This window comes from Gordonia shandongensis DSM 45094 (genome assembly GCF_000423025.1).
In the GTDB taxonomy this organism is placed as follows: Bacteria; Actinomycetota; Actinomycetes; order Mycobacteriales; family Mycobacteriaceae; genus Gordonia; species Gordonia shandongensis.
This window is the reverse complement of the sequence record NZ_AUHE01000011.1, coordinates 1-57,671: the sequence shown is the minus strand read 5'-3', so window position 1 is coordinate 57,671 and position 57,671 is coordinate 1. Positions and strand designations below refer to the sequence as shown.

Here is a 57,671-nt window from a genome sequence, read left to right as displayed (position 1 = left end):
CTCCATGGATCATGACCCGTGTCGACGTCCGCGTGGAGGCTCTCACCGCCGTATTCCAGGTACGCGAGACCACCCCGGATCGACCAGAGCTGCACGTGCTGCTGCGGCGTACCGACAGCGGTCGATACGGGCTCCCGGGCGGCCCCATCGTGGAGAACGAGACGCTCGAAGCGGCCGCCGGACGCTGGTTGAGCAGCCAGGCGGGAGTGACCCGCGTGGCCCATCTCGAACAGCTCCGCGTGTTCTCCGAACCGGATCGGGTTCCCGAGCAGCGAACCGTGGCGGCGACCTTCCTCGGACTCGTCCGCAGCGACATTCCGACTGCGCTCCTCGGCGACGCGCACTGGCGGTCGGTGGACGACACGCCGTCGGAGTCGCTGATTCACGACCATCGGGAGATCATCGACCGAGCGCGAGCGCGACTGGCCGGCAAACTGTCGTACACGAACATCGCGTTCGCGCTGGCCCCCAGCCAATTCGCGATGTCCGAGCTGGCCGAGGTTTACGGCGCCGCCCTCGGCTACCCGGTGGACTCGACGAATCTGCTCCGCGTCCTCTCCCGCCGCGGCGTGGTGGTCGCGACCGGGACCGTCGGGCGGACGGGACGAGCGGGCGGACGACCGCCCGCGCTGTACGCGTTCGCCGACACCGGCCTTCGCGTCACGGACGAGTTCGCGGCCCTTCGCCCTCCCCTGTGACAGACTCCGAGGTCGTCCCACCGGGGGCGTATGCGACCGCGGGCGTGGACCCGGCGGGAGACGCCGTGGGGCGCGGCCCGCGTCCGAGCTCTCCATCGGAACTCATCAGGACGCACACCAGATAGATCAGCGCGCCGACCGCGGGCGCACAGACGAGCAACACCCACGACGGTCCCACCGAAGAGTTCATCCACAGACGAGCGGTCCCGTGGAACGGACCCGGCGAATCGGCGTCGAGCGTCCCACGGGTGAGCCGGGCGATCCGTGTTCCGGCGTCGAGCGCCAAACCGGACGTCGCGATCGACATGACGACGACGAACGCGAGTCCGGCCGGGCCGCGCGTATCGCGGAGCCCGAACCACGTCGCGAATGCGATCACCGCCCCGAGCCCCATCGCCAGGAACGCGAAGACCGCGACACTCGAGAAGAGCTTCTCGGCCTCCTGCTGCGGAAAGGACACGCCCTCGTCGCCCGGCAGCACCTGGAGTGTCGGCGAGGGCGCGATCACCACCCACAGTCCGCCGACCGCGACGGCGAGCGCCATCAGCGCGACGGCGACGATCGCCGCCCGCGCCTTGTTCATCGCCCGCCCCGGTTCATCGCTGCTCCCGGTTCATCGCTGCTCCAACTCCGTCGAATCGATCGCGCCGTGACGCGAGCACCGCGCGTGCCAACCGTCGGGACGCACCTGCACGATCATCCGTCGGCCGCACCGGCCGCAGTAGCGCGGCGGCTCGAGGCCGAGCCGAGCTGCGCTGGGAACCGTCGCCGACGACTCCAGCTCGCATGCGACACCGGTGTAGACGCCGTAGCTCAGCGGCTCGTCCAGCGGGCCCGCCGCTGATCGCGGAGCGGACATTCGCGTCATCGCCGTCTCCTTGCCGAGGCGCGTGCTGCGCCCGAGACTCCGAGCGTACCGCCACTCGATCGTGTCCCGTCAGATCGTGTCCCGTCAGATCGTGTCCCGTCAGATCGTGTCATTGAGGACCTTGATCGGCATCTGGAGTCCGTCGAGGAGGTCGAGGTCGGTCTCGGCGGGGCGTCCCAGCGTGGTGAGGTAGTTGCCGACGATCACCGCGTTGATTCCACCGAGGATGCCCTGTTCGGCGCCGAGGTCTCCGAGGGTGATCTCGCGGCCGCCGGCGAAGCGCAGGATCGTTCGCGGCAGTGCGAGGCGGAAGGCGGCGACGGCCTTGAGGGCTTCCGCGGCGGGTAGGACGTCCAGGTCGCCGAACGGTGTTCCGGGGCGCGGGTTGAGGAAGTTCAGCGGGACCTCGTCGGGGTCGAGGGCCGCGAGGTCGGCGGCGAATTCGGCGCGTTGTTCGAGCGTCTCCCCCATGCCGAGGATGCCGCCGCAGCACACCTCCATGCCGGCTTCCCCGACCATGCGGAGGGTCTCCCAACGCTCCTCCCAGGTGTGGGTGGTGACGACGTTCGGGAAGTGACTCCGTGCCGTCTCCAGATTGTGGTTGTACCGGTGCACTCCCATCGCGGCGAGTTCGTCGACCTGGTCGGCGGTGAGCATGCCGAGGCTGCATGCGATCTGGATGTCGACCTCGTTGCGGATGGCTTCGATTCCGGCGGCGACCTGGCTCATCAACCGCTTGTCGGGGCCGCGTACCGCGGCGACGATGCAGAATTCGGTCGCCCCGGTCTTCGCCGTCTGTTTGGCCGCCTCGACGAGCGAGGGAATGTCGATCCACGCGCTGCGCACCGGCGACGCGAACAGTCCGGACTGGCTGCAGAAGTGGCAGTCCTCGGGGCATCCGCCGGTCTTGAGGGAGATGATGCCTTCCACCTCCACTTCGGGACCGCACCAGCGCAGCCGGGTGTCGTGGGCGACCTGCAGCAGTTCGGTGAGACGGTCGTCGGGCAGACGCAGCACCTCGAGCACCTGGTCGCGGTCGAGTCCGCGGCCGCCGTCGACGACCTGGTCGCGAGCGATCGCCAGGATGTCGGGCGCGGTGCCCTCGTCGACGCCTGCGGCGGTGTGGGCGGTCGTGGTCATACAGATCTCCTCGTGGGTTGTGAGTGCTCATCGGTTGGGAACGGCTGCGGTCGGTGGGCAGCGGCCGGCGTCTCGTCACGGTGCGCGGCCAGGTCTGCGATCAGATCGGGGGCGAACCACTCGGGGGCGGCCGACCGGAAGTCGCGGGGGTCGCGTGCACCGGCTCCCGCGGGGATTGCGCCGAGGATCGGCGTCTCGGACAGCCTCGGCAGGTCGTCGAGGTTGCTGGTCATCGCCAGGTCGGGGCCCTCCGGCCAGGAGCCGACGACCAGGCCCAGCACACGCCGCCCGGCGGACCGCAGCGCGCGGACCGTGAGCTCCGTGTGGTTGAGCGTCCCGAGCCCGGGGTCGGTCACCACCAGCACGTCCGCGTGGAGCCGTGCGGCGACGTCGATGACCGTGAGGTCGGGGGCCAACCTCACCAGGACGCCGCCGGCGCCTTCGACGATGACGAGGTCCGCGTCGGTCGCGAGTCGGTGCACGGCTGCGGCGATCGCGTCGAGGGTCACCGGGGCTCGTCCCGCACGGCGCGCCGCGGTCTCCGGCGCGAGGGGGTCGGGGAATCGTGCGCATTCGGTCGCCGCGACGCCGCCGCACAGTCGGACCACTTCGTCCGCGTCGCCGAGATCGGTCGGTCCGACACCGGTCTGGGCCGCTTTGCAGACGGCGGGCCGCAGTCCCGCGGCGGCGCAGGCGGCGGCGAGTGCGGCCACCGTGACGGTCTTCCCGACATCGGTGGAGGTTCCGGTCACGACGATGACGCGCGGCGTCATCGTGCCGCCTCCGGGCTCGGTGCACCGGCCTCCCGGAGCGACTCGTCGACGACGGCCGCGACATGATCGAGGGTCGCGTCGTCGAGGTCGGCTCGCACGGTCAGCCGCAGCCGGGACGTGCCCTCGGGGACCGACGGCGGCCGGAAGCAGCCGACGAGGACTCCCCGCCGCCGGGCGCAGGCGGCGGCGCGCACCGCGACGACCGGGTCTCCGACTGCGAGCGAGACGACTGCCGCGTGCGGCGGCGGCGCCCCGCACGACGCCGCCAGTCGTCGGGCACCGCGCCGGAGACGGTCGGGAAGGCTCGGATCCGACCTCAACAGGCGCAGCGCCGCGTGGGCCGCGCCGACGGCGACGGGTGTCAGCCCGGTGTCGAAGATGAAGGTCCGCGCATGATCGATCAGATGGTCGCGGAGCAGTGTGCCGCCCAGGACGATCCCGCCCTGGGCGCCCAGCGACTTGGATGCGACGGTGGTCACCACGAGTCCGGGTGCGCCCGCCAGACCGCTCTCCGCGACGATCCCGCGCCCGCCCGGTCCGCGAACCCCGAGCGCATGCGCCTCGTCGGCGAGGAGCACCGCGTCATGCGCTCGGGCGGCCGCGTAATAGCCGGCGACGGGTGCCGCGGCGCCGTCGATGCTGTAGACGGTGTCGGTGACGACCAGCGCCCGCGCCTCTTCGCGCTCGGCGAGGGCCCGCGAGACCGCTGCGACGTCACCGCGCTCGACGATCACCACCCGAGCGCGCGAGAGTCGGCAGCCGTCGATCAGGGAGGCGTGCGTGCCGCGGTCGCTCACGATGAGATCGCCTCGCCCGACCAGCGCCGTCACGGCACCGACGTTGGCGAGGTACCCGGAGGAGAACACGAGTGCCGCCTCGAAGCCGAGGAAGTCGGCCAGGTCGTCCTCGAAGTCGATGTGTGCCCGCGTGGTCCCGGTGACCAGCCTCGACCCGGTGGCACCCGCTCCGTAGGCGTCGAGGGCGGCGTGCGCGGCAGCCAGCACGCCGGGATGCCGCGACAGTCCGAGATAGTCGTTGGAGGCCAGGTCGATCAGATCGTCTCCGGTGTCTCGAGCCACCGGAGAGCGGTGCAGTCCGGCGGCACGGGTCGCCGCGGCGCGCTCGGCCAGCCACGGCGCGCTCATGACGCGACGTCCGCGACGGCACCGAGTGACGCGTGGACGGCCGCGCGCATGCCGGCGGCCACCGTGTCGAGTTGCTCGTCGTCGATGATGAACGGCGGCATCGCGTACACGAGGTTCCGAAACGGCCGGATCCACACGCCGGCGGCGACGGCCGCGTCGGTGGCCGCCACCATGTCGACCTCCCTGTCGAGTTGCACCACGGCGATCGCACCGAGGGTGCGTACGTCCACGACGCCCGGAGTCTGCGCGAGTGGGGCCAGTCCGCCGCGCAGTCGGGCACCGATCGCGTCGACGCGCCGGAACCACGGAGAGTCGGCGAGGAGGTCGAGCGACGCGCAGGCGACCGCGCAGGCGAGCGGATTGGCCATGAAGGTGGGTCCGTGCGCCAGCCCGCCCGCTTCACCGGCGCTGATGACGGCGGCGATCTCGTCGGTTGTGAGGGTGGCGGCGAGCGTCAGGTAGCCGCCGGTGAGGGCCTTGCCCACACACATGATGTCGGGGCTCACACCGGCGTGGTCGACGGCGAACATCCGACCCGTCCGACCGAATCCGGTCGCGATCTCGTCGCATATCAGCAGCACGTCGTGTCGGTCGCAGAGTTCACGGAGTCCGCGGACCAGGTCCGGCGAGTGGAAGCGCATCCCGCCTGCGCCTTGCACCACCGGTTCGACGATGACGCCGGCGAGCCGATCGGCGTGCTCGGCGAGAGTCTCGTCGAGGCTTCGGAGATACTGTTCGACCGCGCTCGCGGGTTCGCGGTGATCGGGCGGCGCGGGAGCGAACACCTGGTCGGCGATCACGCCGCGCCACATCGCGTGCATTCCGCCCTCGGGGTCGCAGACGCTCATCGGTGCGAAGGTGTCACCGTGATAGCCGCCGCGCCACGTCAACATCCGGGTGCGTTCGGGACGGCCGCGGCTGCGCCAGTATTGGATCGCCATCTTGACGGCCACTTCCACCGAGACCGATCCGGAGTCGGCGAAGAACACCTTGGACAGCGGCTCCGGGGTGAGGGCGACCAACCGTTCGGCGAGGCCTGCGGCCGGGGCGTGGGTGAGTCCGCCGAACATGACGTGCGACATTCGTCGACTCTGGTCGGTGAGCGCGGCGTCGAGGCGGGGATGCCGGTACCCGTGGATCGCCGCCCACCACGAGCTCATCGCGTCGATCAGCTCGGCACCGTCGGCCGTGCGGATGTGCACGCCGCTGCAGTCGGTCACGACGCGCGGCGCCGTCGTCGCCGGGAATCCCCCGTAGGGGTGCCACACGTGCCCGGCGTCGATCGCGCTGATTCTGGTCGGCTCCACACCGCTCTCCTCGTCTCACCTGTTACCCGACCCCCGATAACCCGACCCCCGACTACCCGACCCGCGGGTGCCCGACACCCCCGTTCTTGAACACCGTACAGGACATGCCTGGACACCGTACAGGACGGATTCCGATCGGCAGCACGGCGACCGCTAGGCTGTCGCCGTGAGCAACTCGAGGGCCGACATCCTCCGCGCGGCACGCCGGATTCTGGCCGAACACAGCCTCGCCGACCTCACCATGAGACGCCTGGCCACCGACCTCGGCGTTCGACCGAACGCCCTGTACTGGCACTTTCCGAACAAGCAGACGATGCTCGCAGCACTCGCCGACGACATCCTCGCGGCCGTCCCCGCCCAGTCAGACTTGACCGACCCGACCGGCCCCGACCCGACCGGCCCCGACCCGACCGGCCCCGACCCGACCGGAACCGCCCCAGCCGGAACCGAAGCAGGCGGCACCGACTCGGTCGCCGAACTGCGCACCCTGGCCGAAGGCCTCCGCAACGCCCTGCTGGCCGTTCCCGACAGCGCCGAGGTGGTCTCCGCGTCGTGGGCCTCCGGGCTGGCCGGTCGCGGCATCGAGACGATGATCGCCGACACCGCGCACACCGCGGGCCTCCCCCCGCGAGCCGCCCGTGGTCTGGCGACAGCCGTCTGTCAGCTCACGATCGGTCTGACCATCGAAGAGCAGACCAGAACCCAGATGGAACGACTCGGCGTCACCGGGCCCTCGGGCCGCGACTTCGCAGCCGAGTTCTCCGACGCGCTCGAGGTGATCCTCGACGCCGCCGCGGCCGCTCGCCGGACACCTCGCGGCCACCGGAGTTGACGCGGGTCGATTTCCGTCCGGTACCCGGCGCCCCGTAGATTACGGGGGCGACCCGCGCCGATCAGCCACACGGCGCCAGAGGAGAAGAACACACCGCAGTGCCCGCCGCCACGACCGACAATCACCGGGCCGTCGCCCGCGACGTCCCGGTGCCCGCGTACCGGAGCGACCTCGACGGGCTACGCGGCGTCGCGATCCTCCTCGTCGCGTGCTTCCACGTCTGGTTCGGCCGAGTCTCGGGCGGCGTCGACGTCTTCCTGACGCTGTCGGGCTACTTCTTCGTCGGCTCGCTCCTGCGCCACACGATCCACAGCCAGGCCGACACCATCGGCTTCGGCGAGACCATCGACCCGCGACCGCGTCTCACCCGGCTCCTGCGCCGACTGCTCCCGGCGCTGTTCACCCTGCTGATCGGCGTCGCGATCCTCGCGGTCGCCGTCGTCTCCCAAACCCGATGGTCGAACGTCGGCCGCGAGATCTTCGCGAGCGCCCTGTACTACCAGAACTACTACCTGGCGAAGAACTCCCAGGACTACCTCGCCGCGAGCTCCGCCAACAGTCCCCTGCAGCACATCTGGTCGATGTCCATGCAGGGCCAGTTCTTCGTCGGCGCACTCGTGGTCCTGCTGGCTCTCGCCGGCGTCCTCAAGCTCATCGGCCGCCGATTCACCTCCACGGTGACCCCGGCACGCATCCGTCTCGTCTTCGGACTCGTGGTCGGCGGCGTCGCGGTCGCCTCGTTCGTCTACGCGCAGATTCGACTCGGCGTCGACCAACCGTTCAACTACTACGACACCCGGTCACGCCTGTGGGAGCCGCTCGTCGGCGGGCTCCTCGCGATCTGGATGCCGTCGTGGCGCGTGCACCGCCGTGTCCGCGACCTCGTGACCGTCATCGCACTCGGCCTCATCATCTCGTGCGGCTGGTGGATCGACGGCGTCGCGAGTTATCCGGCAGCGCTCGCCTGGGTGCCGGTGGGGGCCACACTGCTGGTCATCTGGTCGGGACAGGTCACCGACGACGCCCCGCAGCCGACGATGAGCCGCGTCCTCGCCGCGCCGCGCGCCGTGTGGCTCGGCGGTCTGGCCTATGCGCTCTATCTCATCCACTGGCCGCTGTTGATCTTCTACCTCACCTGGCGCGGCACCGATCACGCCTCGCTGCCGGAGGGCACCGTGATTCTGGCGGTCTCCCTCGTCCTGGCCTGGATCACCAAACGCTACGTCGAGGATCCGCTGCGGGGCGGCGCCCGCTCATCCCCGCCCAGGGTGCGGTGGCCATCGCATCCGCGGATCACGTACCCGGCGATCCTCACCGTGATCCTGGTCCTGGCGTCCGCGGGAACGGCGGGAGCCATCAAGGCGTGGGACCGGCACGTCGCCGGCATCTCCGTGGACAGCTCGCACCTCGACCCACACCTCTATCCGGGTGCCCGCGCCCTGCTCGAGGATGCGGCGGTCCCCGCCCTCGACCCGCAGCCGTCACCGATCGCCGTCCAACGCGAAGTCCCGGAGACCGGGCGCGACGGATTCATGAGCGACTTCCAGGTGACGGAGCCCGCCGTCGGCGTCTACGGCGATCCGGCCGGCGAACGGACGCTCGCGCTCGTCGGCGGCTCACACGCGGAGATGTGGATCTCCGCGCTCGACCGCATCGGACGCGCCAACGGATTCCGCATCGTCACCTATCTCAAGATGGGATGCCCGCTGACCACCGAGGCCGAGCCCGAACGACTCGAGGGCACCCCCTATCCGGAGTGCCGGACGTGGAATGAGGCGGTCATGGCCGATCTGGTCGCCACGGCACCGGACGCGGTGATGACGAACTCCACCCGCCCCGACCCGTCGGGCGACGCCGACCACGTGCCTGCGGGGTACGTCGGTGCATTCGACGAGCTCATCGCGGCCGGCATCCCCGTGGTGGGCATCCGTGACGTACCGTGGCCCCACCACGGCTCGACCGCCGTCAACATCCCCGAATGCCTGGCCGCCGGCGGTTCGGCACAGTCCTGCGGAAGCCGCCGTTCGGACGCGCTGCATCCTCGCGATCCGGCCACGACGTACGCCGATCAGCACCCCGGCATGTTCCACCGCCTCGACCTCTCCGACGGCCTGTGCGTCGACGACTTCTGTCCGGCGGTGATCGGCAACATCATCGTCTACAAGGACTACCACCACCTGAGCGCGGCGTACGTTCGCAGTCTCACCCGCGAACTGTCCCGCGTCCTCGCGGGCGCACTCCCCTGGACGGGACCGCCCCTTCCCTGACCGGACGGTAGTCTCGACTCCGAGCGCGCCGCGTACCCCGCCGCCGAAGGAGTGCCATGCCCGGGATCCCCACCGACCCGGTGGCCGTGTACCGAGTTCAACTCACCACCGAGTTCGCTTTCGCAGAAGTCGCAGGCATCCTCGAACATCTGGTGGACCTCGGGATCAGCCACCTGTATCTGTCGCCGATCCTCGAGGCGATGCCGGGATCGACGCACGGCTACGACTGGTGCCCGCCCGGGAGGATCGCGCCGTCGCTCGGCGGCGACGACGGCTTTCTCCTCCTCCGCGAACACGCTCGCGCGCTGGGGATCGGCATCATCGTCGACATCGTCCCCAATCACGTGGGTGTCGCCGACGCGGACCGTAACCCCTGGTGGTTCGATGTCCTCGTCCGCGGGACGGACTCTGCGTACGCGCACTTCTTCGACCTCGCTCCCTCCCCCGACGGGGTGATCGCTCTGCCGTGGCTCGGCGCCGCCGACGACATCCGGGCGATGACGGTCGACTCCGCGAACCGGCTCGTCCTCGGCGACATCCGCCTGCCGACGGCGCCGGGCACGTGTGCGCCGGGAGACGACCCGGTCGAGGTCCACGAACGCCAGCACTACCGTCTCGTCGCACACGACAGTCGACGCATCGGCTACCGCCGGTTCCTGGACATCAACACCCTGGCCGCCCTGCGCCAGGATCTGCCCGAGGTGTACGAGGCGACCCATGCCTGGCTTCGCGACCTGGTGGCCGCCGACCTCGTCGACGGCGTCCGGGTGGACCACCTCGACGGACTCCGCGACCCCGTCGGTTACCTCCGGCGACTGCGCGCCGATCTCGGCGACCGGCTGATCTACGTCGAGAAGGGGCTCGGCGTCGACGAACCCCTCGACCCGGCGCTGCCCGTCGACGGCACGACCGGATACGAACAGCTCCGGTTGATCGAGGCCTCGTTCACGGCACCCACCGGCACGATCGAACTCGACGAGACGTATCAGTTCTTCTCCCGGGTCTCCGGTGACGGCGACCAGTTGTTGGCCCGAGCGCGGGCCGCCCAGCAGGCCGTCCTGGTCGACGACTTCCCCGACCGCCTCCAGCGGGTCACCGAGATACTGGCCGCACGGGCACCCGAGGTCCGCGCCCACCTCATCGGGCAGGCAGTGACGAGGCTGATCTGCGACCCCGGTTCCGCGCGCCCCGACTACCCGGCCCGCCGCGAGCACACGCGGGCGCACATCTCGGCGTTGAGCGTCGCGAATCCGACGATGACCGCCGGCTTCGACGTCCTCGCCCGGGCGTTCGCCGACCCCGAGTACGCGCCGGAGGCCGTCGCCCGCCTCGGCGAGGCAGCCGTCGCCGTGTACGCCCGCGCCATCGAGGGCGTCGGCTTCCATCGGACCGGCCGCCTCGTCTCGAGCCAGGAACGCGGATGCACCCCGCGGGTGCCCGCCGTCAATCGCGGTCAGTTCAACGAGTGCAACGCCGACCGGGTCGCCCGGTGGCCACGCGGACTGTCGGCCCTCACCACGCACGACACGCTGCGCAGCGAAGACGTGCGGGCGCGGATCGCGGTGATCGCGCAGACACCGCAGCGATGGCGGATCCTGACTGCCGAGGTGTTCCGACTGGCGCCGCCGCCGGACGCTCGCTTCTGCTACTTCCTGCTGCAGAACGTCGTCGGAGTGTGGCCGGACGACGGCCGCGTGCCCGACCCGAGCGTCGGTGAGCGGTTGGCCGATTACGCCCGCGCCGCGATGCGCGAGGGGCGCACCCTCTCGTCGTGGACCGCGGTCGACGACGACGCCGAGGCCGGGGTCCAGCAATGGTTGGCCGGGCTCCGGGGCGGTCCGGCGGCCGAGTTGATCGGCGACTTCGTGCGGCTCATCGCTCCCGCGGGTCGCGCCGAGTCACTCTCGCGCAAGGCGATCTGCCTGCTGGGCCCCGGCGTCCCGGACGTCTACCAGGGGACGCAGTGGTGGGACGACTCCCTCACCGACCCCGACAACCGGCGCCCGGTCGACTACTCGCGCAGTCCCGACCATCCGAAGACTCGGTTGATCCGCGATGCGTTGACGGCGCGGCGTCGGCATCCGCGTGCCTTCGGCCCGGGCTCGGACTTCGTCGACGTCGCCGTTCGCGGGCCGTCGGCGTCGCACCTGATCGCCTTCGGTCGCGGGACCGACGGCCGCGTCGACGTGGTCGTGGTCGCCGTCCGACTGGCGTTGATGGTCACCGATGCGCGAGGCCGTGCGACCACCCAGGTGGTCCTCCCGCCGGGACGGTGGCACGACGCCGCGCGCGACCGCACCCACGTGGAGTCGGTCGCCGCCGAGACACTGGCCGCCGAGGCCCTGACCGCCGACGGACCGGTGACGATCCTGGAACGGATCGACTGACCGTCAGCCGCCCGGCTGGGGCTCCGGGTTCGGCGCCGGTTCCTGGCCCGGTGCGGGCGCGTCGGGGGCACCCTGCCGGGCGCCGACCGTGATGCCCGGGCCGGCGCCGATATCGCTCACCAGCCAGTCGCCGTCGGACTTCTCCAGTTCGATCTGCAGCAGCACGGCCTGCTTGCCGCCGTCGGGACTCGCCGCGCTGGTACCGGAGATGTCGGCGCCGACGACGACGGTCGCCCGATCATCGTCGAAGGACTCGACCATCGACGCAGTGACCTCGATGGTCGCGTTCTCGATCCGGTTCTCCTTCATAAACTCGGTGCTGACGACCGCATCGTTGTCCAGCCGCGCTTTGAGATCACCGGTGGTGAGCGGACCGACAGCCGCCCGAAGCGACTTCGGCGTCGCCTTCGGCGCCATCATCGACTGCATGTAGGTCTCGAGGAATTCTCCGGCGGCGGCCTTGCTGTCGTCGAACGCCGAGAGCCGCTCGTTCTTCTCCCACAGCTGCCAGCTTCCGACGGCGATGACCGCCGCGACGATGAGGGCGACCACGACGCCCGCCCCGATCTTCACGGCGCGCACCGGGATGGTCATCTCGTCGCCGCGGCGGTCGCCGCGCTCCCGTCGCTGCGCGCGCCGCTGCGCTGCGGTCGACTGTTCGCTGCCGGCCTCGGCTGTCACGTCGTCGGCTGACACGTCCTCGCCTGCGGTGGTTTCCTCATCGGAAGAGTCGGCTGAGCTCATACGTCCTTCGTCACTTGTCAAGCGGAACGGTCCTCGCGTTCGGATCATAGTTCGGCGGCGGCCCGGCCGTGTCGTCACCCTCGGGGCGCGGCGCATTCGCCGAGCCGCGGATCTGCTGGTTGGGATCCTCGGTGACACAGTACAGATTCTTCGGAATCGTCAGTTCGAGGATCTTGGTCGGAGGCGTCGGACTCAGCTCGTAGTTGCACATCGGACGCGGGAAGAGCGACGCCATCACCCACCACGCACCGTCGTGGAACATCTTCTGTCCCTGAATCGAGCCGTCGCGGATCGACGGGAACAGAGTCGCCAGCGTGGGGGCGCGCACTGCGCCCTGCCGGGCGACGTCGAGGAACTGCGTCAGCACGTCGCTGAGCGGGTCGGTGATGTCGCCGATCGACCCGGCCAGACTGGTGAACCGTTCGGGCCCCGTCCCGAGGAGGGTCCGCAGTTCCTTGTCGGCCGACTTCGTGGCGTCGAACAGTGCGTTGAGGCCGCCGACGAGACGCGACAGATCCGGTTGGATGTCGGCCGTCGTCTTGAGGATGGTGCCCGTGTTCTCGATGAGCCGCGTGGTCTGCGGCAGCACCTCGTACAGGTCGCGGAAGATCACGCCGCCGGACTGGAAGATCGATTTCAGCTGGTTGGGGCCGCGATCGTTGAGCGCGATCTCGAGTTCCTTGAGCGTCGACGTCAGCTTCGGGGCGTCGATCTGGCTGATCACGTCGAGCGACGACTGCAGCATGGACGCGAATCCCGCGGTCACATGCGTCTGTCGGACCTGGATCTCGTCGCCGTCGGACAGGTACGGCCCGTCATCGGTGGTCGGCGTGATGTCGACGTACTGCTCGCCGGCCGCCGACAGCCCGAGTGCGGAGAACTTGGCGTCGCGGTTGATCTTGACGTCATCCCGCAGCCGCAGGGTCACGTCGACGCTCGTCGGCGTGACCTGAATGTCCTCGACGTCGCCGATCTCACTGCCGCGCAACATCACCTTGCTGGTGTCCTGCAGACCGCCCGACACCGGGAAGTGCACGGTCACGTCGTACGTGCCCTGCCAGGGCCGCCACCCGAGGGTGTTGAACCCCAGGAAGGCGAGCCCCAACACCATGGTCAGGACCAGCCCGAGGTTCCCCAGGAGGATCTGATGCTTCCGGAGCCACGCCATCATTTCTCGCAGCACCCCTTGGTTCCGGTCAGCCGCGCGATGATCCGCGCGATCGTCTGCTCCATGCTGTGCATGCCGTTGGTGACGTCCGCGATCTCCGGAAGGCGGCTCGCCGAGTCGAACCCGGCGCCGGTGGTCAGCCAGTACACCTTCGCGCTGACGACGGCCGCCGAACCCGGTGTGGCCTTCGCCCACTTCGGGTTCAGGACGCGCAGTCGGTCGGCCAGCGGACCGAAGGTCGGCGCCGACTCCCGCAGAGCGATCAACGTCGTGTTCAGGTGCCCGAGCATCTCGGTGAGATCATCCTGCCCGGTGTTGAGGAAGTCGTTGGTGGCCGCAGTGACCTTGTTCGACTTGTCGAGCGTCGACAGGATCAGCTCGAGCTGATCGTTGACGACGTCGATCGCCGGCGGGATCTTGTTGACGGCGGCCGCGATCTGCTCGCGTCCGTCCGCGAGTTCGCGAGACCAGTGAGCCGTGGTCGCCATCGCCTCGTCCACGGCTCCGGCGTTCGCATTGAACTTCTCGAACGCCGTCGTGAACGCCTTGATGGCGCCGCGCAGCTCCGGCGCGTTGCCGCCGACCGCCGTGCTCAACTCGGTGAAGATCCGCTGCAGGGCGCCCACCGATCCGGAGTCCACCAGGCCCGTCATCGAGACCAGGAGGTCCTCGACCGTCGCGGCCGCCGAGGTGGGACCGGTGAGGCGTCCTCCGTCGGCCACATACCCGCGAGACGCGTCGTCGGGGGTCTCCAGTGCCACGAAGACGTCGCCGAGCGGAGTGGCCTGGCGCAGTTCCGCGCCGGTTCCCACCGGGATCCGAGAGTCCTTGCTCACGGTCATCGTCACTTCGGCCCGATAGTTGTCGGCGACGATCGACTCCACTTCCCCGACGTCCACGCCGCCCAGTTTCACCTTCGCCTTGTCGGGCAGGTTGAGGGCGTTGGCGAACGAGGTGTGGACGGTGATGGCGTCACCGATGCCGCCCGGTGCGGGGAGCGGGATCTGCTCCACCGTCAGACCGGGGACGGCACCGCACCCCGCGAGGCTCACCGTCGTCGCGATCGCGACGAGGGCCATTCCCGCTTTCCGCTTCACCATCATTTCTTCCCCAACTCCAGCAGTCCCGAGTAGATCCCCAGGTCGGGTCCGAGGTCCTTGAGCCGCCCGGTGCGACACCCCTTCCGGTCGATGTTGAGCGCCTCGCACAGCAGCGACAGCGACTCGTTGTCGAACAGCGACTTCTCGATGGGGACACTCGCTCGCCATGCGCCCTGTTCCTCGGAGACGGAGTTCGACAGGTTCTGGAACAGCAGCGGTGCCACGTCGATCGCCTCGACGACTTCGCGGGAGAAGTCCGAGAGGTTGGCCGCCAGCGACGCCAGGCGGCCGGTCGACGCGCTGATCGTCCCCGAGTTGGCCGCGAGGAAGTCGGTGGTGTTCTGCAGGGTCCTGTTGAGGTCGCCGAGCGATGCCACCAGGCCCACCGACTGGTCGCCGAGCATGTCGGCGACCCGTGTCATCGACGCGGAGAACTGCTTCATCTTCGGATAGTTGTCGGTCAGTGCGGTCGTGAGGGTGTTCAACGACGTGACGATCGATTTCAACGCGTCGCCGTTGTCGGCACCGAGCTTCCCGGCCTTCGACAGCGCGTTGAGGGCATCGCGCAACTTCTGTCCGTTGCCGTCGGCGACACCGTCGACGACGTCCACGAAGTCCGCGATCGGCCCCTCTCCCGGCTTGTCTCCCGACATCGACTTCACGATCTTGTCGATCGAGTCGAAGAGCGTCCCGATCTCGACGGGCGCTTTGGCGTGCTTGATGACGCCGCCGTCGCCGAGCTTCGGCCCACCGGTGTAGGCGGGCGACAACTCGATGTGCCGGGTGGTGACGATCGACGTGTTGACGATCGCCGCCGTCACATCGGCGGGAACGTCGATGTCGTTGTCGACCGTCATCTCGACCTTCACGCGGGTCCCCTGCGGTTCCACCGCGGTGACGCGCCCGACGGGCATGCCCAGGACGGCGACGTCGTTCTCCTCGAAGATGCCCGAGACGTCGTCGAAGTAGGCGGTCACCGTCTTGGACTGACCGAGGGCGGCGCCCCAGCTCGCCGGCAGCAGCGAACAGCCGCTCAGCACGAGGGCGCCGATCGCGAAGAGGGCCACGGTCGCCGCGCCGCGGCGGGTCATCGTCAGCATCCGTCCACCACCCGGGCCAGGCACAGCCAGTTGTCGGGGAACAGACCCCAGGACAGATAGCCGTTGGCGTACGGTCCGTCTCCCGTGATGTTGGTGGTCAACCGCGCCGTCACCGGCAGGATCTCCAACAGCTTGCGCAGGTTGTCACGATTCTTCTCCAACCCGTTGGCGATCGTGTTGAGGTTCGCCATGACGGGTGCGAACTGGTCGCGGTTCTCCGCGGCCACCGCCGAGGCCTGATCGGTCAAGGCCGCGAGCCCGTCGAGCATCCGCGTCACCAGACGTTCGCGGGCCACGATCTTGTTCGCCAGCTGTGCCCCCTGCCCGACGACGATGGAGAGCTGGAACCGACTGTCCTCGACCTGTCCGGTCACCGCATCGGTGTCCTTGATCAGCTGGTTGATCTGATCGTGGCGGTTGTTGATCACCTCGGACATCTGCGTCAGCGAGTCGAGCGTCGGCCCCATGATCGCCGGTGCCCCCGACAGCTGCCTGGTCAACGTGCGAATGCTGTTCGTGAGATCGTCGGCGTCGATCCCGTCGAGGACCGGGGTCCCCTTCTCGAGGGTCTTCTGCAGGTCGTAGGGGACGTCGGTGTGCTTGATCCGGTCCCCCGACAGCTCCTTCTCGGAGGTCCCCGTCGAGACGTCGATGTACCGCTGTCCCAGGAGCGTCGACATCTTGATCACCGCCGAGGCGTCGTCCTTGAGCGTCACCGCGGAGTCGACCTTCATGTCGATCACCACGTGGTCGCCGGCCAGCTCGGTCCCGCTGACCTCGCCGACGTCGATGCCGGCCACCCGCACCTTGTCGCCGGACCGGATGCCGCCCGCCTGGGCGAAGTCGGCAGTATAGGTGTGTTTGCCGATCCCGGCGGAGTTGATGCCGACGATCGCGACGAGCACCACCACGATGCCGACCGTGCCGAGGATGCCGATCCACAGCAGCCTGTTGCGGTTGAAGGCCGCAGCCACCCGTGTCTTCATCGGCACACCACCGAGTGCTGGGTGCCGCCGATCTTGTTGATCAACCCGGGTGGGAACAGCACATCGCCGATGGCGATGTCCAGATCGCACGCGTAGAGATTCAAGTAGGCCCCCTGCATCATCACCAATGGGAAGTGGCCGAGGAAGATCGGCAGATCCTTGGCGAGCTGGTCGATCTTGGCGCCGGATCCGATGAGCCGGTCGGTCGCCTCACGCGCCGCGGTACCCGCGGACTTCAGACTGCTCCGGTTCTTCCGGAACACGTCGGCGAAGCCCGCCGTGGTGCGGCCGACCTGCTCGATGGTCTGTCCGAACGCCTTCGAGTTGCCGTTGAGGCCCTCGACGAGGGTGCCCGCGCTCTCGAGCAGCGTCTGGACCTGTTTGCCCTGGGAGGCGAGCTCCCGCATCACGGTGCCCATGTTGCCGATGATCGCTCCGAGGACCTGGTCGCGATCGGCCATGTCCGAGGCCACCTGGCCGACCTGTTCGATGGTGCGGGCCAGGGAGACCTCGTTGCCCTGGAAGGCCTGGATCAGGCCCTCGGAGAGGGCGTTGACCTCTTCCGGGGTCATCGTGTCGAAGACCGGCTGGAATCCCGAGAGCAGCCTGGTGACGTCGAACGAGTCCTCGCCGGGGAGGCGCAGCTGCGATCCCTTCGACAGTTCGGGCCCCGGGGTGTCGCCGTCGAGCGACAGTGCCAGGTACCGCTGACCGATCAGGTTCTGGTAGCGGATGGCCGCTCGGGTGTTCGCGTAGATCTTCTGATCGTTCTGAAGCTCGAACGTCACGCGCGCCTTGTCGCCGTCGAGGTCGATGCCCTCCACCCGCCCGACGCGGACACCGGCCATGCGCACGTCGTCTCCGGAGTTCAGTCCCGATGCGTCGTCGAAGGTCGTCGAGTAGTTCTCCGTCGACCCGGGGATCGACCGCTCGAGGGTCGACCAGATGAGGTAGGTCACGAACAGCGCGACGACCGCGAACAGCGAGAAGCCGATCAGCGGCTTGCGAATGGTCGACTTGGCCTGGCTCACCGCGCCCCCTTCTTCTCCGGCGTCACGCCCGACACCAGTGGTCCGAGCATCAGCGTGTCGGCGGACGACGGGGTGCGACCGAGTGCCCCGCGGATCGTCGCCGCATCCTTGCCCGTGGTGACCGCACCCACCGGGTCGGTCGCCCTCTTCGTCGTCTTACTCGCCTTCTTCATGCCCTGCGGGTACACCGTGAGCGGTCCGGACATCGTGGGTCCGGTCCCCGTGCCCGGTCCGACGCAGCCGGGGCCGCGGAGCTGTCCGTACCGACCGCCGTCGTACACGGGGCAGTTCTGCCGGGTGTACTGCTGGAACGCACCGAAGCTGATGCCGAGGCTCAGCTGGACGCGCCCGTTGGTGCCGGTGAAGACCGTCAGGACCTTCCCGGCGAGCACGTAGATCTCGTGGAGCGCCTGCGGCAGCGCATCCGGGTCGAGCATCGTCGCGCCGAGCATGATGTTCATGTCGTGGACGATCCGCTTGCCGCCGTCGGCGTTCTTCGCGAAGAGCGCCTGCACCTGGTCGAGCAGACCGCCCGCCGACGACAGCAGTCCGGTCAGCTGCTCGGACTTCTCGGCGATCGTCATGGCCGGCACGGCCGACTTGCCCAGCGCGTCGAGCAGTTTCGGCGTCGAGTCCGCCAGTCCGCGAACCGCACGGTTGAAATTGTCGAAACCCGACGGCGCACCCGCCGGGAACTGCTCGTTGATCGTCTTCCAGTAGGTCTCCAGGACGCCGGAGAACGTCGCGAACGCCGCCCCACCGCCGTCGAGTGCGTCGGCGATGGTCCCGAGGACCATGCCGAGATCCTCCGGCGGCACGCTCTGCAGCAGGGAGCGCAGTTCGTTCTGCGCGTCCTGGAGGCGGATGGTCGGCGCGGACGTGTCGGCGCGAACGACCCCTCCGTCGGACAGTCGGTCCTGCGACGGCCGCTCGGGGGCGATGAGCTCCACCGAATTGACGCCGAACAGGTTCGACGGGACGGTCCGCGCCGTCGTGTTCGCCGGAATCCCGTCGGCCTGCTTCGGCTCGAGGATCAGGTGGACGTCTTTGCGCGGATTGGTGCCGCCGTCGACCATCGACACCGAGTCGACGGTGCCGACGATCAGGCCGTTGTAGCGGACGTCGGCCCCCGAGACGAGTCCGTCGCCGACGTCGGTCAGCTCCGCGGTGACCTCGGTGGTGCTGTCGAACTTGCCTTCGTAGCGCATGAACAGCAGCACGAAGACGACGACGCCGACCGCGAGAAACGCGATCCCCCGCAGCAGGTAGGTGGTCAGTGACGGATCCCGGCCGCCCGTATCGATTTTCATCAGCTACCCCGAAATCTTGATGCCGGCCGTGGTGCCCCAGAACACCAGGGTGAGGATCAGGTTCGCGAAGACGATCGTGATGATCGAGAGTCGGATCGCGTGTCCGGCGGCCACCCCGACGCCCTCCGGTCCGCCCGAGGCGAAGTACCCGTAGTAGCACTGGATGAAGGTGGTGAGCAGGACGAAGACGATCACCTTGAGGAACGAGTAGAGCATGTCGGTCGAGACGATGAACGAATCGAAGTAGTGCTCGTAGGTGCCGGCTCCCTGACCGCTCTGCAGCTGGAACATCACCTGCGAGGCGATGTAGTTGGCCGCCAGGGAGATCGCGTACAGGGGGATGATCGACAGCACGGCGGCGGACATGCGCGTCGTCACCAGGTACGGCAGCGGCCGGATCGCGATCGATTCGAGCGCGTCGATCTCCTCGCTGATCCGCATCGATCCGAGCTGTGCGGTGAATCGACAGCCGGACTGCGCGGTGAACGCCGTCGCCGCGAGCAGCGGCGCGATCTCGCGGGTGGTCGCGAAGGCCGACAGGCCGCCGGTCACCGGATCCATGCCCAGCAGGTGCAGGGCGGTGTAACCCTCGATGCCGACGGTGGCTCCGCCCATCACGCCGAGGATGATCATGACGCCGACGGTTCCGCCGCCGACGACGATCGCCCCGTTGCCCCAGGCGACGTCCGACAGCAGCCGCCAGACCTCCTTGCGGTAGTGCCGGAAGGTGATGGGCGCCAGACCGATCGACTTCACCAGGAAGGTGATCAGGTGGCCCATGGCGACGAGCCCGTCGCGTGGGGCCTCGACCGCCTTCCGACCCCACTGCAGGGGCCGCAGGGCGGGCGGGACATACCGTGACGCGGTCATCTCACACCACCTTCGCCGGCACGACGAGGGCGAAGAGCTGCGTCAGCACCACATTGACGGTGAACAGCAGGATCACCGAGTTGACGACCGCGGCGTTCACCGAGTTCGCGACACCGGCCGGACCGCCGCTCGTGGTCAACCCGCGGTCGCAGGCGACGATGGCGACGATGGCACCGAAGATCACCGCTTTCACCAAGGCGAACACGAGGTCGGAGACCCCGGCGAACGACGCGAAGGTTCCCGTGTAGCTGCCCGGTGTCCCGCCTTGGAAATAGACGTTGAACAGGTAGCCGGTGATGAAGCCGACGAAGCAGACGAAGCCGCACAGGAGGAACGAGACGACCATCGTGGCCAGCAGACGTGGCGAGATGAGGCGCTGGACGGGGTTGACGCCCATCACCTTCATCGCGTCGATCTCCTCGCGGATGGTCCGCGATCCGAGATCGGCGGCGATGGCCGAGCCGACGGCGCCGGCCAGCAGCAGGGACGTCACCAGCGGTGCGCCCTGGCGGATGACGCCCAGTCCGGTCGCCGCACCGGAGAACGATGTGGCACCGATCTGTCCGGCGATGTTCGAGACCTGGATCGACACGATGACGCCGATCGGGATCGCGACGAGGAGCGTCGGGAAGACCGAGGTCGACGACATGAAGGCGCATTGGCGGATGAACTCGCCGAAGGGGAACCGTCGCTTGACGATGTCCTCGACGAGGACCTTGAAGACCTCGACGAACATGGCGAGCTGTCGACCGAATGTCTCGAAGGACTTGGTGACGTGCTCGTGGAACCACTTGGCGATACCGGTGTCCCGGAATCCGCGGCGCGGTGCGTCCGAGCCCGCTGCAAGCGTTTCTGTGCTCACTCCCCTGCCTTCGCCTCGACCTGTCCTTCGTCGACGGGTTGCGGCCGACATCTGCGAGCCCCCGTCTCCGACGATCTGCTGATCGCTGCTCGTAATATACACAGCATTCTCTTCGCCATGTGCGAAGGCTCACACATAACTACACCTATGCAGGAAATCTCACCGAAGGTGTGAGGTCGGACGCGCGCGAGACGATGAAACGACGGTCGCCCACCGGGATTCCGATGGGCGACCGGGGCGTGCGACTGCAGCGGGATCAGACGACTGCAGCGGGATCAGGCGACTGCAGCCGATTCAGGTCAGGTAGCGGTACGCGGGCGTGTCCGGCTCCAGCCGCTCCACATTCAGCCGCGACCGGTGCATGCGATCGAGCAGGCCGTCCAGACCTGCGCGCTCACCGAGTTCCACGCCGACCAACGCGGCGCCGGTCTCCCGGTTGTTGCGCTTCACGTACTCGAACAGGGTGATGTCGTCGTCGGGCCCCAGCACCTCGTCGAGGAAGCGCCGGAGCGCGCCGGGCTCCTGTGGAAAGTTCACCAGGAAGTAGTGCTTCAGTCCGCGGTGGACCAGCGACCGCTCGACGATCTCCCCGTATCGGGAGACGTCGTTGTTGCCGCCCGAGATCAACGCGACCACGTTCGCGCCCGCCGGCAGCGACAGTTCGGTGAGTGCGGCGACGGCCAGCGCTCCGGCCGGTTCGGCGATGATCCCCTCGTTCTGATAGAGCTCCAACATCGTCGAGCAGATGGCCCCCTCGCTGACGTGGGTGACCGTGACGCCTCCGGGAGCGAAGTCGATGTCGCTCGGCGCGATGATCGGCACCCGCGGTTGATCGACGAGGCCGTGCAGCGCCGGGTGGTCGACGACCCGCGCGCCGGCCGCCGCCATGACCTCGTAGCCGAGGCCGCCGATGCGTTTGACGGCGGCGCCGTCGACGAACGAGTCGACGGTCGGCAGGGTGTGCGGCTCACCGACCACCAGTGCCGCCGACAGCGACACGGCGCCGTCGGGCTCCACACCGATCACCGCGACGTCGGGCAGCGCCTCGCGCAGGTAGGTCACGATGCCCGCCATGCAGCCGGCGCCGCCGACCGGGACGACGACGACGTCGAGGTCGTCGCCCAACTGCTCGGCGATCTCCAGACCGATCGTCCCCTGGCCGGCCGCGGTGCGCGGATCGTCGAAGGCGTGGATCCAGGTGGCGCCGGTCCGGAGCACGTCGCTCTGGGCGGCCGACGCGGCGGCGTCGTAGGTGTCGCCGACCGCGATCAACTCGACGTACTCCCGCCCGTGCCAGCGGATGCGATCCCGCTTCTGCTTCGGTGTGGTGGCCGGCACGTAGATGCGCCCCGGCACGCGCATCGTCGCGCAGGCGAAGGCGACGCCCTGGGCGTGGTTGCCCGCGCTGGCGGCGACGACACCCGCCGCCAGCTCCTGCTCGCTGAGCTGGGCCATCACGTTGTATGCGCCACGGATCTTGTACGAGCGCACCGTCTGCAGGTCTTCGCGCTTGAAGGAGATCTGCGCACCGGTGTCGAGACTCAGCCGCGGGCACGGCTCCAGCGGAGTCCGCCGGACGATGCCGTTCAGGCGGCGCGCGGCCGCCTCGATGCCCGGCCGGGAGAGGTCGGAGTCGGTCTCAGTCGCGGGTGTCGGCGGTGTAGTCACGCACCCCATCGTCCCACCGGTGGCCCGCCGACCGATAGCCGCCCCACCAGACGGCGACCGCGGTTCCCGCGCTGGTCCACATGGCCCACTCGCCCGAACCGCTGATCGCGAAGACCACCAGGGCCGTCAGCACGCCGGCCACGACGGCCGCCGCCTTGTGGACCGGCCACGGTACGCCGAATATCGAAACAACCGGCACCGCACGAGATCGTGCGGTGTCCGGAAGAATCAGAGTCAGCGTTGTCATACCGCAGAGTGTAGCACTCCCGCGACCACGAATTCGGCGACCCGAAATCAGCTGTTCCGGCGACGACGGCTCAGGCGGTGAGGCATCCCGGACCGAGCAGCGCCTTGAGGTCCCCCATCAGCGCAGACGACGGATTCACCCGCAACGCATCGGTGAGCCGGAGCTGCGTCTGACGGCTCTCGCTCACCAGGGTCACGTGGACATCGGACGTCCCGGGATGCCGCGTCAGAACCTGTTTGAGCGACCGGACACGGTCGGGCGTACAGGCACGCGCCGACAGCGTCAGACTCAGTGGCTTCGTGGTGCCGACCGCACTGAGATCCGGCACGGCGAGATCGTTCGCACTGATCATCGTCGAATCGTCACGCTTGTTGACCCGCGCCCGCACGAGCACGATGTTGTCGGGCACCAGGTCCATCGAGAACGCGAGATAGGCGCGCGGGAAGAAATAGACCTCCGCACCGCCGACCATGTCCTCGATGGTCACCGCGGCCCACGGCTCACCCTTCTTGTTCACCCGCCGCGTGACCGACGAGATGATGCCGCCGATCGTGATCTGAGCCCCGTCCTTGACCTCGCCCTCCAGCAGCGACGTGATCGAGGTGTCGGTCTGCGCGGCGATCGCGTGCTCCAGGCCCGCGAGGGGATGACCCGACACGTACAACCCGAGCATGTCGCGCTCGAGGGCGAGTTGATGCTTGGTCTCCCACTCCTCGTCGGGAACCTTCACCGCGAACACGTCCGACGAATCGTCTTCTCCGCCGGCACCGCCGAACAGATCGAATTGGCCCACCGCTTCGGCCTTCTTCGTCGACAGGACCGAATCGATCGCGTCGGCGTGAACCAGGAACAGCCCCTTGCGCGGATGGTCCAACGAGTCGAAACCGCCGGCCTTGATCAACGATTCGGTGACCTTCTTACTGCACGCCTGCACATCGACCTTGCCGAGGTAGTCCGAGAAGCTCGAGTACGGCCCCTTCTCCTCACGCGCGGCGATGATCGACGAGACCACGCCCGAACCGACGTTGCGGATCGCAGCGAGACCGAAGCGGATGTCGTCGCCCACCGCGGCGAAATCGGCGCGCGAGGCGTTGACATCGGGCGGCAGCACCGTGATTCCCATTTTTCGGCAATCGGCCAGGTAGATCGCGGCCTTGTCCTTGTCGTCACCGACGGAGGTCAGCAGACCGGCCATGTACTCGGCCGGATAGTTCGCCTTGAGGTACGCGGTCCAGAACGAGACGAGCCCGTAACCGGCGGCGTGCGACTTGTTGAAGGCGTACCCGGCGAACGGGAGGACGGTGTCCCACAGCGCGGTGATCGCGGCCTGCGAGAACCCGTTGTCCTTCATTCCCTGGGCGAAGCCGTCGTACGCCTCGTCGAGGATCTCCTTCTTCTTCTTGCCCATGGCGCGACGCAGCAGATCCGCCTGCCCGAGCGAGTAGCCGGCCACCTTCTGAGCGATCTGCATGATCTGCTCCTGATACACGATCAGCCCGTAGGTCTCGGAGAGGATCTCCTTGAGCGGCTCCTCGAGCTCCGGGTGGATCGGCTTGACGTCCTGCAGCCCGTTCTTCCGCTTCGCATAGTCGGTGTGCGCGTTGACGCCCATCGGCCCCGGGCGATACAGCGCCAGCACCGCGACGATGTCCTCGAATCCCGTCGGCTGCATCATCTTGAGCAGTTCGCGCATCGCGGCGCCGTCGAGCTGGAACACGCCGAGCGTGTCACCGCGGGCGAGGAGCTCGTAGGTCTTCTCGTCCTCCAGGGGCAGTGTGTCCAGATCGAGGTCGATTCCGCGGTTGGTCTTGATGTTCTCGATCGCGTCACCGATGACGGTCAGGTTGCGCAGCCCGAGGAAGTCCATCTTCAACAGACCGATGGCCTCGCACGACGGGTAGTCCCAGCCGGTGATGATCGCGCCGTCCTGCGCGCGCCTCCACACCGGGATCGCGTCGGTCAACGGCTCGGACGACATGATCACCGCACAGGCGTGCACACCCGCGTTGCGGACCAGTCCCTCCAAGCCGAGAGCGGTGTCGTAGATCCGCTTGACGTCCGGGTCGGTCTCGATGAGCGTCCGAACCTCGGTGGCCTCCGAGTACCGCTCATGCTCCGGGTCGGTGATCCCCCACACCGGGATGTCCTTGGCCATGATCGGCGGCGGCAGGGCCTTGGTGATGCGGTCGGCGATCGCGAAGCCCGGCTGACCGAACTGGACGCGCGCCGAGTCCTTGATCGCGGCCTTGGTCTTGATGGTGCCGAACGTGATCACCTGAGCGACCTTGTCGTGCCCCCACTTCTCCGACGCGTAGGTGATCATCTCACCGCGACGACGGTCGTCGAAGTCGATGTCGATGTCGGGCATCGACACGCGCTCCGGATTCAGGAACCGCTCGAACAGCAGACCGTGCGGGAGGGGGTCGATGTTCGTGATGCCCAGGGCGTACGCCACCAGTGACCCGGCGGCGCTGCCGCGTCCCGGCCCCACCCGGATGCCGACCTCGAGCGCATGGCGGATCAGGTCGCCGACCACCAGGAAGTACGCCGGGAAGCCCATCTGATTGATGACGCTCAGCTCGTACTCGGCCCGCGAGACGTACTCGGCCGGCGGGTGCCCGTTGAAACGGCGGTCGAGGCCGGCCATGACCTCGCGCGCCAACCAGGTCTCCTGGGTGAAGCCCTCGGGCACCGGGAAGATCGGCATCCGGTCGTGGTGGGCGAAGACCTCCTCGTACGACTGCACGCGGTCGGCGATCTCCAAAGTCGCATCGCACGCGCCGGGCACCACACCGTCCCACAGCTCACGCATCTCGGCAGCCGACTTGAGGTAGTAACCGTCACCGTCGAACTTGAACCGCGTCGGATCCGACAGCGTCTTGCCGGTCTGCAGACACAGCAGCGCCTCGTGAGCCTCGGCGTGATCACGCGTCACATAGTGGCAGTCGTTGGTCACCAGCGGCGGGATCCCCAGCTTCCTGCCGATGTCCAGGAGCCCCGAACGGACACGCTGCTCGATCTCCAGACCGTGCTCCATCAGCTCGAGATAGAAGTTCTCCCTACCGAAGATCTCCTGCCACTTGCCCGCCGCCTCGAGCGCCTCGGCATCGTGCCCCAACCGCAGGCGGGTCTGCACCTCACCCGACGGACACCCGGTCGTCGCGATGATCCCCTCGGCATGCTCGGCGATGATCTCGGCATCCATACGCGCCCACTTGCCCAGCTGCCCCTCGATCGACGCGAGCGAGGACAGCTTGAACAGATTCCGCAGACCGGCCGAATTCTCGGCGACCATCGTCATATGCGTGTAGGCACCCGAACCGGAGACGTCGTCGGACTTCTGATCGCGGGTGCCCCACTGGATCCGCTTGGTCGTGAACCGCGACTCCGGCGCGACGTACGCCTCGATCCCGATGATCGGCTTGATCCCGTGCTTGCTCGCCGTGTTGTAGAACTCGCTGGCGCCGAACATGTTCCCGTGATCGGTCATCCCGATCGCCGTCATCCCCAACCGCTCCGCCTCGGCGAACAACGGCGACATCTTCGCAGCGCCGTCGAGCATCGAGAACTCGGTGTGATTGTGAAGATGAACGAACGACCCCGACACGCGGCGACTCCTTATGGCGATGACCGGCTGACGGCTTCCACTGTAGGCCGCGCCGGCGACATTTCCGCGACCGACGCGGTGAGCTGCGACTCCGTGAGATCAGGGCTCGCGCAACACGTCGAGGGCATGCTGCAGATCGACCGGATAGTCGGCGGTGAACTCCACCTGTCGACCGTCCGCGGGATGCGCGAATCCCAGCGTCCGAGCGTGCAGCCACTGCCGTTCCAGACCGAGTCGCTCCGCGAGCACCGGGTCGGCCCCGTAGGTCGGATCACCGCAGCACGGGTGATGCAGGGCGGAGAAGTGCACGCGGATCTGATGCGTCCGGCCGGTCTCCAGGTGCACGTCGAGCAGCGACGCCGCCGCGAACATCTCCACCGTGTCGTAGTGCGTCAACGACGCCCTTCCGCCCGCGGTCACCGCGAACCTCCACTCCGATCCCGGATGGCGACCGATCGGCGCGTCGATGGTCCCCGACGGCGGGTCGAGACGCCCCTGCACGAGGGCGTGGTACCGCTTGTCGACCGTGCGCTGCTTGAAGGCTCGTTTGAGGAGCGTGTACGCCCGTTCGGACGCCGCCACCGCCATGACCCCCGAGGTGCCCGCATCGAGTCGGTGGACGATGCCCTGCCGCTCCTGGGCGCCGGAGGTCGAGATCCGGAATCCAGCGGCCGCCAGCGCCCCGATGACCGTGGGCCCCGACCAGCCCAGGGACGGGTGGGCGGCGACCCCCGCCGGCTTGTCGACGACGATGATGTCGGAGTCGTGGTAGATCACCTCGAGCTCCTCCACCGGTGTCGGCTCCACCGTCAGCGGCCGTTCCGGCTCCGGCAGGGTCACGTCGAGCCACGAGCCGGCCGCCAGCTTCGCCGACTTGCCGACCGCGCCGCCGTCGACCGTGATGTCGCCGGCGTCCGCGAGGCCAGCCGCCACCGTCCGCGACAGGCCGAGGAGGCGGGAGACGCCGGCGTCGACGCGCATCCCGTCGAGACCGTCGGGTACGGGCATCGATCGCGAGTCACGCATCCCCATCGTCCTCCCCGTCGGTAGGACGGTGCCCGGAGCGGCGGGCCGCCCATCCGGTCGTCGTCCCGTCGTAGTCGTATCCGAGCAGGGTGAGCACCACCAGGAGGACCGCTCCGCACACCACCGCCGAGTCGGCCAGGTTGAACGTCGGCCACCAGCTGCCGACCTGGATGAAGTCCACCACGTGCCCGCGCAGGGGGCCCGGCGACCGCACCAGCCGGTCGGTGAGGTTCCCCAGCGCGCCGCCGAGCACCAGTCCCAGGCCGACGACCCAGCCGAGCGAGCCGAGGCGACGGGCGAACCGCACGATCACGGCGACCACGGCGAGGGCCACGAACGTGAGCACCCACGTGTACCCGGTCGCCATCGAGAACGCGGCCCCGCTGTTGCGGACCAGTCGGAACTCCAGCACACCGTCGATGAGCGACACCGGCGACCCCGGGGTCATCTCGGCGACGACGAGAACCTTCGAGACGACGTCCGCCGCGTAGGCCGCCGCAGCGACACCCGCGAGGATCGGGATCAATGCGACACCGCGCCGACGGACCGGGACGTCGGCGTCGTGCGCCGAGGATCCATTCATGGGCTCGATTCTGCCAAGTGCGACGCCGAGGTCGACAGCCCGCCCGGACCGGGCGTCGGGCGACGCCATTAATCTCGACGATGTGAACACCTCGATGCCCCCTCGCCGATCGACGGCGCTCCCCCGGCGGACCGCGGTGATCGGTGCCGCCGCGACGATCGCGGCGGCGACGTTGCTCACCGCGTGCTCGACCGACGAGTCGACGACCGACGACGGCCCGTGTGCGCCGGCGGCCGCCAGCAAGGACGACGGATCGCGGTCGATCGGGATCCCCGACGCCGAGGTGACCCTGCAGTCGCCGGGCAGCGATCCGGCGCCGCTGCGCCGCACGCCGTCGATCGAGTCGGCCCAGCGCGTTCGACTCGAGACCTCGTCGGTCGAGGCCAGTCTGGTGCCCGCCGGCGACGGTCGGCAGGAGGCCAAGACCACCGAGCAGCAGTTGGTCACCCCGCTGACCGCGCGAACGGTCTGCGACGACGAGTCCAGCACGGAGTTCACCGTCGGCACACCGACGTCGAAAGACGACGAGTTGTCGGCACTGCTCCCCGCGCTCGACGGATCGACGGGTGGACTGTCGTTCAGCGACCGGATGACGCCGACGAGACTGCGGCTCAAGCCGCGCGAGGAATCCGAGTCGCCGGCGCGAAGCGCTCTCGAACAATCGCTCATCAGCGCGCTGGACTACACGGTTCCGCTGCCCACCGACCCGGTGGGGCCCGGCGCGACGTGGCGCAGCGTCCGCACCGTGTCGGCGGCGGCGACCGTCACGCAGACGATGACGGTGACCCTGGCCGCCCGTCGAGGCGACGTGCTCGACCTGCGGGTCGACGTCGACGAGGTGCCCGTCAACGCGATCTTCACCATCCCCGGATCGACGTCACGACTCCACATCAATCGCTACTCGATGAGCGGGTCGGGCACCGTCACGGTCGATCTGAACCGGGTGTTCCCCGTCGGCGGCGGGCTGACGCTGCGCGGCGCGCGGGAACTCGTCGGCGACGACCCCGACCAGCCGTTGATCCAGCGAAACGAATTCACCCTCGCCTGGAAGCGGTCCTGAGACCGTCCCCGGCGAGGGTGAACGAGTGATGGGTGAACGAGAGAGTGCGGGGACTCAGCTCGCTCGCTTGCTCGACGGCGCCGAGCTGCTCTTCGACGCCCCGCGCTCAGCCGAGCTGCTCTTGGCGGCCGACTTCTTGTTCTTCTTGGCCGATCCGCACAGCGGCGAGTCGACCTCCGCCTGAGTCAGCAGCGGGCACACGGTCTGCTTGGACAGCTTCCAGCGCCCGTCGTCGAACACGATGGAGGCGTCGATCGTGGTCGGCGGGTTGTTCGGCAGCGCCACCTCGACCTTGAACTTGGCCTTCTTGGGGCCGTTCTTGAGAACCGGGTTCTTGATCTCGTACTTGACCTTCGGGTTCTCCTTCTTGGCCTTCACGAGCTGGTCGAACAGCGATGGATCGGCCTCGGCCCCCTCGACGAGATCGACCTTCTCGGTCGACTTGACCTTCGGGTCGAGCGCCTTCTGAAGCATCTCGTTGAGCGCCTTCACCTTCGGCACCTTCTTGCCGTCGGTGAGTTCGGCATCGACCCCGCTCACCGCCGAGCTGCTCACGCTCGTGCTCGACGGCACCGGGGTGGCGTCTGCATTGTCATCGTCGGTACCGCAGGCGGCCGTCGACACCACGACGCCCGCCAGCACGACGCCGACTGCGAAATTGCGAATCTTCACAGAGATAGTCCTCACTTAGGTCAGGTCGAGCACGCCTGCGCGCCCGAACTCCACCCACTATGCCAAACAGCGGGACCGGCGCGCAGGGCGCCGATCCGACGGCGGTGACATCGACGTCCTTCCCACGGGCCCCATGCACCCCACCGACCTGCACACATTATTCGTCGCTCAATGGAACAATCGGAGCATGAGCACTCGTCAGGTCGTGATGATCACCACGGGCGGCACCGCCGCCTCCCAGACCACCGCCGACGGAGCGGTGCCCGTCCTGCACGCCGCGGACCTGGTCCCGTCGACCACCGGCGACGTGACCGTCCGCCCGGTCGAACTGATGGCGAAGGACTCCTCGGCGATGACCGTTCGCGATCAGTTCGCGATCGTGGCGGCCGTCGCCGACGCCCTCGCGGATCCCGGGGTCGACGGGGTCGTGGTGACGCACGGCACCGACACCCTCGAGGAGACCGCCTATCTCGCCGACGTCTTCGCCGCCGATCCGCGACCGGTGGTCTTCACCGGTGCGCAGTACCCGGCCGATCATCCGGCGGCGGACGGCCCCGCCAACATCGCCGCGGCCGTCGCGTTGGCCGCCGATCCGCAGTCGCGCGACCGGGGTGTGCTCGTCGCTCTCGGCGGGCGGGTCCTGCGCGCCCGCGGCGTGTTCAAGGTCTCGACGACCGATGTCGTCGGCTTCGACACCGTGCACCCGGATCTGCCGCGCCCCCTCGTGGCCGACGCCCTTCCCGAGGGGCATCCGGCCCGCGTCGATCTGCTCGCCCTCTATCCGGGCGTCTCGACCGGCACGATCGCGGCAGCCGTGGCCCAGCGGGCGGCGGGAATCGTGCTGTCGGCGACCGGGTCGGGCAACACCCACCCGGACATCACGGCGGAGGTGAACCTCGCCGTGCAGCGGGGCGTCAGCGTGGTCGTCTCCACGCGGGTGCCCTACGGCGAGGTGGAGCCGACCTACGGCGGCGGAGGCGGCGGCGTCGACCTCGCGCGCGCCGGAGCGGTCTTCTCCCCCTGGCTTCGAGCTCCGCAGGCTCGCGTCGCACTCATCGCACTACTGTCGTGCGGTGCCGACGGCGACGCCGTCGCGGCGTTCTTCGCCGCCTCGAACCCCGCGTAACCGACCGCCGGCCACCCGCCGACCGTCACGGGCCGACCGTCCACGCCAGGGAGTCGAGGGGGTCGGCGACGACGAGTGCGGGTTCGGGCAGGCGAAAGGTGACCGCCCTCCCGGGCCCGGTCGCCCGCGTCTCGAACCGGACGGTCACGACGCCGTGGCCGCCGCCCTGGACCCAGCCGTGACCGTGGTCGGGGTGGTGCACATCGGTTCCGGTCCGCCAATCGACTGCCGCCGTCGAACCGTCGGGGTCGTCGTGCTCAGCCGGACCCTCCTGAACAGGATCGTCCCCGTCCGGATCGTCCCCGTCCGGATCGTCCCCGCCCGGATCGTCCAGGTTCGGGAACAGCATCTCCTGGTGGGCTTCGGTGAGACCCGAGTAGCCGACGCCGACCAGGCGGATGGGACCGACGTCGAGCGGGTCGAGCGTCACCCGATGCGCGGCCCGCACCAGCATGTCGAGATCGGCGGTCGCAGCGGGCAGCGTCGTCGACCGCGTGAGGATCGACATGTCGGTCCTGCGGAGTTTGACGACCACGGTCCGGGCACCGCGGCCGTCTGCGGTCAACCGCCGGTGCGCGTCGGCAGCCGCGTCCGCGACCGCGGCCCGCAGGCGCGTGCCGTCGACGATGTCGACGGCGAACGTCGACTCGGCGCTGATCTGCTTGGATTCGGCGCGTTCGGCGACGGGACGCTCGTCGATGCCGCGAGCCAAACGATGCAACGCCGGACCGACCGCCGCACCGAGCACCGAGATCACCTCGGGTTCCGACAACGCCGCGAGCTGCCCGATCGTGTCCACGCCGAGACGGCCGAGGCGATCGCCCGTCACCGGACCGATCCCCCACAGTTTTCGCACGGGAAGACCCTGCAGGAACGACACCTCCTCGGAGGGCGCGATGACCCGGATCCCGTCGGGCTTCGCCAGCCCGGAGGCGATCTTCGCGATCTGCTTCCCCGAACCGAAGCCGACGGACGCCGGCAGACCGGTCTCACGACGGATCACCGCGCGCAGGTCGTGGGCGAAGGCCCGGGCGTCCTCGACGGACCGGCCGGCCAGGTCGGCGGGTTCGGCGAACGCCTCGTCGAATGACAGCGTCTCGATGACGGGGATCTCCGCGCGCAGCAGATCGAAGATCCTGGCACTGACGACCCGGTAGACCGAGCCGCGGGGAGGGACGACGACCGCCGACGGCCCCACGAGGCGTCGCGCCTGGTGCATCGGCATCGCCGAGCGGGCCCCGTACGCCCGCGCCTCGTAGCTCGCGCCCGCCACCACGCCGCGACCGCCCGATCCGCCGACCAGCACCGGGCGTCCGGCCAGTGTCGGCCGCGTGAGCTGTTCCACCGACGCGAAGAAGGCATCCATGTCGATGTGCATCACCCACCGGGCGCTACGTTCTGACGACGGCACGGCTCAGCGGTCGTCCCGACGTCGGCACAACTCGAGAACGCGGGGGTCGGTGCTCACGAACCGGTCGACCTCCTCGCCCGCGTCGCAGCGCAGGAGTGCGATCGTCACCGACTCGCGACGGCGACCCACGACCTCCCAGTGCGCGCCGTTGTCCTCCCACCGCTGGAGTCGTTCGAGGTCATCGCCGGTCATGCTCGCGATTCTACCGCCGGCCATCGACCACCCCGTCCTCCCGTGCACGCATCGCCGCCGATCGCGGGGAGGGCGACGGTCTCGCGCCGCGCTACCCCGCCCCGATCTCGGTCACACCGGCCTGACGTCGGCCGAGACGCCGTGGCTGAGCTCGACGGCTCCCGGCGCGCCGGTCGTCACCTCGAACTCGGTGGCGAGGATCTCACCGGCGATGAGGTCGGCGTGGGTCCGTGCCAGGTCCGCGCAGTCCTCGGGCACCACCAGCCGCACGGCGATCCGATCGCTGATCTGGAGTCCCAGGCTCCGGCGGGCGTCCTGCAGTTCGCGAATCCGGTCCTTGGCCCAGCCCTCGGCTTCGAGTTCGGGCGTCACGCTCGTGTCCAGGACGACCAGGCCGGATCCGCCGGGCATCTCGGCGGTCGAATCGGGGGCCGCAGCCACCAGTCGGCGGGAGAACTCCTCGCCCCTGAGCTCCACTCCGTCGGCGATCACGGTCTCCTCGCCGGTCTCGGCGTCCACCGCGAACTCCCAGTCTCCCGCCTTGACCGCCTTGATGACGCGCTGCACGTCCTTCCCGATGCGGGGGCCGGCCGCGCGGGCATTGACCGACACCTCCACCCGTCCGACAGCGTCGACGTCGTTGGACAGCCGGACGTCCTTGACGTTCATCTCCTCGGCGATCAGATCCGTGTAGGGCGCCATCTGCTCGGCCGTCGGCGACGCGACCGTCAGCGACGGCAGCGGCAACCGCACCCTGAGCTTGTTGGCCTTGCGCACGCTCGAGGCCACCGAGCAGACCGACTGCACCTGGTCCATCGCGTCGACCAGATCCGGATCCGACGGCAGGTCGCCGGACTCCGGCCAGTCCGTCAGATGGACCGAGCGCCCACCGGTCAGTCCCCGCCACATCGCCTCGGTCGCGAGGGGCAGCAGCGGTGCCGCCAGCCGTCCGGCCACCTCCAGCACGGTGTAGAGGGTGTCGAAGGCATCGGGGTCGGCGTCCTGGCCGGCCCAGAACCGCGCGCGGGAGCGGCGCACATACCAATTCGTCAGCGACTCGCAGAACTCACGGAACGACTCGCAGGCACCGGCGATGTCGTAGACGTCGAGCGCCTCGGTCATCTCGTCGCGCGTCACCGCCAGCTTCGCCAGGATGTACCGGTCCAGGATGTGCGGCGAGTCGGTTCGCCACGTCGCCGGACGCTCGGCGTACAGCTGGAGGAAGCTGTAGGCGTTCCACATCGGCAGCAGCGCCTGTCGCACGCCCTCGCGGATGCCGCGCTCGGTGACGACCAGGTTGCCGCCGCGCAGGATGGGGCTCGCCATGAGGAACCAGCGCATCGCGTCCGAGCCGTCACGGTCGAAGACCTCGTTGACGTCCGGATAGTTGCGCTTCGACTTGCTCATCTTCTGGCCGTCGTCGCCGAGCACGATCCCGTGGGCGGCGACGGTCTTGAACGCGGGTCGATCGAACAGCGCCGTCGCGAGAACGTGCAGGTTGTAGAACCAGCCGCGCGTCTGACCGTTGTACTCGACGATGAAGTCGCCGGGATTGTGGGCCGCGCCCGCACCCGGTCCGCCCTCGTCGCTCCCGTCGAACCACTCGACGTTCTCGAACGGATAGTGGACCTGCGCATAGGGCATGGATCCGGACTCGAACCAGCAGTCGAGCACCTCCGGTACGCGATGCATCGTCGACCGTCCGGTGGGATCGTCCGGGTTCGGCCTGGTCAGCTCGTCGATCGCGGGACGATGCAGGTTGTCCGGTCGCACTCCGAAGTCCCGTTCGATCTCGTCGAGGCTGCCGTAGACGTCCACGCGGGGATGGGCGGGGTCATCGGAGATCCACACCGGGATGGGTGCGCCCCAGTAGCGGTTGCGGCTGATGTTCCAGTCCTTCGCACCCTCGAGCCACTTGCCGAACTGTCCGTCGCGGATGTGCGACGGCGACCAGGTGATCTCCTCGTTCAGTTCGAGCATCCGCGCCTTGATCGGCTGGACGGCGACGAACCAGGACGGCACGGCCATGTAGATGAGCGGCTGCCCAGACCGCCACGAGTGCGGATACGAGTGCTCGATCGTCTCGTGCCGCAGGACCCGGCCGGCGGCCTTGAGATCCTTGATGATCGCGGGGTTCGCGTCGAAGACCATCTGCCCCTCGTACGGCGGGACCAGGTCCGTGAATCGTCCGCCCGGATCGAGCGGCTGGACCACCTCGATGCCGTTCGCCGCGGCGACCTCCATGTCCTCCTCGCCGAAGGCCGGGGCGAGATGGACGACGCCGGTACCGCTGTCGGTGGTGACGTAGTCGGCGGTCAGGACACGGAACCGACTGTCCGCGACCATCGCGTCGGTGTCGTGGGCGAAGAAGTCGAAGGGCGGCGTGTAGCGCAGTCCGGCGAGGTCGGCCCCGAGGTGCGTAGCCAGTGTCTCGGTGTCCCCGATCTCGGTGGCGTATGCGCCGACGAGTGCCGATGCGAGCAGGTATTCGGCGCCGTCCTCACCGCGGACGTGCGAGTACTCGACGTCCGGGTGCACGGCGATCGCGAGGTTGGACGGCAGGGTCCACGGTGTGGTGGTCCAGATCAGTGCGTCGACCCCGTCGAGTGAGGCCAGCGGCGAGTCCGCGGCCGCGCGGAGCGGCATGCGCACGGTGACCGCGGGATCCTGACGCATCCGGTAGGCGTCGTCGAGTTTGGACTCCTGATTGCTCAGCGGCGTCTGCTCGTACCACGAGTACGGGAGCACCCGGTACCCCTGATAGATCAGGCCCTTGTCGTACAGACGCTTGAACGCCCACATCACCGACTCCATGAAGTCGATGTCGAGCGTCTTGTAGTCGTTGTCGAAGTCGACCCAGCGGGCCTGGCGCGTCACATAGGCGCGCCACTCACCGGTATAGCGCAGCACCGAGTCGCGGCAGTACTCGTTGAAGGTGTCGACGCCCATCGCCTCGATCTGCGATTTGTCGGTGATGCCCAGCTGCCGTTCGGCTTCGAGTTCGGCGGGCAGGCCGTGGGTGTCCCAGCCGAATCGGCGTTCGACCTTCTTGCCGCGCATCGTCTGATACCGCGGGACGACGTCCTTGACGTATCCGGTGAGCAGGTGCCCGTAGTGCGGCAGCCCGTTGGCGAAAGGCGGGCCGTCGTAGAACACGAATTCCTCGGCACCCTCGCGGCGGTCGATCGACGCCCGGAACGTCCCATCGGAGTCCCAGTAGTCCAGGACCCGGCGCTCCACGTCGGGGAACGACGGCGCACCCCGCCCCGTGCCGTCGGTGAGATCCACCATCGGATAGACCCGGGCCTGATCGTTGCCCGGACCATCGTGGGTCTGCTCGCTCACGCATGCCTCCTCGTGCCTGGTCGGCGCCGACCGGTGTTGATCGGTGCGCCTTCACTGAACGGCACGGGGACGCGGAGCCGTGAACGGTCACGACGTCTGCGCGGTACCACCCCGCTTGCGGGCGCACGACGGCGACCGCCACTCTTTGCGCGGCTGTCTCGGGCCGCACCCGCCCGGTTCTACTGGGACGACGGCGGGCCGGCCGCGACGTCCGTTCTTCCAGGAGCTCCCCGGTGATGGCCGGTTCAACGCTTGAGGTGACTCGATCCTACTGCACGCCGCGTCGACCACGGCGCACGGTCACGGTGCCCGGTCGCCCTGATCGGGGCCGTCCCGACGGTCGTGTCCCCTGTCGTCGGCACGATCGGATTCGGAATGGTCGTAGACGAACTTCATCGCCGGCAACTGCGAGTCGGACTCCTGCACGACGATGGAGTCGTCCAGCCGCCGGCGGCCGACGTACGGCTCGGGCTGGGGCGCCTGCGGCTCGGGCGTCTGGGGTTCCGGCCTCTGGGGTTCCGGCCGCTGGGGCTGAGGCGCCTGAGACTGGTGCGCCTGCGGTTCGGACACCGCGAACCCGGTCGCCGGCGTCGCCGGCTCCACCGGTTCTCCACCGGGGACCGACCACGCCGGTGCCGTGAACGGACCCGAGCCCGCTGCCGGGGGCGTCTGGGCGGGGAACGAACCGGTCACCGAGCGGATGTAGTCGTTCGCATCGCCTTCGCGCTGCTGATCGTTCTCGTCCGGAACGGCGAACCCGCCCGACAGCGTGTCGGGCTTCTCCAGGCCGTCCGCATGCACCCGGTCGGCTTCGGGCGCCACCAGCGACCCCAATCCGGTCGGCGCCCCCGAATCCCCGTACTCGGGGTTCTCGTACTCGCGGTTCTCGTACTCGGGCTCCGTGCCGGTCGACGCGCCGCCGGCACCGTCGTCGGAGCCCTCGTCGAGCGGCTCCTCGCGCGTCGCGGACTCCCGACCTCGAATCGTGAACAGCGGTTCGGCCTCCACTCCCGCATGCCCACGCCGGTTGGCCCGAATCGTGTCGATGAGGAGCAGCACCAGGCCCACCGCACAGACCGCCACGCAGGCGATCGCCACCGCGAGTTTCGACATCACGAGCGCGACGACCAGGAGGGCGAAGCCCACAAGGGTCGCCAGAAGAGCAATACTCAGCATGGATGGACCCCTGTCGACTCGACGACGCTCAGCACGGACATCTGCGATCCCCGATCAGTTCTGAGCGTAGCCGCCCTCGGGAGCGTACGCACCACCCTGACCACCTTCGATCGGCGCGGCACTGCCGCGCTGCTGCAACTCCTCGAGCTGCGATTCGAGGTAGGTCTTGAGCCGGGTGCGGTACTCGCGCTCGAAGGTCTTGAGCTGCTCGATCCGCCCCTCCAGCACCGAACGCTGCTGGTTGATGGTGGTCATGATCTCGGTGTGCTTCTGCTCCGCATCACGCTGCAGGAAGTCGGCGCGCTCCTGCGCCTGACGAACCTGGGTCTCGGCTCGCGTCTGCGCATCCGCGAGCATCGCCTCGCTGCGCTGATGCGCGTCGGCCAGGGTGGCGTCGGCGGTCGACTGCGCCTCGGCGACGATCGAGTCGGAGCGCTGACGGGCGTCGAGCATCAGGTTCTCGGCGTCGGTCCGCGCCGTACCCGCCACGCGGTCCGCGGTGTCCTGCGCCATCGCCAGGATGCGGGCCGCACGCATGCTGGCCTCTTCGTCGTTGAGGCCGCCGGCCGGTGCCGCGGCGGGCTCCGGCTCCGGCGGTGCCGGCGGTGCCTGCTGCGCCGCGGCGAATGCCTGGGTGTGACTGCCCGCGCGCGCTTCCGACAGCTCGGTCTCGAGTTCGCCGACGCGCTGCTGCAGGTCCGCGTTCTCGTCGATCAGGCGTGCCAGCTCGGCTTCGACGAAGTCGAGGAACTGATCGACCTCGTCCTCGTTGTATCCGCGCTTGCCGATCGGCGGTTTGCTGAACGCGACGTTGTGCACATCAGCTGGTGTGAGCCGCATGTTCGCCTCTCCCCTAGATGAAAGTCCGTGTCTGTGTCAGTACACGTGGTAGTCGGTTGCAGTCAGGTGAGGAACGGTGCTCGCTGCCGCGAACATGTCGATCCCGCAATTGATCGCATTTCTATTAATACCAGTACCACTACGTAACTAGCGTGCCATCTTGTCACACCAGGACCAACCCGTGTTGCGCGGCCGCGTCCAGTTCGCAATCAAATCTCAGCCGAAATCAGATGCGGTGACTCACGGTGACCACACGGCGATCGCAGCGGGTCCGACGGCGCACACAGACCTCACCTGGGACGACCACCGGGTAATCGAAAAGGTGTTCTACGCGAGCTTGACGGCGAAAGTCCCGGCGACCTGCATCCCGATTGACAACACGATCAACACGATCAACAGCGAGAGGTCGAGCCGAACCGGCCCGAGGTTGAGCGGCGGGATGAGCCGTCGCAGCAATTTGATCGGCGGGTCGGTGATGATGAAGACGAGCTCGATCAGCACCACGGCGATGCCCGAGGGACGCCAGTCCCGGGCGAACGACTGCACCATCTCCACCACGAACCGGCTGATCACCAGGATCAGATAGCAGAACAGGGCGAGGTACAGGATCCAGAGGAATGCGCTCACCCCACCAGGGTGCCTGATGTCTCGGAAGAACGCCGCGCCGCCCCGGACTTCCGGGGCGGCGCGGGCGTCGAAGCGATGTCACACCTTGGGCGAAGCCTGGTCAGAGCTGGTTGTGGAAGCTGCTCTCGGCGATGCGCCGACGCTCCTCGGGGGTCACATCGACACCGGACGGCGACAGCAGGAACACCTTGGTCGCCACCTTGTCGAACGACCCGCGCAGCGCGAAGACGAGTCCCGCCGCGAAGTCCACGAGGCGCTTGGCCTCGTCGTTGCTCATATCGGCCAGGTCCATGATCACCGGGCTGCCGCCGCGGAAGCGCTCACCGATGGTGCGGGCCTCGGAGTAGTCCTTCGGCCGCAGCGTCGAGATCTTCGTCATGGAGGCCTCCGACAGCGGGTCGACATCGGCGTGCGGGTCCATCGCGACCGCGGTGGCGCCGCGGACCGTCGCATTGGCCGACCGGGTCAGCGGCTCCAGTCGCCGCGGCCGGTCCGGCCCGCCGCGCATCGCGGCCGGTCGCGCCTCGGGACCGAAACCCGGCTCGACGAAGCCCGCGCGGACGTCGCGCTCGCGGTAGCCGACGTCGGGACCGTAGGACGCCTCGGGACCGAAGGCGTAGGCCGGTTCGCGGTAGGGCGCGTCGACGAAGTCGGGCTCGCCGCGGTAGGGCTGCTCGTCGTAGAGCATCTCGTCACGCGTGGCGTGACTGCGGTACTTCTCCATGTAGGCCCGCTCGCGTGCGGACATCCCACGCGGCTCCTCCGGGTCGACGAGGTAGTCGTCCTCGAACTCACTCGGGGGCACCATGCCGAAATATGCCTTGAACTTCTGCATCGTCGTCATTGCGGGCCTTCCTCGGGGTGAAGTCTGTGTTGGATGGACTGTGACCGGCGCGTGAAACACCGGTGGTCCAGTGATTCTGTTGTGACCAGTGTGACTAAAGGAAAGACTATCGGCCCCGAGCGTCGATCCGGGGTTCCGACACGCCCGGGAATGCAGACGCCGATCGCGGACCGGATCGCGGCGAGCCGGTCGTCACTCGGAGCGACGAGCGGCGCCGGAGTCCATCCAGATCACCGAGGCGATCCGGCCGGTCGGCGCGCCGCGTCGATGGCTGAAGAGCGACGTGTCCTCGATCGTGCAGCGGGGGTCCTCGGCCACGGCCGCGACCCCCAGCGACAGGAGTTGTCGCCGGATGCCCGCACGCAGATCGAGTCCCGGCGTACCCGTCGTCGTCCGGCACGCACTCCCGGGCAGATGCCGCTCCACATCGGCCTGCATCGCAGCGGGCACCTCGTACCGTCCGCCGCTCGCCGCGGGCCCGAGGAACGCACCGATCCGCTCCGCACGCGCCCCCTGGGCCACCATCGCCTCGATCGCGACGGGGATGATCCCGGCGCGGGCCCCCACGCGGCCCGCGTGCACGGCACCGATGACACCCGCCTCGTCGTCACTGAGCAGAACGGGGACGCAGTCGGCGGTCAGAACCGCCAAGACCAGGTCGCCGCGCGCCGTGACCAGACCGTCCGTCGCGGGCACGGGTGTGTCGACCGGACCGTCCACGACCGTCACGGTGCGCGTGTGGAGTTGCTCCATCCACACGACCGACTCGGCCGCGACGCCGAGGTTCCCGGCGAGCCGGGCCCGGTTCGCCGCCACCGCGTCGGGATCGTCGCCGACGTGATCGGCGAGGTTGAACGATTCGTACGGCGCCGTGGAGACGCCGCCGGCGCGCGTGGTGACCGCGCGCCGGACCGTGAATCCCGGTGCACCCGGGGTCATCGCGAAACCGCCCCTACTTCATGAAGTCGGGCACGTCGACGTCATCGTCGTCGAGCCGGACGGAGTTGCGGCGCGGCGGCGTCGGCTCGCCGAACGGATTCCCCGATCGCTCTCGCGACGTGCCGAACAGCGGATCGGCGGTGTCGGCCGGGGAGACCTCGCCCGCCTCCGCCTTGGCGACGCCCGCATTGGTCGTCGCGGCGGTCGCCGAACGGCTCGACTCCGACCGTTTGGCCGGCGCGCCGCCGTCGAATCCCGCCGCGATCACCGTGACGCGGACCTCGTCGCCGAGGTTGTCGTCGATCACGGTGCCGAAGATGATGTTCGCGTCCTCGTGCGCCTCCTCCTGAACCTGCGATGCGGCGTCGTTGATCTCGAACAGACCGAGGTCACTGCCACCCGCGATGGAGATCAGGACGCCCCGGGCCCCCTCCATCGACGCCTCGAGCAACGGCGAGTTGATCGCCGACTCGGCGGCCTTGCGGGCACGCTCCTCACCGCGTGCGGCGCCGATGCCCATCAGGGCGCTGCCGGCATCGCTCATCACACCCTTGACGTCCGCGAAGTCGACGTTGATCAGTCCGGGCGTCGTGATGAGGTCGGTGATGCCCTGCACGCCGTTGAGGAGCACCTCGTCGGCGCTGCGGAACGCGTCCATGAGGGTCACCTGGGCATCGCCGAGATGCAGGAGGCGGTCGTTCGGAATCACGATGAGCGTGTCGCACGACTCGCGCAGCGCGGCGATGCCCGCCTCGGCCTGATCCTTGCGGCGATTGCCCTCGAAGGAGAAGGGCCGGGTCACGACACCGACGGTCAGCGCACCGAGCTTGCGGGCGATCGACGCGACGACGGGCGCGCCGCCCGTCCCGGTTCCGCCGCCCTCGCCGGCCGTGACGAAGACCATGTCGGCGCCCTTGAGCAGTTCCTCGATCTCGTCCTTGGCATCCTCGGCCGCCATGCGACCGACGTCGGGGTTGGCGCCCGCGCCCAGACCGCGCGTCGATTCCCGACCAATGTCGAGCTTCACGTCGGCGTCGGAGATCAGCAAGGCCTGCGCATCGGTGTTGATGGCGATGAACTCAACACCCTTCAGGCCCTGTTCGATCATCCGGTTGACCGCGTTGACGCCGCCGCCGCCGATGCCGACGACTTTGATGACGGCCAGGTAATTGTGGGGTGGCGTCATGATGCCTTCCTACGTCGAGACAAACCCTAAAGCTCAACCAAAGGGTTATAGTTATGTCAAGTACTGCTGTTGATGACGACGGTATTGATCCCGGCGTCGCGGGGCCAGGAGGCGCGCGGGCGTGTCGCGAAATCGCATCGCCGATCACACCCCGCCCCAGCCATTACGGCAGGACAGCGATCACGGCGGGCGGTCACTTCACCGATGCGAACTCGGGACTGGAGACGTTGTACTCCCTGCCCTTGATCGTCAACAGGTGGCGCAGCGCCTCGGCCTTCTCCTCAGACCGTTCCGCGCCGCCCCACACCGCCGTACGGCCGCTGCGGAGTACGAGTGTCACATCGGCGGGAGAATCGACTCGGACGGCCCGCACATTCGCGGCCAACCAGTCCGGCAGCTCCCGCACCACCGACAGTGCCGCCGCAGTCGGAGCGTCACGCGGCGACGGGTTGCCGGTCTCGAGCCGCGGCAGCCGTCGGAACTCCTTCGGCAGCGACTTCTCGGTGTCGAACGTCGCATACACCACGCCGAGCCGATCCATCACGCCGATGCGCCCCTCGTCGCGCTCCACCGTCACCACCGGCGTCCGCTCGGTCACCTCGATCGCGATCGTCGACGGATACGAGCGTGAGACGTCCACGGACTCCACGGCCGGCAGTTCCGCGACACGGTCGGCGATCTCCGCGGTGTCGACCTGCAGCAGCGGCCGCCCCGACGGCACCCGAGCGGCCCCGAGCACATCGTCGCGCGTGACGGCCACCGCTCCGGCGACGTCCACCGACCGCACCGACATCAACGGCGAATAGTAGGCGACCGCCGACAGTCCGCCGACGACCGCGATCAGGACGGCGACGAGGGCAGCGACTCGGACCCGACTCACGGCGACTCGCCCGGAGCTCCGGCCGCCACCGCCTCGACGATCGACGGCGCCTGCATGGTGATGTCGCCGGCCCCGATGGTGAGCACCAGGTCACCGCGAACGGCCACTCGTGCCACGGCGTCGGCGATCTGCGAGATGTCGGCGACGAAGGCCGCCGGAACCGTCACCGCATCGGCGACCAGCCTGCCGGTGACACCGGGTTGCGGCTGTTCACGAGCCCCGTAGACATCGGCGACGATCACCTCGTCCGCCAGGCTGAGAGCAGCGGCGAACTCCGCGGCGAACTCCGCGGTCCGCGAGTACAGATGCGGCTGAAAGACGGCGATCACTCGGCCCCGACGCGCCTCGACGACCTCGCGAGCCGCGGTGAGAACCGCTCGTACCTCGGTCGGATGATGCGCGTAGTCGTCGTAGACCTCGACCCCGGCCGCGCGGCCGCGCAGCTCGAATCGTCGATGCACACCGCCGAATCCTTCGATGCCCTCGGCGACGGTGTCGACGTCGCATCCGGTGCGGGCGCATCCGATCAGTGCGCCGAGCGCGTTGAGCGCCATGTGCCTGCCCGGCAGCGTCACCGCCAGCCGGCGCGTCCGCTCCTCCGCCACCAGCGGTGCGCGGAGCGTCACGGTCGCGACGCCTCCCGGCCCCCGCGGCACGACCTCCACGAGTTCGGCGACCAGCGGCACGTCCGGCGCGAGATCGCGGTGGGTGCCCGCGCCGTACCCGAGGACTGTCACCGACCTGTCCGCACAGCTCGCACCGACCCGTCCGCCGAGTGCGGCGGACCCGGGATCGTCGAGACACACCACCAGGGTCCCACCGGGGCGGATGAGCGCGGCGAACTGATCGAAGACCTCGACATACGCCGCCTCGCTGCCGAAGAAGTCGAGGTGATCGACCTCGATGTTGGTCACCACGACGACGTCCGGCGTGTATTGCAGCAGCGAGCCGTCGCTCTCATCGGCCTCGGCGACGAACACCGCACCGCTCCCGTGGTGCGCATTGGTACCCGACTCGTTCAGCTCGCCGCCGACCGCGAAGGAGGGATCGACACCGCAGTGCTGCAGCGCGACCACCGACATCGAGGTCGTCGACGTCTTTCCGTGGGTTCCGGAGACCAGCAGCGTCCGATATCCGACCATCAGGTCGGCGAGCAGCTCCGGCCGGTACAGAACCGGGATGCCGCGTCGCCGCGCCTCCACCAGTTCGGGGTTGTCGTCGGGTACGGCAGCCCGCGTGGTGACGACGACGGTCGGGCCGCCGTCGAGCTGGTCGAGCGACTCCGGGGCGTGGCCGATCCGGATCTTGGCGCCCCGCGTCCGCAGCGCCAGGACACCGCGCGAGTCCTTCGCGTCCGACCCGGACACCTCACCGCCGCGGGACAGCAGGATGCGGGCCAGACCCGACATGCCCGCGCCGCCGATGCCGACCAGGTGGACGCGTGCCAGCCGATCCGGCAGCGCCGCGGCGTCCACAGCGCCCGTCATCGACGGCCGCCCGCACCGGTCGCGGTCGCGACCTCGATCGCCGCGGTCGCGACCTCGGTCGCCGCGTCGCGGTGCCCGAGCGTCTCTCCGGCGCGGGTCATGGTCCGCAGTCGGGTGTCGTCGGCGAGCAGTTCGGGGATCTCGCGCGCCACCCATTCGTCCGTCACCACGTCGTCGTCGACGATGATCGCGGCGCCGGCGCGTTCGGCCGGCAGGGCGTTGAGCCGCTGTTCACCGTTCCCGTGCGGCAGCGGGACATACACCGCGGGCAGTCCCACGGCCGAGATCTCCGCGACGGTCATCGCCCCGGACCGGCACATCACCAGATCTGCGGCGGCGTAGGCCAGGTCCATCCGGTTGAGGTAGCTGACGCCGACGTACGGCGGGGCGTCCGGTGGCGACACGGGTTCGATGGAGTTCTTGGGGCCGTAGGCGTGCAGGACGCCGATGCCGGCCGCGCCGAGCGCCGTCGCCGCGGGGGCCACCGCTTCGTTGAGCCGCGCCGCGCCCTGCGAGCCGCCGAAGACCAGCAGTGTCGGCGCATCGGGGTCGAGACCGAAGTACTCCCGCGCCGCGCCCTTGAGGTCGGCGCGGTCGAGGTCGGTGATGCTGCTGCGGACCGGGATGCCGACGACCCGTGCGCCGTCGAGTCCGCAGTCGTCGACGGCCGCGAGCACCACGTCTGCCAGACGGGCGCCCACCTTGTTCGCGATCCCCGCGCTGGCGTTGGCCTCATGGAGCACCACCGGAAGACGGCGACTGCGGCGCAGGCGGCACCGTGCCGCCAGGTACGCGGGCAGCGCCACGTATCCCCCGAATCCGATCACGACGTCGGCGCCGACGTCGGCGAGGACCCGCCGCGTCGCCGCGACCGACCGCAGGACGCGCCACGGCGTCTTCGCCAGTTCGAGCCCGGGACGCCGCGGAAGCGGGACCGGCGGGATGAGCCGCAATTCGTATCCGCGGTCCGGAACCAGGGTGGTCTCCAGACCGCGCTCGGTCCCCAACGCGGTGACCCGGGCCTCGGGGGCGAGTTCCCGGACCGCATCGGCGACGGCCAGCGCCGGCTCGATGTGCCCGGCCGTGCCGCCCCCGGCGACGACCACGGACAAACCGCTTCCACTCGTACTCACCGGCGTCTGTCTTCCCATCTGCTTGCCGTCCCCCGCCGTCTGTCGTCTCGGGGGAGCCTGTCGTCTCGGAGTCCTGCGCGATTCCGACCGGGATGCGGCCCGGGAACGCTCCCCGACCGACCGGCCGCCAGGCGAGTCCGCCTAGCAGGATAGTGGATCTCGTCGGATGCGGACCGTCGCAGTCGTCGGTCTCCGGTCCTCGCCCGGCGCCGGTCTGCGGCCGACTCCGGTGCCGGACGTCGCACCGGGGCCGGACGACGCACGGGGGCTGGACGACGGGACGGGCCGCTGCGACGATCGCGGAACTTCTCCGGCTTCGGCAGCCGCAGGAGACGGGTGAGCCCCCGCGGTGCGGGTCCGTCGAGTGCGGCCACGGCCGCGGGCTCGTGTCGGGCCGCGTTCGCCAACAGACCCAACATGGTCAGCATCGTCAGCGCCGAGGTGCCGCCGTACGAGAGGATCGGCAGCTGGATGCCGGTGACCGGGAGCAGTCCGACGACGTATCCGATGTTGATGAAGGCCTGCAGCAGGAACAGCACGGTGATGGTGCCCGACAGCAACCGGAGGAACGGATCGGCCGATCGCCGGGCGATCCGCATGCCGACGTACCCGAGGAGGAGGTACAGGCCGAGGATGGTCAGCCCGCCGACCAGCCCGAGCTCCTCACCGATGACCGCGAAGATGAAGTCGTTGTGCGCGTTGGGCAGGTAGTTCCACTTGGCGGTGCCCTGACCCAGTCCCTTGCCGAGGAATCCCCCGTCCGCCAGTGCGAACATCGCCTGGTTCGTCTGGTAGTCGGCGCCGAGCGGATCGTCGGTCCGACCGAAGAAGCTCAGCACGCGGGCCGCACGGTACTGCCAGCCGAACGCCAACACCACGCCGAGCAGCACGAACAGCGCGATGAACGCGGCGAACACCCTCCCCGACAGTCCGGTGAACCACAGGAGGGTCGCCACGATCATGCCGAGGATCATCGTGGTCGACTGATTGGGTTCGATGATGACCAGGAACGCCACCACCACGGAGACGGGGACCAGGGGTACGAGCATCTCGACGATCGACGATCTGCGCGGATCACGGGTCGAGAGGACCGCCGCACCCCACAGGCAGAGCGCGAGTTTGGCCAGCTCCGAGGGCTGCAGCGTGAGTCCCCCGAAGGAGATCCAGCGCTGTGCGCCACCGCCTCCGACACCCACGCCGGGGATCATCACCAGCACGAGCAGGACGAACGAGACGACCAGCACCGGCATCGACGCCATGCGGACGGTGCGGACCGGCACCCGCATCGCGAGGTAGAAGAGGATCAGCCCCAGTCCGACGAACATCGCCTGGGTGGTGAACATGCCGTACGCCGAGCCGTCCTTGGCGTACCCCTCCACCGAGGATGCCGACAGGACCATCATCAGGCCGATCGCCACCAGGATCACGGTGATCGAGACGACGAGGTGAAACGAGGTCAGCGGGCGCCCCAGGAGGGTGCGGACGCCGCCGACGAGGAACGATGCCCCGGCTTTGACGTCGGCCGCCTTCGGGGGTCGCACATCGGTCAGTCGCGGACGGTCGGCGACACGCTCCGACGTCGGGGTGCGTCGCCGGGAACGGCGCCGTTCGGAGCGCGCATCCCCGTCACCGGTCGCTCCCTGCGGCCCGGTGTCGTCCGCGACAGCGTCGGTCTGGGTGGCGTCGGCCCGGGTGGAGTCGGGCTGGGTGGAGTCGGGCTGGGTCGCGGTCTCGTCGGCTGTGCCCTCGGCGTCCTCGGAGCCCTCGGAGTCACTCATCGTCGCGGGTCCTATCGGGTCGACGGGGTCGCCGCCAGTGCGGCCGCGGCCGCCGCGAAGGAGTCGCCGCGCTGTCCGTAACTCGAGAACATGTCCAGCGAGGCGGCTGCGGGCGCCAGCAGCACGGCGTCCACCGGCTGCCGATCCGATTCGGCCAGCCGCCAGGCGGCCGCCACGGCCGAACTCATCACGGCGTCGCTCGTCGTCGAACTGTCGGTCGGTGTCGCCTGATCGACCGGCCGCGCCCCTTCCGCTGTCCCCTGAGTCATCACAGTCCCATCGTCCCCTGTGAATACTGTGACTGTTGGGATCTGGGGGGCGTGTCGCGCGAACGCATCGACGATGACGGCCCGATCGGCGCCGATCGCCACCACCCCCGCCAGTCGCGATGCGGTCGCGGTCACCAACTCGTCCACCGAGGCGCCCTTGAGCAGACCGCCCGCGATGAGGACCACGCGGTCGTGCGCGAGGATCGCGGCCCGCGCGGCGTGCGGATTCGTCGCCTTCGAGTCGTCGACGAAAGCGACGCCCTCGATCTCGGCGACCCGATCACCTCGATGCGCCGCCGGCGCGTAACCCCGCAATCCCTCGGCGACGGCGTCGACCGGAATGCCGATCGAACGCGTCACGGCCGCAGCGGCCAACGCATCGGCGACTCCCGACGGTCCGGCGGGACGGATCTCGTCTGCGGCGATGATCGCCGCCGACTCCGCAAACGCCCGATCGACCAGCACCCCGTCGGCGACACCCACCTGGCCGGGCACCGGCGCGGAGAGCGTGAAGCCCACGCGCCGCGCCCCGTCCCCCGCGGCGAGTCCCGCGGCACCGACGTCGTCGACCCCGACCACCGCCACCGCGCCGAGAAGAGCACGGGCCTTGGCCTGCGCGTACGCCTCGAACGATCCATGCCAGTCCAGGTGATCGGCAGCCACGTTCAGCACGACCCCCGCCGCCGGACGCACCGACGGCGCCCAATGCAGCTGGAACGAGGACATCTCGACGCACAGGACGTCGGCGCGCCGGTCGGACCGCAGGGCGTCGGCCACGGTCAAACCGATGTTCCCGCACGCCGCCACACTGATCCCGGCGGCATCGACGATCGACTCGACCATGCCCGTCGTCGTCGTCTTCCCGTTGGTCCCGGTGATGACGAGCCACGTCCGCGGCGGACCGAACGCACCCGCCCGGTCGGCATGCCACGCCAACTCCACATCGCCCCACACCCGGATGCCCGCGGCGGCCGCCGCCGTCAGCAGCGGGGTGTCGGGACGAAATCCCGGCGACACGACGATGAGGTCGAGGTCGTCGGGCACTCCGGCGTCGAACTCCGCCGGCGTGTGGATCTCGATCCCCCTGTCGGTGAACCCCGCTCCGGCGGCCGGATCCTCGAAGACCTTATCCATCACCTCCGGGCGCGCACCGAGATCCCGCAGCAGGTCGACCACGGCGACACCGGTCGCCCGCCCTCCCGCCACGAGGACTCGGGCATCGGTGAGATCGAACGTCATCGATCAGCCCGCATGGGAGATGAACTCGCCGTAGAACAGCGTCAGTCCCAGCGCGCACGAGATGGCGGTGAGCAGCCAGAACCGGATGATGACCGTGGTTTCAGCCCATCCGCCCAACTCGAAGTGGTGATGGAACGGCGCCATGCGGAAGACGCGTCTGCCGGTGGTGCGGAAGAACAGGATCTGCAGGACCACCGACACCATCTCGGCGACGAACAGTGCACCGATGACGACCATGAGCAGCTCGGTGCGGGTCGTGATCGACAGGCCGGCGACGAGACCGCCCAGGGTGAGCGAACCGGTGTCGCCCATGAAGATCTTCGCCGGCGCGGCATTCCACCACAGGAAGCCGAGGCACGCGCCACCCGCGGCCACGGCCACCATCGACAGATCGAGGGGGTCGCGGACGTCGTAGCACGCGCCCGCGTTCTCCGTGTCGACGCCGACCGTCGAGCAGGCGTTCCGGAACTGCCAGAACGTGATCAGAACGTAGGCACCCATCACCATCGCCGCCGACCCGGCGGCGAGACCGTCGAGCCCGTCGGTGAAGTTCACCGCGTTCGACCACGCGGCGACGATGAGCCAGCAGAAGAGGACGAAACCGACAGCGGTCAGCGAGATCACGTTGATGTCGCGGGTGTACGACAGATACTCGCTGGCCGGAGCCAGGCCCGAGTCGTTGCGGAACTGCAGCAGCAGGACGCCGAAGATCAGCGCTGCGACCATCTGACCGGTGAACTTGGCCGTCTTGTTCAGGCCGAGGTTCCGCGCCTTGTAGATCTTGATGAAGTCGTCGAGGAAGCCGACGGCGCCCAGGGCGGTCGCCAGGCCGAGCACGAGCAGACCCGACGCCGACGGTCCGCTGCCATCGCGGATCAGACCGAACAGGTGGGCGCCGAGGTATCCCAGCCAGAGGGCGATCAGGATCGCGACGCCGCCCATCGACGGCGTTCCGCGCTTGGACTGATGGCTCTGGGGACCCTCCACGCGGATCTCCTGGCCGAACCCCTGGCGGGAGAAGACGTTGATCAGCACGGGAGTCAGCAGGATCGACACCGCGAGAGAGATCGCACCCGCGATCATGATCTGGGTCACTGCATGTCCTTACTCGATCGGTGTCCGTGTGAACTGATTAATCTAGCCGCCGCCGGCGTGCTCCGGTCGGCAGGGTACCCGCTCAGTCTGCGTCCGATCCCGGCGGGAACACCGTTTCCACGGGGAGACCCGCCTCGTCACGCCAGTACGCGAGGAAGGCGTCGCCCACCTCGCCGCTCGACAGCAGCACGAGGTCCCCGGGGCCGGGACCGTCGGTCGGCACCGCACGCGCACGATCCACCGCGGCGGCCGCCGATCCCGTCAGGACCGCCTCGTCACCCCACGAACCCTCCATCACCGCTCCCTGATGCAGGGCCCGCACCGTCCTCGTCTGATCGCCGACGGCGATGACCTTGTCGACGGCGAGTCGGACGAGCTGCCGCCCCAATCCGTCGTGCTCGATGCATCGGAGGTTCTCGTCGACCCCGTCGGGACCGGTGAACTCGGTGAGGATGGCCCAGGTGCGTCGCGAACCGTCACCGCGGTGGGCACTGCCCGCGCCGAGATCGGCGGCGAGCGCCACCAGGTCGCGGACGCGTCGCCGTGCCGCCGCGACTCCCGCCGCCGGGTCGACCGGAAGGATCCGCACCGGTTCGCGCACATCCGACCTCCGGGCGGCGATCGCCTCGGCCAGGATTTCGCGATCGTCGAACGGGTGCTTCACTCCCCGCACCTCCTGGCCGGTCTCATGGCCCTTACCCGCGATCAGCACCACATCGTCGGCTCCGGCCCAGTCGACGGCCGCGGAGATCGCGGCGCGCCGATCGCCGATGTCGCGGATGTCCACGGCTCGCCGCGACGCGGCGTCGACCGCGCGGGCCCCCGCGAGCACGGCGGCCCGGATCGCATCGGGATCCTCGCTGCGCGGATTGTCGTCGGTCACGATCACCAGGTCGGCCCCGCGCACAGCGGCGGCCCCCATCAGGGGACGCTTCTCTGTGTCACGATCACCACCGGCACCGAGCACCACGGCGATGCGGCCGCTCAACCGCGACCGCAGGGTCTCGAGCACCGCCTCGACCGCAGCGGGCTTGTGCGCGTAGTCGACCACCGCCAGAAACCGTTGACCTCGATCGACCTTCTCGAGCCGGCCGGGCACCGCCACGGCACCCAGCCCCTCGATGGCGACCGCGGGGTCCACGCCGGCCTCCGCACACAGCGAGACGGCCAGCAGAGCGTTGGCGACGTTGTAGGTCCCGGGAAGCGGAACCGTCATCTCCGCGGTCACGGCGGGACCGGCGATGCGCACGGTCTGCGATCCGGCGGTACCGCCGATCGATTCGATGACCGACCAGTCGGCGTCGCCGCGGGTCGCCACGGTGTGCACGGACCCGCCGCCGCCGCGCGCCACCTCGGCCATCTCCTCACCCCAGGCGTCGTCGATGCAGATCACCGCCCGCGCAGCGCGAGTCGACTCCCCGGCGCTGAACAACCGCGCCTTGGCGGCGAAGTACTCCGCCATCGTCCGGTGGTAGTCGAGGTGGTCCTGCGACAGATTGGTGAACCCGCCGATCGCGAACTGCGACCCGTCGACTCGGCCCAGGGACAGCGCGTGGCTGGACACCTCCATCACCACCGTGTCGACACCGCGTTCGACCATGACGGCAAAGAGTCGTTGCAGGTCGGGAGCTTCCGGGGTGGTCAGTGAACTCCGGATCGCCGTCCCGTCCACACGGATCTCGACCGTTCCGACCAGCCCGACGACGCGGCCGGCCGCACGGAGCGCCGCCTCGGTGAGGTAGGCGGTCGTCGTCTTCCCCGAGGTCCCGGTGATGCCGATGAGCGTCATCTTCCGGGACGGGTGGCCGTAGATCTGCGCTGCGATCCGGCCGAGCACCGACCGCGGATCGTCGTGGACGAGCACCGGGACGGAGCGGCACGACTCATCGGCCCGGATGAGCGCCAATCCCGCCGGATCGGTGAGGACGGCCGCGGCACCGGCGGCGACGGCCTGCGCGGCGAAACTCGCTCCGTGCACGCGGCTCCCCGCGAGCCCCGCGAAGAGGTCGCCGTCCGCGGCCTCCTGGGCTCGCAAGGTCGCACCGATGACCGCCGCCGATCCACCGGGGGCGTCGACGACCAGGTCGTACCGGTCGGCGAGCACCTCCAGTGCCACGGGCTTCACCGAAGCCGGTCGGACCACGTCGCTCGCCGGGCCTCCGGCACCGCGCTCCACCACTTGCTTCAGCCCTCCGGGTCGCCTGCGCTCCGCGCATCCCTTGCGCGAGCCTCTCTGAATCTACCGCGGCGTGCCCGCAGATCAGGCCACCAGCCGCAGTCGCGGCGCGGGGTGCGCCGAGAACGGCACCTTCTCGTCACGCAGCAGCCACGATCCGATCGCCTTGAACAGCGGCGCCGCCGACTGTCCGCCACTGCCGTCGGAGCTGCGGACCGGGTTGTCCATCATCACGCCGACCACGAACCGCGGGTCCTCCGCCGGAGCGATGCCCGCGAACGTGATGTTGTAGCTGTTGCGCGAATAGCAGTTGCACTTCGGGTCGACCTGCTGGGCGGTACCGGTCTTACCGGCCGTCTGATAGCCGGGAATCGAGCCGCTGAACCCGGTGCCGGACTGGGCTCCGGTCGGATCCTCCTGCATCACGGCGCGAAACATGTCGCGCACCGTGCGGGCGGTCTCGGGACTCACGACCCGCACCGACTCCGGTTCGGTGACACCGGCGTCGTCGGCGCTGTCGGGGTCGATGATCCGCGGCTGGATCCGAACTCCGTCGTTCGCGATCGCCTGATACATGGAGGTCATCTGCAGGAGCGTGGTGGAGAGTCCCTGCCCGATCGGCAGGTTGGCGAACGATCCGCCGGACCACTGGCTCAACGCGGGCACGGCACCGGGGCTCTCACCGGGCAGCCCCACGCCGGTGCGTTCGCCGAGCCCGAATCGCGCGAGCATGTCGGCGAACCGACGCTCGCCGACCTTCTGCGCCAACATCAGCGTGCCGACGTTCGACGACTTCCCGAAGATTCCGGTCGTCGTATACGGCGCGGTGCCGTGGACCCACGCGTCGTTGACCGTGATGCCCGACATCCGGATCGATCCGGGCACCTGGAAGATGTCCTGGGGCGCCGCCAAACCGTATTCGACGGCGGCTGCGGCGGTGACGATCTTGTTCACCGATCCCGGCTCGAACGGCGAGGTGACCGCGAGGTTGCCGAGTTCGACGCCGTCCTGGTCGTCGATCGGTCGGGACGGATCGAAGGTGCTGTCGTTCGCCATCGCCAGCACCCGACCGGTCTTGACGTCCTGGACGACCGCCGACACGTTGTGGGCACCCGACTTCTGCTTGGCCATGTTGACCTGGCTCTGGACGAACCACTGCAGATCGGAGTCGATCGTCAGGGTGATGTCGTCACCGTCGACCGCCGGATGGACGTTCCGCTTGCTGCCGGGGATCACGGCCCCGTCACGGCCGCGGTCGAACGTCTGGGTCCCATCGGTGCCCGCGAGTACCGAGTCGAGTGATGACTCGAGGCCGATCAGACCGTTGCCGTCGACGTTGACGTCGCCGATGATGTTGGCTGCGAGCGATCCACCGGGGTACTCGCGTTTGCTCTGCGTTTCCGCGCCGACCTCCGGGAACTCGTCCTGGATCCGCTTCGCGACCTCGGGTGCGACGAGACGCGCGAGGTATTCGAAGTCCTTCTTGGAGTACAGCTTCGCCAGGATGTCTTCGGCGGGGACGCTGCCGCCCAGCGCCGACGAGACGCCAGACGCGATCTCCTTGAGACGCGCGTCGACGCCGGGGACGGTCGGATCCTTCTCATGGGCGTCGGCGATCTGCTTGCGGACGATCTTGGGTTGGAACGTGAGGGCGCGCGCCTCCTCCGTGTACGCCAGGAGCCGGCCGTTCCGGTCGACGATGCTGCCGCGAAGCGCGGTGAGCAGCTGGGTCACCGACCGCTGTTGCGCCGCCTGCGCCGAGATCTCATCCGAGTCGATGATGTGGACGTAGATCATGCGGCCCGAGATCGCCAGCGCGCAGATCAAGATCAGCGCGCCGAGGACCCGCTGACGACCGATGAACCGAGCATGGGGTCCGGAGCCACCGGGTCCCCCGGAGTCGACGGGTGGTTCTCCGGGGGGAGGCCTGCGGCCCGAACGGTCGCCTGTGCGTGGCGCGGTGCTGCGCGGTGGACGGGTTCGGGTCATGATCACCGATTCTCCACCGCGTCAGCGCGCGGGTGCGGGATTCGGACGCGGCGTGGCGGATCGTGTCTCCGGCCGATCCTGAGTCGGAAGCACATTCGTCGACGGACCGGCCGGATCACGATCGTCCACCGCGTCGGACTCGTCCGGCGTGGACGGCGCGCTCGGGGTGGTCTGACTGCGACCGCCCTCGTCACCGCCGAGTCCGAGTGAATCGTCGACCTTCGACTTGTCGATCTTCTCCACGGGATCCGGCGCCGGGTTGAGAGCGGGCAGCGGGGATCCCGATGCCGGCGAGAGGTCGCCGCGAAGCCTCGCCTTTCCGTCGGCCCCGACGATCAGTTGCGCCGGCGAGTCGGCGGGAACCATGCCGAGCCGAGCCGCCGCGTCGGCGAGAGCGGGAGCGGAGTCGCCGAGGTCGGCCTTCCCCTTGAGGTCGGCGACGGTGGCCTGCAGGTCCTGATTCTGTTCGCGCACCGAGTCGATCGCATACGAGTCCTGGGCTGATCGGGTCGTCAGGAACAGCGTCAACGCCAATGCGCCGAGGACCAACGCGAGGATCGGCACGACCACGGGCACGCCCGCGATCCGCCGACCGCTCATCCGCAGACGGGTGCCGCCGAGCTCACGACGAGACCGACGGTCGAGGGCCCGCTGCGCGGCCTTCGAGCGGCTCGCGCGGTCCGCGGGCACACTGCGGGCGACTCGACGTCCACTCCCCTGCGCCGACCGGCTCCGACCGGCTGCCTCACGCGTGTCCACCAGCGTCACTGCGTTCCCCTTCCCCCGTCGGACCGACCCCCGCCGGCCCGTACGTCTGCGTGTTCCTGTCGTCGGCCGATGCGCTCCACCGCGCGGATCCTGACCGGCGCCGACCGCGGATTGGCGACGCGTTCGGCCTCGTCGGCCTGTTCTGCGCCCCGCGTGATCAACGAGAACTCCGGAGCGGTGCCCGGAAGATCCATCGGCAGCCCCGCGGGTGTCGTGTTCGCGACCGCCCGCGCGAAGTCGCGCTTCACTATCCGGTCTTCGAGCGACTGGTAGCTCATGACAGCCAGGCGACCGCCCACGTCGAGGACCTCCAACGCCGCGGGCACCGCTGCCCTCAGCGAATCGAGTTCGTGGTTCACCTCGATGCGGAGCGCCTGAAACGTGCGCTTGGCCGGGTGTCCGCCGCTGCGGCGGGTGGCGGCGGGGATCGTCGCGTAGAGCAGTTCCACGAGACGCCCGCTGGTGGTGAACGGCGCCTTCGCGCGTTCGCGGATGACGGCGGACGCGATCCGACCCGCGAATCGCTCTTCGCCGTATTCGCTGAGCACGCGCGCCAGCGAACCGTGATCGTAGGTGTTGAGCACATCGGCCGCGGTGATTCCCTGCTCCGGGTTCATCCGCATGTCCAACGGTGCGTCGACCGCGTACGCGAAACCTCGATCGGCCCGATCGAGCTGCATGGACGAGACGCCGAGGTCGAGGAGCACGCCGTCGACGGTGGTCCGCCCCGCGTCCGCGACGACCTCGCGGATCTCGTCATAGCGATGATGATGGAACCGGACTCGGTCGCCGAAGCGGGACAGTCGCTCCTCGGCGATGGCGATGGCCGACGCATCGCGATCGATGCCGTGGACGGTCAGTGCGGGCAGTCGGTCGAGAAAGTACTCCGTGTGGCCGCCCGCCCCGAGGGTTCCGTCGACGAGGATCGCGGCCTCGCCGTCCGGACCGACTCGAGTGAGTGCGGGCTCCAGCAGTGCGTACATCCGGTCCGCCATGACTGGAACGTGCCCGTGGTCGCCCTGCTGCTGATTCACCCCCGAGTCCTCCCTGTCGTCCCTGTCGCCCTGTCGTCCCTGTCGTCCGCGTGCCTGCCGGCGCTGTCGGCTCTGTTCGGCTCGTGCGGTGTGGCGGGGTCCCGATCCGAGCGCACCTGGCGTTGGGGAAGTACGTCAGGGTCGATCGGACCGGGGCCTCGACGCACCGCGGTCGCCGTCGTGGCCGATGTTCAGTTCGTGCGGCGCCATCCGTCAGAGGATCGCGTCGAGGGCGGACGAGCCGGCGTTGGAGAACGCCTCCTCGTGCGCCGCCTGGTAATCGCGCCACTTCTGCGCGTCCCAGATCTCCAGGTGGTCGTAGGACCCGATGACCACGCACTCCTTGGTGAGCCCCGCGTACTCGCGATGCTCGGCCGAGAGGTTGACGCGTCCCTGACCGTCCGGTCGCTGCTCGTCGGCTCCCGCGAAGAAGTACCGCAGGAAGGCTCGTGCCTCCGGGTCGTTGCGCGATGCGGTGACCGCCTTGTCGGCGATCGCATCGAACTCCTCGGCCCGATACACCGACAGGCTTCGGTCCTGGCTGCGAGTGACCATGACCCCTCCTGCAAGCGCATCGCGGAACTTCGCGGGCAACGTGAGCCGCCCCTTGTCGTCGAGCTTGGGGGTGTACGTGCCGACGAAACGAGCCACGTCGACACCTCCTCGCCCTCCTGGATTTCAAGGTTTCCGGTATCCCTCTCATCCAGTGATGCCCACAGTACCCCACTTTCCACCACAATCCACCCCCAAACCCCCACCTATGACCCACTGCTGGTTATATGCCCAGGTCAAAAGGCATTACATCGATGAGATTCTCAGGTTTCGGCGCGCCACGGCGGCCATGTCAACTGAAACTGATGATGCACAACGACAGTAAAGATGCTGGTGGGTTCACTTTTGATGATGGCGTGGGGCGAAGTGGGGAGTCCGGGTGGGGTGAAGTGGGGATCGTGGGAGCCGGGAGGGGCCCGGAACGACGGAAGCGGGGCCGCACCCTTCCTGTCGGAAGTGATGCGACCCCGCTTCTGCGAGATCCTGTTTTAGAGGCTCGAGTCTGTCAGGGAGTGTGGACGATCAGGCCACCGAGACCGTCAGCGGTCCCCCTGTTCGAATCGGCGATTGAAACGGTCTTCCATACGCTGACTCAGTGAACTGCGTCCGGCGGCGGCGCCGCCCTTAGCGGCCTTTCCCTTCGCCGAGGACCCCTCCTCCGGAGAGGACTTGCCGTGACCGCCGAGCAGTGCGAACACCGCGACGCCGAACATGACGACGAAGCCGGCGAGACTGAAGACCCTGAGTCCGCCGACTTCCACCTGAACCATCAACCCGCCGACCAAGAGGGCGAGGCCGATGACGAACCCGAGCGCAACGATCAGCCGACGACGCGCATTCGGCAGGGTGACACGATGCCGCGTCACGCTGGATGCGAACTTGGGGTCCTCGGCGTAGAGAGCGCTCTCTATCTCATCGAGCATGCGCTGCTCGTGCTCTGAAAGCGGCACCGCCCCTCCCTTACTGACTCGTGGGCGAGTCGTCTCATGCCTCGCCTTCTGACCTCAATGATACGAGTCGGCGCGGCGGACTACCACCATTGTGCCCGCGCGATCTGCCGATCAGGCGACATGCGGACCCGAGACGGCACCCGCGGACGCGCTGCGACCTGCCTTGCCCTGCTCGTATGCCAACAGCGTCGCATCCGCCGCGTCGAGGAATTCGACGGCCCGACGCTCCACGCGGGCGCACAGGGTCGGGTCCACCGAGCGAACGAGCCCCGCTTCCACGTGAGCGCGCATCCGGGACAAGCCACCGAAGTACTCCGCCAGTTCCGCGTATTCGGGGGTGCGCGCCTTGATACGACTCCATGCGTCGGTTGCGCCTCGGCGTGTGCGCCTGGCCGGCTCGTGAACTTCGAGGATCGCGCCGGCAGCCCGAATCGCCGCCAGATAGAACAGCCGGAACCGCTCGGCGCCGTCGTCCTCCACCGCCGCGGCGTCCTCGAACAGGTCCTCGGCACGGTCGAGGAGATCGCGGCTGCGGTGGACGACCCGTGGATCGACGAACATGATCAGACCTCCTGACGGTATGGGTGCTCTCGACCCCTTCGGATCGATTGACGTCACCATTGCAGAGGGGTCTGACATTCTTGTCGTCGATCACTCCGGGAGGGCCCGCAGACAGAAGTCCTGGCCTCCGGTCAGAACGGTGGACGGCCGTCTCCCCCGGCGGCACGGGCAGCTCGGGCGTGTTCGACTTCTTCGGTTTCGCGGTGGCGGCGGTTGATCGCCCGTTGCTGCATCCGGTATCGGTGTTTGGCCTCGAGGCGGGTCCGTGTGCGTTTTGGTGCGTTCTCGGCGTGTCCGGTTGTTCGGCGTGTCGCGCTGGCGGGATCGCCGTCCGGGTCGTCCGTGGTCGGGTCGCTGTGATCGCAGGGTAGGAGTCCGAGTTCGGGGAGCAGCCAGGTGTTGGCGGCCTGGCGGCGGATGGTGATGCCTTCGGGGGTGGTGAGCTCGGTCCAGATGGTGCCGTGGGCGTCGGTGATCTGGTCGTCGAGCCAGCCGCGGGTGTGGGTTTTCAGTCCGTGGTGGAAGCGACACTTGGGATTGAGGTTGCATGCACACGTCGGCCCACCCGAACCCGGATCGGCATGGTTGTACTCGGTGACATGATCCAGATCGCACCGCCACGC

The 57,671-nt window shown here is 68.8% G+C and carries 49 protein-coding genes and 1 pseudogene; 6 read left to right on the top strand and 44 right to left on the bottom strand.

Annotated elements, in window-relative coordinates; translation table 11 throughout:
- The first annotated feature begins 11 nt into the window (after window positions 1-11).
- On the top strand, window positions 12-698 hold the full coding sequence (locus G528_RS0110705; RefSeq protein WP_026918961.1) for an NUDIX hydrolase: 687 nt from the start codon (window positions 12-14) through the stop codon (window positions 696-698).
- Here G528_RS0110705 and G528_RS0110700 read toward each other — a convergent pair.
- From G528_RS0110700 to G528_RS0110675, 6 genes are all read right to left on the bottom strand, one after another.
- The gene (locus G528_RS0110700; protein WP_026918960.1) at window positions 661-1,281 is read right to left on the bottom strand and encodes a DUF2567 domain-containing protein; all 621 of its coding nucleotides are present in this window, start codon (window positions 1,279-1,281) and stop codon (window positions 661-663) included. The genes G528_RS0110705 and G528_RS0110700 overlap by 38 nt on opposite strands.
- Before the next feature lie 30 nt (window positions 1,282-1,311).
- Entirely contained in the window at window positions 1,312-1,566 is a 255-nt protein-coding gene (bsaP, locus tag G528_RS0110695; protein WP_026918959.1) for a biotin synthase auxiliary protein BsaP, read from the bottom strand.
- A 99-nt stretch (window positions 1,567-1,665) separates the two neighbouring features.
- Window positions 1,666-2,706, bottom strand: a complete 1,041-nt coding sequence (gene bioB / locus G528_RS0110690; protein WP_026918958.1) for a biotin synthase BioB — start codon at window positions 2,704-2,706, stop codon at window positions 1,666-1,668.
- The gene (gene bioD, locus G528_RS17210; RefSeq protein ID WP_084638155.1) at window positions 2,703-3,479 is read right to left on the bottom strand and encodes a dethiobiotin synthase; all 777 of its coding nucleotides are present in this window, start codon (window positions 3,477-3,479) and stop codon (window positions 2,703-2,705) included. Before bioD ends, bioB begins: the two co-directional genes overlap by 4 nt.
- Window positions 3,476-4,624: an 8-amino-7-oxononanoate synthase gene (locus G528_RS0110680; RefSeq protein ID WP_026918957.1), complete on the bottom strand. Its 1,149-nt coding sequence runs from the start codon at window positions 4,622-4,624 to the stop codon at window positions 3,476-3,478. Before G528_RS0110680 ends, bioD begins: the two co-directional genes overlap by 4 nt.
- Window positions 4,621-5,931, bottom strand: coding sequence for an adenosylmethionine--8-amino-7-oxononanoate transaminase (locus tag G528_RS0110675; protein ID WP_026918956.1), 1,311 nt, complete (start codon window positions 5,929-5,931; stop codon window positions 4,621-4,623). Before G528_RS0110675 ends, G528_RS0110680 begins: the two co-directional genes overlap by 4 nt.
- 166 nt (window positions 5,932-6,097) lie before the next feature.
- Here G528_RS0110675 and G528_RS0110670 point away from each other — a divergent pair, with 166 nt between their 5' ends.
- From G528_RS0110670 to treY, 3 genes are all read left to right on the top strand, one after another.
- Window positions 6,098-6,763 (top strand): TetR/AcrR family transcriptional regulator, encoded by a 666-nt coding sequence (locus tag G528_RS0110670; RefSeq protein WP_026918955.1) that lies wholly within the window; start codon window positions 6,098-6,100, stop codon window positions 6,761-6,763.
- A gap of 98 nt (window positions 6,764-6,861) precedes the next feature.
- Window positions 6,862-9,030 carry an acyltransferase family protein gene (locus tag G528_RS0110665; protein ID WP_026918954.1) on the top strand — a complete coding sequence of 723 codons (2,169 nt, stop codon included), beginning with the start codon at window positions 6,862-6,864 and terminating at the stop codon, window positions 9,028-9,030.
- Window positions 9,031-9,086: 56 nt separating this feature from the next.
- Window positions 9,087-11,417, top strand: coding sequence for a malto-oligosyltrehalose synthase (gene treY / locus G528_RS0110660; protein ID WP_026918953.1), 2,331 nt, complete (start codon window positions 9,087-9,089; stop codon window positions 11,415-11,417).
- Between the two features lie 3 nt (window positions 11,418-11,420).
- Here the strand turns inward: treY and G528_RS0110655 are convergent, their stop codons facing one another.
- The 14 genes from G528_RS0110655 to lspA form a co-directional block, all read right to left on the bottom strand.
- The gene (locus G528_RS0110655; protein ID WP_026918952.1) at window positions 11,421-12,161 is read right to left on the bottom strand and encodes a hypothetical protein; all 741 of its coding nucleotides are present in this window, start codon (window positions 12,159-12,161) and stop codon (window positions 11,421-11,423) included.
- Between the two features lie 10 nt (window positions 12,162-12,171).
- Window positions 12,172-13,341 carry an MlaD family protein gene (locus tag G528_RS0110650; RefSeq protein ID WP_156890423.1) on the bottom strand — a complete coding sequence of 390 codons (1,170 nt, stop codon included), beginning with the start codon at window positions 13,339-13,341 and terminating at the stop codon, window positions 12,172-12,174.
- Window positions 13,329-14,429, bottom strand: coding sequence for an MCE family protein (locus tag G528_RS0110645; protein ID WP_425402229.1), 1,101 nt, complete (start codon window positions 14,427-14,429; stop codon window positions 13,329-13,331). The genes G528_RS0110650 and G528_RS0110645 overlap by 13 nt, the downstream gene beginning before the upstream one ends.
- A complete protein-coding gene (locus G528_RS0110640; RefSeq protein WP_026918949.1) occupies window positions 14,429-15,529 on the bottom strand; it encodes an MCE family protein in 1,101 nt (366 codons plus the stop codon). The genes G528_RS0110645 and G528_RS0110640 overlap by 1 nt, the downstream gene beginning before the upstream one ends.
- Window positions 15,523-16,515, bottom strand: a complete 993-nt coding sequence (locus G528_RS0110635; RefSeq protein ID WP_035719755.1) for an MCE family protein — start codon at window positions 16,513-16,515, stop codon at window positions 15,523-15,525. The genes G528_RS0110640 and G528_RS0110635 overlap by 7 nt, the downstream gene beginning before the upstream one ends.
- Complete coding sequence (locus tag G528_RS0110630) at window positions 16,512-17,546, bottom strand: MCE family protein (protein ID WP_026918947.1); 1,035 nt, start codon at window positions 17,544-17,546, stop codon at window positions 16,512-16,514. The genes G528_RS0110635 and G528_RS0110630 overlap by 4 nt, the downstream gene beginning before the upstream one ends.
- Window positions 17,543-18,856, bottom strand: a complete 1,314-nt coding sequence (locus G528_RS0110625) for an MCE family protein (RefSeq protein WP_026918946.1) — start codon at window positions 18,854-18,856, stop codon at window positions 17,543-17,545. Before G528_RS0110625 ends, G528_RS0110630 begins: the two co-directional genes overlap by 4 nt.
- Window positions 18,857-18,859: 3 nt before the next feature.
- Window positions 18,860-19,726, bottom strand: a complete 867-nt coding sequence (locus G528_RS0110620; RefSeq protein WP_026918945.1) for an MlaE family ABC transporter permease — start codon at window positions 19,724-19,726, stop codon at window positions 18,860-18,862.
- 1 nt (window position 19,727) lies between these two features.
- Window positions 19,728-20,525: an MlaE family ABC transporter permease gene (locus G528_RS0110615; protein WP_035719753.1), complete on the bottom strand. Its 798-nt coding sequence runs from the start codon at window positions 20,523-20,525 to the stop codon at window positions 19,728-19,730.
- A gap of 357 nt (window positions 20,526-20,882) precedes the next feature.
- On the bottom strand, window positions 20,883-22,265 hold the full coding sequence (gene ilvA, locus G528_RS0110610) for a threonine ammonia-lyase IlvA (protein WP_026918943.1): 1,383 nt from the start codon (window positions 22,263-22,265) through the stop codon (window positions 20,883-20,885).
- Window positions 22,228-22,503: a hypothetical protein gene (locus G528_RS0110605; protein WP_026919026.1), complete on the bottom strand. Its 276-nt coding sequence runs from the start codon at window positions 22,501-22,503 to the stop codon at window positions 22,228-22,230. The genes ilvA and G528_RS0110605 overlap by 38 nt, the downstream gene beginning before the upstream one ends.
- A 70-nt stretch (window positions 22,504-22,573) precedes the next feature.
- The gene (gene dnaE / locus G528_RS0110600; RefSeq protein ID WP_026918942.1) at window positions 22,574-26,110 is read right to left on the bottom strand and encodes a DNA polymerase III subunit alpha; all 3,537 of its coding nucleotides are present in this window, start codon (window positions 26,108-26,110) and stop codon (window positions 22,574-22,576) included.
- A gap of 99 nt (window positions 26,111-26,209) precedes the next feature.
- Complete coding sequence (locus G528_RS0110595; RefSeq protein WP_026918941.1) at window positions 26,210-27,136, bottom strand: RluA family pseudouridine synthase; 927 nt, start codon at window positions 27,134-27,136, stop codon at window positions 26,210-26,212.
- Window positions 27,129-27,719: a signal peptidase II gene (gene lspA, locus G528_RS17205; RefSeq protein ID WP_051198672.1), complete on the bottom strand. Its 591-nt coding sequence runs from the start codon at window positions 27,717-27,719 to the stop codon at window positions 27,129-27,131. The genes G528_RS0110595 and lspA overlap by 8 nt, the downstream gene beginning before the upstream one ends.
- A gap of 82 nt (window positions 27,720-27,801) precedes the next feature.
- Between lspA and G528_RS0110585 the strand changes: the two genes are divergently transcribed.
- Window positions 27,802-28,779, top strand: coding sequence for a hypothetical protein (locus G528_RS0110585; RefSeq protein ID WP_245569743.1), 978 nt, complete (start codon window positions 27,802-27,804; stop codon window positions 28,777-28,779).
- A gap of 54 nt (window positions 28,780-28,833) precedes the next feature.
- Here G528_RS0110585 and G528_RS0110580 read toward each other — a convergent pair whose 3' ends face one another.
- Entirely contained in the window at window positions 28,834-29,451 is a 618-nt protein-coding gene (locus tag G528_RS0110580) for a WKL family lipoprotein (RefSeq protein WP_026918939.1), read from the bottom strand.
- A gap of 187 nt (window positions 29,452-29,638) precedes the next feature.
- Between G528_RS0110580 and G528_RS0110575 the strand changes: the two genes are divergently transcribed.
- A complete protein-coding gene (locus tag G528_RS0110575; protein ID WP_026918938.1) occupies window positions 29,639-30,577 on the top strand; it encodes an asparaginase domain-containing protein in 939 nt (312 codons plus the stop codon).
- A gap of 25 nt (window positions 30,578-30,602) precedes the next feature.
- Here G528_RS0110575 and G528_RS0110570 read toward each other — a convergent pair whose 3' ends face one another.
- The 23 genes and pseudogenes from G528_RS0110570 to G528_RS18635 form a co-directional block, all read right to left on the bottom strand.
- Window positions 30,603-31,988 carry a DNA polymerase IV gene (locus G528_RS0110570; protein ID WP_156890421.1) on the bottom strand — a complete coding sequence of 462 codons (1,386 nt, stop codon included), beginning with the start codon at window positions 31,986-31,988 and terminating at the stop codon, window positions 30,603-30,605.
- A gap of 3 nt (window positions 31,989-31,991) precedes the next feature.
- Window positions 31,992-32,180 carry a hypothetical protein gene (locus G528_RS0110565; RefSeq protein WP_026918936.1) on the bottom strand — a complete coding sequence of 63 codons (189 nt, stop codon included), beginning with the start codon at window positions 32,178-32,180 and terminating at the stop codon, window positions 31,992-31,994.
- Between the two features lie 111 nt (window positions 32,181-32,291).
- Window positions 32,292-35,471 (bottom strand): isoleucine--tRNA ligase, encoded by a 3,180-nt coding sequence (gene ileS, locus G528_RS0110560; RefSeq protein ID WP_051198686.1) that lies wholly within the window; start codon window positions 35,469-35,471, stop codon window positions 32,292-32,294.
- Window positions 35,472-35,825: 354 nt separating this feature from the next.
- Complete coding sequence (locus tag G528_RS17200; protein WP_211220627.1) at window positions 35,826-36,701, bottom strand: hypothetical protein; 876 nt, start codon at window positions 36,699-36,701, stop codon at window positions 35,826-35,828.
- Between the two features lie 54 nt (window positions 36,702-36,755).
- Complete coding sequence (wag31, locus tag G528_RS0110550) at window positions 36,756-37,541, bottom strand: DivIVA-like cell division protein Wag31 (protein WP_026918934.1); 786 nt, start codon at window positions 37,539-37,541, stop codon at window positions 36,756-36,758.
- Window positions 37,542-37,868: 327 nt separating this feature from the next.
- A complete protein-coding gene (locus G528_RS0110545) occupies window positions 37,869-38,168 on the bottom strand; it encodes a YggT family protein (RefSeq protein ID WP_026918933.1) in 300 nt (99 codons plus the stop codon).
- Between the two features lie 100 nt (window positions 38,169-38,268).
- On the bottom strand, window positions 38,269-39,012 hold the full coding sequence (locus G528_RS0110540) for a cell division protein SepF (RefSeq protein WP_026918932.1): 744 nt from the start codon (window positions 39,010-39,012) through the stop codon (window positions 38,269-38,271).
- Between the two features lie 192 nt (window positions 39,013-39,204).
- The gene (gene pgeF, locus G528_RS0110535) at window positions 39,205-39,951 is read right to left on the bottom strand and encodes a peptidoglycan editing factor PgeF (protein WP_026918931.1); all 747 of its coding nucleotides are present in this window, start codon (window positions 39,949-39,951) and stop codon (window positions 39,205-39,207) included.
- 13 nt (window positions 39,952-39,964) lie between these two features.
- Window positions 39,965-41,137 carry a cell division protein FtsZ gene (gene ftsZ / locus G528_RS0110530; RefSeq protein ID WP_026918930.1) on the bottom strand — a complete coding sequence of 391 codons (1,173 nt, stop codon included), beginning with the start codon at window positions 41,135-41,137 and terminating at the stop codon, window positions 39,965-39,967.
- Window positions 41,138-41,330: 193 nt separating this feature from the next.
- Window positions 41,331-42,017: a cell division protein FtsQ/DivIB gene (locus G528_RS0110525; protein WP_026918929.1), complete on the bottom strand. Its 687-nt coding sequence runs from the start codon at window positions 42,015-42,017 to the stop codon at window positions 41,331-41,333.
- Entirely contained in the window at window positions 42,014-43,504 is a 1,491-nt protein-coding gene (gene murC / locus G528_RS0110520; protein ID WP_026918928.1) for a UDP-N-acetylmuramate--L-alanine ligase, read from the bottom strand. Before murC ends, G528_RS0110525 begins: the two co-directional genes overlap by 4 nt.
- Complete coding sequence (gene murG / locus G528_RS0110515) at window positions 43,501-44,655, bottom strand: undecaprenyldiphospho-muramoylpentapeptide beta-N-acetylglucosaminyltransferase (RefSeq protein WP_026918927.1); 1,155 nt, start codon at window positions 44,653-44,655, stop codon at window positions 43,501-43,503. Before murG ends, murC begins: the two co-directional genes overlap by 4 nt.
- Window positions 44,634-46,415, bottom strand: a complete 1,782-nt coding sequence (ftsW, locus tag G528_RS17195; RefSeq protein WP_084638154.1) for a putative lipid II flippase FtsW — start codon at window positions 46,413-46,415, stop codon at window positions 44,634-44,636. Before ftsW ends, murG begins: the two co-directional genes overlap by 22 nt.
- A gap of 11 nt (window positions 46,416-46,426) precedes the next feature.
- Window positions 46,427-47,923, bottom strand: coding sequence for a UDP-N-acetylmuramoyl-L-alanine--D-glutamate ligase (gene murD, locus G528_RS0110505; protein ID WP_026918926.1), 1,497 nt, complete (start codon window positions 47,921-47,923; stop codon window positions 46,427-46,429).
- Window positions 47,924-47,926: 3 nt separating this feature from the next.
- Window positions 47,927-49,018: a phospho-N-acetylmuramoyl-pentapeptide-transferase gene (gene mraY, locus G528_RS0110500; protein WP_026918925.1), complete on the bottom strand. Its 1,092-nt coding sequence runs from the start codon at window positions 49,016-49,018 to the stop codon at window positions 47,927-47,929.
- An 82-nt stretch (window positions 49,019-49,100) separates the two neighbouring features.
- Window positions 49,101-51,197 (bottom strand): UDP-N-acetylmuramoyl-L-alanyl-D-glutamate--2,6-diaminopimelate ligase, encoded by a 2,097-nt coding sequence (locus tag G528_RS0110495; protein WP_026918924.1) that lies wholly within the window; start codon window positions 51,195-51,197, stop codon window positions 49,101-49,103.
- A gap of 81 nt (window positions 51,198-51,278) precedes the next feature.
- A complete protein-coding gene (locus tag G528_RS0110490) occupies window positions 51,279-53,183 on the bottom strand; it encodes a peptidoglycan D,D-transpeptidase FtsI family protein (protein ID WP_084638158.1) in 1,905 nt (634 codons plus the stop codon).
- Between the two features lie 21 nt (window positions 53,184-53,204).
- Window positions 53,205-53,951: a cell division protein FtsL gene (gene ftsL, locus G528_RS17190; protein WP_035719715.1), complete on the bottom strand. Its 747-nt coding sequence runs from the start codon at window positions 53,949-53,951 to the stop codon at window positions 53,205-53,207.
- On the bottom strand, window positions 53,948-54,946 hold the full coding sequence (gene rsmH / locus G528_RS17185; RefSeq protein ID WP_051198669.1) for a 16S rRNA (cytosine(1402)-N(4))-methyltransferase RsmH: 999 nt from the start codon (window positions 54,944-54,946) through the stop codon (window positions 53,948-53,950). Before rsmH ends, ftsL begins: the two co-directional genes overlap by 4 nt.
- 252 nt (window positions 54,947-55,198) lie before the next feature.
- Window positions 55,199-55,636, bottom strand: a complete 438-nt coding sequence (gene mraZ / locus G528_RS0110475) for a division/cell wall cluster transcriptional repressor MraZ (protein ID WP_026918922.1) — start codon at window positions 55,634-55,636, stop codon at window positions 55,199-55,201.
- A gap of 440 nt (window positions 55,637-56,076) precedes the next feature.
- Window positions 56,077-56,487, bottom strand: coding sequence for a DUF3040 domain-containing protein (locus tag G528_RS0110470; protein ID WP_026918921.1), 411 nt, complete (start codon window positions 56,485-56,487; stop codon window positions 56,077-56,079).
- A 111-nt stretch (window positions 56,488-56,598) separates the two neighbouring features.
- A complete protein-coding gene (locus G528_RS0110465; protein WP_035719714.1) occupies window positions 56,599-57,048 on the bottom strand; it encodes an SAV_6107 family HEPN domain-containing protein in 450 nt (149 codons plus the stop codon).
- A gap of 131 nt (window positions 57,049-57,179) precedes the next feature.
- Window positions 57,180-57,671: pseudogene (locus G528_RS18635) on the bottom strand (HNH endonuclease); the annotation flags it as partial.

What these genes read in the sequence shown, in the direction of transcription:
- G528_RS0110620 (WP_026918945.1), bottom strand. Translation starts at nt 19,726, where the DNA reads ATGACCGCGTCACGGTATGTCCCGCCCGCCCTGCGGCCCCTGCAGTGG.
- G528_RS0110705 (WP_026918961.1), top strand. Translation starts at nt 12, where the DNA reads ATGACCCGTGTCGACGTCCGCGTGGAGGCTCTCACCGCCGTATTCCAG.
- bioD (WP_084638155.1), bottom strand. Translation starts at nt 3,479, where the DNA reads ATGACGCCGCGCGTCATCGTCGTGACCGGAACCTCCACCGATGTCGGG.
- G528_RS17200 (WP_211220627.1), bottom strand. Translation starts at nt 36,701, where the DNA reads ATGCTGAGTATTGCTCTTCTGGCGACCCTTGTGGGCTTCGCCCTCCTG.
- murC (WP_026918928.1), bottom strand. Translation starts at nt 43,504, where the DNA reads ATGACGGGCGCTGTGGACGCCGCGGCGCTGCCGGATCGGCTGGCACGC.
- rsmH (WP_051198669.1), bottom strand. Translation starts at nt 54,946, where the DNA reads ATGGCGGACCGGATGTACGCACTGCTGGAGCCCGCACTCACTCGAGTC.
- pgeF (WP_026918931.1), bottom strand. Translation starts at nt 39,951, where the DNA reads ATGACCCCGGGTGCACCGGGATTCACGGTCCGGCGCGCGGTCACCACG.
- G528_RS0110565 (WP_026918936.1), bottom strand. Translation starts at nt 32,180, where the DNA reads ATGACCGGCGATGACCTCGAACGACTCCAGCGGTGGGAGGACAACGGC.
- ileS (WP_051198686.1), bottom strand. Translation starts at nt 35,471, where the DNA reads ATGGTGGATCTCACCGACGGCACGGGGCGGGGTGCGCCGTCGTTCCCC.
- treY (WP_026918953.1), top strand. Translation starts at nt 9,087, where the DNA reads ATGCCCGGGATCCCCACCGACCCGGTGGCCGTGTACCGAGTTCAACTC.
- murD (WP_026918926.1), bottom strand. Translation starts at nt 47,923, where the DNA reads ATGACGTTCGATCTCACCGATGCCCGAGTCCTCGTGGCGGGAGGGCGG.
- G528_RS0110625 (WP_026918946.1), bottom strand. Translation starts at nt 18,856, where the DNA reads ATGAAAATCGATACGGGCGGCCGGGATCCGTCACTGACCACCTACCTG.
- ilvA (WP_026918943.1), bottom strand. Translation starts at nt 22,265, where the DNA reads ATGGGGTGCGTGACTACACCGCCGACACCCGCGACTGAGACCGACTCC.
- G528_RS0110680 (WP_026918957.1), bottom strand. Translation starts at nt 4,624, where the DNA reads ATGAGCGCGCCGTGGCTGGCCGAGCGCGCCGCGGCGACCCGTGCCGCC.
- G528_RS0110575 (WP_026918938.1), top strand. Translation starts at nt 29,639, where the DNA reads ATGAGCACTCGTCAGGTCGTGATGATCACCACGGGCGGCACCGCCGCC.
- G528_RS0110595 (WP_026918941.1), bottom strand. Translation starts at nt 27,136, where the DNA reads ATGCGTGACTCGCGATCGATGCCCGTACCCGACGGTCTCGACGGGATG.
- bsaP (WP_026918959.1), bottom strand. Translation starts at nt 1,566, where the DNA reads ATGACGCGAATGTCCGCTCCGCGATCAGCGGCGGGCCCGCTGGACGAG.
- G528_RS0110635 (WP_035719755.1), bottom strand. Translation starts at nt 16,515, where the DNA reads ATGAAGACACGGGTGGCTGCGGCCTTCAACCGCAACAGGCTGCTGTGG.
- G528_RS0110540 (WP_026918932.1), bottom strand. Translation starts at nt 39,012, where the DNA reads ATGACGACGATGCAGAAGTTCAAGGCATATTTCGGCATGGTGCCCCCG.
- ftsW (WP_084638154.1), bottom strand. Translation starts at nt 46,415, where the DNA reads ATGAGTGACTCCGAGGGCTCCGAGGACGCCGAGGGCACAGCCGACGAG.
- G528_RS0110700 (WP_026918960.1), bottom strand. Translation starts at nt 1,281, where the DNA reads ATGAACAAGGCGCGGGCGGCGATCGTCGCCGTCGCGCTGATGGCGCTC.
- G528_RS0110645 (WP_425402229.1), bottom strand. Translation starts at nt 14,429, where the DNA reads ATGGTGAAGCGGAAAGCGGGAATGGCCCTCGTCGCGATCGCGACGACG.
- wag31 (WP_026918934.1), bottom strand. Translation starts at nt 37,541, where the DNA reads ATGCGGCTCACACCAGCTGATGTGCACAACGTCGCGTTCAGCAAACCG.
- lspA (WP_051198672.1), bottom strand. Translation starts at nt 27,719, where the DNA reads ATGAATGGATCCTCGGCGCACGACGCCGACGTCCCGGTCCGTCGGCGC.
- G528_RS0110605 (WP_026919026.1), bottom strand. Translation starts at nt 22,503, where the DNA reads ATGACAACGCTGACTCTGATTCTTCCGGACACCGCACGATCTCGTGCG.
- bioB (WP_026918958.1), bottom strand. Translation starts at nt 2,706, where the DNA reads ATGACCACGACCGCCCACACCGCCGCAGGCGTCGACGAGGGCACCGCG.
- ftsZ (WP_026918930.1), bottom strand. Translation starts at nt 41,137, where the DNA reads ATGACGCCACCCCACAATTACCTGGCCGTCATCAAAGTCGTCGGCATC.
- G528_RS0110655 (WP_026918952.1), bottom strand. Translation starts at nt 12,161, where the DNA reads ATGAGCTCAGCCGACTCTTCCGATGAGGAAACCACCGCAGGCGAGGAC.
- murG (WP_026918927.1), bottom strand. Translation starts at nt 44,655, where the DNA reads ATGGGAAGACAGACGCCGGTGAGTACGAGTGGAAGCGGTTTGTCCGTG.
- G528_RS0110465 (WP_035719714.1), bottom strand. Translation starts at nt 57,048, where the DNA reads ATGTTCGTCGATCCACGGGTCGTCCACCGCAGCCGCGATCTCCTCGAC.
- G528_RS0110640 (WP_026918949.1), bottom strand. Translation starts at nt 15,529, where the DNA reads ATGCTGACGATGACCCGCCGCGGCGCGGCGACCGTGGCCCTCTTCGCG.
- G528_RS0110490 (WP_084638158.1), bottom strand. Translation starts at nt 53,183, where the DNA reads ATGACCCGAACCCGTCCACCGCGCAGCACCGCGCCACGCACAGGCGAC.